The 47,155-nt window shown below is 65.9% G+C and carries 43 protein-coding genes, 1 tRNA gene and 2 pseudogenes; 19 read left to right on the forward strand and 27 right to left on the reverse strand.

Annotation, left to right across the window (positions count from 1 at the left end; all coding sequences use genetic code 11):
• The 9 genes and pseudogenes from G3N97_RS10465 to G3N97_RS10505 all read right to left on the reverse strand — a co-directional run.
• Positions 1-267 (reverse strand): annotated as a pseudogene (locus G3N97_RS10465) (hypothetical protein); the annotation flags it as partial.
• 142 nt (positions 268-409) lie between these two features.
• Positions 410-1,843: an MFS transporter gene (locus G3N97_RS10470; RefSeq protein ID WP_205993149.1), complete on the reverse strand. Its 1,434-nt coding sequence runs from the start codon at positions 1,841-1,843 to the stop codon at positions 410-412.
• 70 nt (positions 1,844-1,913) lie between these two features.
• On the reverse strand, positions 1,914-2,417 hold the full coding sequence (locus tag G3N97_RS10475; protein WP_205993150.1) for a YbhB/YbcL family Raf kinase inhibitor-like protein: 504 nt from the start codon (positions 2,415-2,417) through the stop codon (positions 1,914-1,916).
• 157 nt (positions 2,418-2,574) lie between these two features.
• Positions 2,575-3,024 (reverse strand): very short patch repair endonuclease, encoded by a 450-nt coding sequence (locus G3N97_RS10480; protein ID WP_065063720.1) that lies wholly within the window; start codon positions 3,022-3,024, stop codon positions 2,575-2,577.
• A 34-nt stretch (positions 3,025-3,058) separates the two neighbouring features.
• The gene (gene dcm / locus G3N97_RS10485) at positions 3,059-4,498 is read right to left on the reverse strand and encodes a DNA (cytosine-5-)-methyltransferase (RefSeq protein WP_205993151.1); all 1,440 of its coding nucleotides are present in this window, start codon (positions 4,496-4,498) and stop codon (positions 3,059-3,061) included.
• A 147-nt stretch (positions 4,499-4,645) separates the two neighbouring features.
• Positions 4,646-4,909: a hypothetical protein gene (locus G3N97_RS10490; protein ID WP_205993152.1), complete on the reverse strand. Its 264-nt coding sequence runs from the start codon at positions 4,907-4,909 to the stop codon at positions 4,646-4,648.
• A 304-nt stretch (positions 4,910-5,213) separates the two neighbouring features.
• Positions 5,214-5,519: a hypothetical protein gene (locus G3N97_RS10495; RefSeq protein WP_205993153.1), complete on the reverse strand. Its 306-nt coding sequence runs from the start codon at positions 5,517-5,519 to the stop codon at positions 5,214-5,216.
• A gap of 203 nt (positions 5,520-5,722) precedes the next feature.
• Positions 5,723-5,797, reverse strand: a tRNA-Arg gene (locus G3N97_RS10500).
• Between the two features lie 256 nt (positions 5,798-6,053).
• Complete coding sequence (locus G3N97_RS10505) at positions 6,054-6,275, reverse strand: rubredoxin (protein ID WP_205993154.1); 222 nt, start codon at positions 6,273-6,275, stop codon at positions 6,054-6,056.
• A 247-nt stretch (positions 6,276-6,522) separates the two neighbouring features.
• Between G3N97_RS10505 and G3N97_RS10510 the strand changes: the two genes are divergently transcribed.
• Positions 6,523-6,933 (forward strand): DUF4399 domain-containing protein, encoded by a 411-nt coding sequence (locus G3N97_RS10510; RefSeq protein ID WP_205993155.1) that lies wholly within the window; start codon positions 6,523-6,525, stop codon positions 6,931-6,933.
• A 124-nt stretch (positions 6,934-7,057) separates the two neighbouring features.
• Positions 7,058-8,986, forward strand: a complete 1,929-nt coding sequence (locus G3N97_RS10515; RefSeq protein WP_205993156.1) for an ATP-binding cassette domain-containing protein — start codon at positions 7,058-7,060, stop codon at positions 8,984-8,986.
• Positions 8,987-9,021: 35 nt separating this feature from the next.
• On the opposite strand, the gene G3N97_RS10520 is transcribed toward G3N97_RS10515, so the two are convergent.
• Together G3N97_RS10520 and G3N97_RS10525 are read right to left on the reverse strand one after the other, a co-directional pair.
• Positions 9,022-9,261, reverse strand: a complete 240-nt coding sequence (locus tag G3N97_RS10520; RefSeq protein ID WP_205993157.1) for a HepT-like ribonuclease domain-containing protein — start codon at positions 9,259-9,261, stop codon at positions 9,022-9,024.
• A 111-nt stretch (positions 9,262-9,372) separates the two neighbouring features.
• Positions 9,373-9,663, reverse strand: coding sequence for a nucleotidyltransferase family protein (locus tag G3N97_RS10525; protein ID WP_205993158.1), 291 nt, complete (start codon positions 9,661-9,663; stop codon positions 9,373-9,375).
• Between the two features lie 378 nt (positions 9,664-10,041).
• Here G3N97_RS10525 and G3N97_RS10530 point away from each other — a divergent pair, with 378 nt between their 5' ends.
• The 3 genes from G3N97_RS10530 to G3N97_RS10540 all read left to right on the forward strand — a co-directional run bounded on the left by G3N97_RS10530 (position 10,042) and on the right by G3N97_RS10540 (position 14,966).
• On the forward strand, positions 10,042-12,033 hold the full coding sequence (locus G3N97_RS10530; RefSeq protein ID WP_205993159.1) for a DNA topoisomerase IV subunit B: 1,992 nt from the start codon (positions 10,042-10,044) through the stop codon (positions 12,031-12,033).
• A 47-nt stretch (positions 12,034-12,080) separates the two neighbouring features.
• Positions 12,081-14,399 (forward strand): DNA topoisomerase IV subunit A, encoded by a 2,319-nt coding sequence (gene parC, locus G3N97_RS10535; protein WP_205993160.1) that lies wholly within the window; start codon positions 12,081-12,083, stop codon positions 14,397-14,399.
• 108 nt (positions 14,400-14,507) lie between these two features.
• Complete coding sequence (locus G3N97_RS10540; protein ID WP_065063706.1) at positions 14,508-14,966, forward strand: DUF4149 domain-containing protein; 459 nt, start codon at positions 14,508-14,510, stop codon at positions 14,964-14,966.
• Positions 14,967-15,032: 66 nt separating this feature from the next.
• On the opposite strand, the gene G3N97_RS10545 is transcribed toward G3N97_RS10540, so the two are convergent.
• On the reverse strand, positions 15,033-15,983 hold the full coding sequence (locus tag G3N97_RS10545; RefSeq protein WP_065063704.1) for a LysR family transcriptional regulator: 951 nt from the start codon (positions 15,981-15,983) through the stop codon (positions 15,033-15,035).
• A 225-nt stretch (positions 15,984-16,208) separates the two neighbouring features.
• Between G3N97_RS10545 and G3N97_RS10550 the strand changes: the two genes are divergently transcribed.
• The 3 genes from G3N97_RS10550 to G3N97_RS10560 all read left to right on the forward strand — a co-directional run bounded on the left by G3N97_RS10550 (position 16,209) and on the right by G3N97_RS10560 (position 19,913).
• Positions 16,209-17,528, forward strand: coding sequence for an MFS transporter (locus tag G3N97_RS10550; protein WP_205993161.1), 1,320 nt, complete (start codon positions 16,209-16,211; stop codon positions 17,526-17,528).
• A gap of 71 nt (positions 17,529-17,599) precedes the next feature.
• A complete protein-coding gene (locus G3N97_RS10555) occupies positions 17,600-18,871 on the forward strand; it encodes a Zn-dependent hydrolase (protein ID WP_205993162.1) in 1,272 nt (423 codons plus the stop codon).
• A gap of 13 nt (positions 18,872-18,884) precedes the next feature.
• Positions 18,885-19,913: a histone deacetylase family protein gene (locus G3N97_RS10560; RefSeq protein ID WP_205993163.1), complete on the forward strand. Its 1,029-nt coding sequence runs from the start codon at positions 18,885-18,887 to the stop codon at positions 19,911-19,913.
• A gap of 120 nt (positions 19,914-20,033) precedes the next feature.
• On the opposite strand, the gene G3N97_RS10565 is transcribed toward G3N97_RS10560, so the two are convergent.
• From G3N97_RS10565 to G3N97_RS10590, 6 genes are all read right to left on the reverse strand, one after another.
• Positions 20,034-22,400: an EAL domain-containing protein gene (locus G3N97_RS10565; protein ID WP_205993164.1), complete on the reverse strand. Its 2,367-nt coding sequence runs from the start codon at positions 22,398-22,400 to the stop codon at positions 20,034-20,036.
• Positions 22,401-22,824: 424 nt separating this feature from the next.
• Complete coding sequence (locus G3N97_RS10570; protein WP_205993165.1) at positions 22,825-23,748, reverse strand: PhzF family phenazine biosynthesis protein; 924 nt, start codon at positions 23,746-23,748, stop codon at positions 22,825-22,827.
• 109 nt (positions 23,749-23,857) lie between these two features.
• Positions 23,858-24,322 (reverse strand): RidA family protein, encoded by a 465-nt coding sequence (locus G3N97_RS10575; protein ID WP_205993166.1) that lies wholly within the window; start codon positions 24,320-24,322, stop codon positions 23,858-23,860.
• A 53-nt stretch (positions 24,323-24,375) separates the two neighbouring features.
• Positions 24,376-25,575 carry a PLP-dependent aminotransferase family protein gene (locus G3N97_RS10580; RefSeq protein WP_205993167.1) on the reverse strand — a complete coding sequence of 400 codons (1,200 nt, stop codon included), beginning with the start codon at positions 25,573-25,575 and terminating at the stop codon, positions 24,376-24,378.
• A gap of 145 nt (positions 25,576-25,720) precedes the next feature.
• Positions 25,721-26,626 carry a DMT family transporter gene (locus tag G3N97_RS10585; RefSeq protein WP_205993168.1) on the reverse strand — a complete coding sequence of 302 codons (906 nt, stop codon included), beginning with the start codon at positions 26,624-26,626 and terminating at the stop codon, positions 25,721-25,723.
• Positions 26,626-27,351, reverse strand: a complete 726-nt coding sequence (locus tag G3N97_RS10590) for a VOC family protein (protein WP_205993181.1) — start codon at positions 27,349-27,351, stop codon at positions 26,626-26,628. The genes G3N97_RS10585 and G3N97_RS10590 overlap by 1 nt, the downstream gene beginning before the upstream one ends.
• Positions 27,352-27,573: 222 nt before the next feature.
• Here G3N97_RS10590 and G3N97_RS10595 point away from each other — a divergent pair, with 222 nt between their 5' ends.
• Together G3N97_RS10595 and htpG are read left to right on the forward strand one after the other, a co-directional pair.
• Complete coding sequence (locus G3N97_RS10595) at positions 27,574-29,046, forward strand: PLP-dependent aminotransferase family protein (RefSeq protein ID WP_205993169.1); 1,473 nt, start codon at positions 27,574-27,576, stop codon at positions 29,044-29,046.
• A 166-nt stretch (positions 29,047-29,212) separates the two neighbouring features.
• Positions 29,213-31,120 (forward strand): molecular chaperone HtpG, encoded by a 1,908-nt coding sequence (htpG, locus tag G3N97_RS10600; protein WP_205993170.1) that lies wholly within the window; start codon positions 29,213-29,215, stop codon positions 31,118-31,120.
• Between the two features lie 63 nt (positions 31,121-31,183).
• Here the strand turns inward: htpG and G3N97_RS10605 are convergent, their stop codons facing one another.
• A complete protein-coding gene (locus G3N97_RS10605) occupies positions 31,184-31,441 on the reverse strand; it encodes a hypothetical protein (RefSeq protein ID WP_205993171.1) in 258 nt (85 codons plus the stop codon).
• Between the two features lie 134 nt (positions 31,442-31,575).
• Here G3N97_RS10605 and G3N97_RS10610 point away from each other — a divergent pair, with 134 nt between their 5' ends.
• The 7 genes from G3N97_RS10610 (at position 31,576) to G3N97_RS10640 (ending at position 38,824) form a co-directional block, all read left to right on the forward strand.
• Positions 31,576-32,274 carry a chorismate lyase gene (locus G3N97_RS10610; RefSeq protein ID WP_205993172.1) on the forward strand — a complete coding sequence of 233 codons (699 nt, stop codon included), beginning with the start codon at positions 31,576-31,578 and terminating at the stop codon, positions 32,272-32,274.
• An 18-nt stretch (positions 32,275-32,292) separates the two neighbouring features.
• On the forward strand, positions 32,293-32,832 hold the full coding sequence (locus G3N97_RS10615) for a DNA-deoxyinosine glycosylase (RefSeq protein ID WP_205993173.1): 540 nt from the start codon (positions 32,293-32,295) through the stop codon (positions 32,830-32,832).
• An 81-nt stretch (positions 32,833-32,913) separates the two neighbouring features.
• The gene (locus G3N97_RS10620) at positions 32,914-33,495 is read left to right on the forward strand and encodes an energy transducer TonB (protein ID WP_205993174.1); all 582 of its coding nucleotides are present in this window, start codon (positions 32,914-32,916) and stop codon (positions 33,493-33,495) included.
• Between the two features lie 1,025 nt (positions 33,496-34,520).
• Positions 34,521-35,378, forward strand: coding sequence for a spermidine synthase (locus tag G3N97_RS10625; RefSeq protein ID WP_346778046.1), 858 nt, complete (start codon positions 34,521-34,523; stop codon positions 35,376-35,378).
• Between the two features lie 341 nt (positions 35,379-35,719).
• The gene (locus G3N97_RS10630) at positions 35,720-35,959 is read left to right on the forward strand and encodes a DUF3311 domain-containing protein (RefSeq protein WP_205993175.1); all 240 of its coding nucleotides are present in this window, start codon (positions 35,720-35,722) and stop codon (positions 35,957-35,959) included.
• A complete protein-coding gene (locus G3N97_RS10635) occupies positions 35,956-37,506 on the forward strand; it encodes a sodium:solute symporter family protein (protein ID WP_205993176.1) in 1,551 nt (516 codons plus the stop codon). The genes G3N97_RS10630 and G3N97_RS10635 overlap by 4 nt, the downstream gene beginning before the upstream one ends.
• A gap of 169 nt (positions 37,507-37,675) precedes the next feature.
• Entirely contained in the window at positions 37,676-38,824 is a 1,149-nt protein-coding gene (locus tag G3N97_RS10640) for an FUSC family protein (protein WP_205993177.1), read from the forward strand.
• 37 nt (positions 38,825-38,861) lie between these two features.
• Here G3N97_RS10640 and yjdN read toward each other — a convergent pair whose 3' ends face one another.
• From yjdN to G3N97_RS10665, 5 genes are all read right to left on the reverse strand, one after another.
• Positions 38,862-39,293 carry a VOC family metalloprotein YjdN gene (yjdN, locus tag G3N97_RS10645; protein WP_205993183.1) on the reverse strand — a complete coding sequence of 144 codons (432 nt, stop codon included), beginning with the start codon at positions 39,291-39,293 and terminating at the stop codon, positions 38,862-38,864.
• A 330-nt stretch (positions 39,294-39,623) separates the two neighbouring features.
• Entirely contained in the window at positions 39,624-40,583 is a 960-nt protein-coding gene (tal, locus tag G3N97_RS10650) for a transaldolase (protein WP_205993178.1), read from the reverse strand.
• Between the two features lie 293 nt (positions 40,584-40,876).
• Entirely contained in the window at positions 40,877-42,094 is a 1,218-nt protein-coding gene (locus tag G3N97_RS10655; RefSeq protein ID WP_205993179.1) for a benzoate/H(+) symporter BenE family transporter, read from the reverse strand.
• A gap of 79 nt (positions 42,095-42,173) precedes the next feature.
• Complete coding sequence (locus tag G3N97_RS10660) at positions 42,174-43,346, reverse strand: VWA domain-containing protein (protein ID WP_065063663.1); 1,173 nt, start codon at positions 43,344-43,346, stop codon at positions 42,174-42,176.
• Positions 43,347-43,406: 60 nt separating this feature from the next.
• On the reverse strand, positions 43,407-44,258 hold the full coding sequence (locus G3N97_RS10665; RefSeq protein ID WP_205993180.1) for a MoxR family ATPase: 852 nt from the start codon (positions 44,256-44,258) through the stop codon (positions 43,407-43,409).
• 370 nt (positions 44,259-44,628) lie between these two features.
• On the opposite strand from G3N97_RS10665, the gene G3N97_RS10670 reads away from it, so the two are divergent.
• Together G3N97_RS10670 and G3N97_RS10675 are read left to right on the forward strand one after the other, a co-directional pair.
• A complete protein-coding gene (locus tag G3N97_RS10670) occupies positions 44,629-44,994 on the forward strand; it encodes a cytochrome c (protein WP_110327599.1) in 366 nt (121 codons plus the stop codon).
• A gap of 41 nt (positions 44,995-45,035) precedes the next feature.
• Complete coding sequence (locus G3N97_RS10675) at positions 45,036-45,431, forward strand: cytochrome c (protein WP_205993184.1); 396 nt, start codon at positions 45,036-45,038, stop codon at positions 45,429-45,431.
• Between the two features lie 142 nt (positions 45,432-45,573).
• Here the strand turns inward: G3N97_RS10675 and G3N97_RS10680 are convergent, their stop codons facing one another.
• The 3 genes and pseudogenes from G3N97_RS10680 to G3N97_RS10690 form a co-directional block, all read right to left on the reverse strand.
• A complete protein-coding gene (locus G3N97_RS10680; RefSeq protein ID WP_065063655.1) occupies positions 45,574-46,008 on the reverse strand; it encodes a DUF1841 family protein in 435 nt (144 codons plus the stop codon).
• A gap of 163 nt (positions 46,009-46,171) precedes the next feature.
• Positions 46,172-46,816, reverse strand: coding sequence for an endonuclease III (nth, locus tag G3N97_RS10685; RefSeq protein WP_065063652.1), 645 nt, complete (start codon positions 46,814-46,816; stop codon positions 46,172-46,174).
• 23 nt (positions 46,817-46,839) lie between these two features.
• A pseudogene (locus G3N97_RS10690) lies at positions 46,840-47,155 on the reverse strand (electron transport complex subunit RsxB); the annotation flags it as partial.

A 47,155-nucleotide genomic window follows, 5' to 3' on the forward strand; every position in this document is an offset into this window, starting at 1 on the left:
CGCAGGCAGCGACGCCGACAGCAGCGCGCCGAACAGCGCGACACCGGCCACGGCGCCCGCGACCGCGCCGAGCGTGAGATTGCGCGTGCGATGCGGCGGTGCGGCGGCCACGGCCACCGGATGCGGCGTGTGGCGCGCGTGTTGTCCGCGCGGATTGACGAAGAACAGGTTGACGTCTTCTTCGACGAAACCGCGCGCGAACAGCTTGTCGGCGACGGCTTCGGCGGCGGGGAAGGTCGTGAAGCGCCCGGCGACGATCAGTGACATGGGAATCCCCCTTCGCAAGGTTGACTCACCGAAGGAAGACGCGCCGCGCGTGCGGCGCGCCGTAATCCCATGTTAGTGCGTGGCTACGCGAAACGTGAGGGCAAACGCGAGGGCAAACGTGAAGCGCGCCGCGCGGCCCGCGTCAGCCGCGCAGACGTGCGTTGCGCTGCGGCACGAGCCGCATCAGGCTTACGACGGCGGCCACGGCGGAGAACGCCGTCGCCACATACAGCGCGAGCGTCGGTCCATGCTGCGGCGCGACGCCGAAAATCAGCGCGACCAGCGCCGCGCCGAGCGTCTGTCCCGTGAGCCGCGCGGTGCCGAGCATGCCGCTTGCGCCGCCGCTGCGTTCGCGCGGCGCGGACGAAAGAATCTGCCGGTTGTTGGGCGACTGGAAAATGCCGAAGCCCGCGCCGCACAGCGCCATGCGCCAGCCGATGTCGAACACCGAGGGATGCGCGCCGAGCGTCGCGAGCGACAGCAGCCCGAGCGCGAACAGGACGAGGCCGATGCCGCCGAGCATGCCGGCGGCGTAGCGGTCGGACAGCCAGCCGGCGAGCGGCGCCGCGCCGATGATGACGAGCGGCCAGGGCGTCATCAGCAAGCCGGTGTCGACCTGAGAAAAACCGAGCGCGTCCTGCAACATGAACGGCAGCGCGACGAACGCGAGCATCTGCGCGCAGAACGAGCAGACCGAGGTGCTGATCGACAGCGCGAACACCGGATTGGCGAGCAGATCGACGGGCAGCAGCGGCGCGGGCTGGCTCAACTGGCGGCGCACGAAGAACCAGCCGACGACGACCGCGCCCGTGAGTTCGGCGGCGATCCAGAGGTGGTTCTCGCCGTGGCCGAAACCGTCGACGGCAAAGATCAGGAGACCGAACACGATGGCGTTGAAGACGGCGCTCACGTAGTCGTAGGGCGCGGGATGCCCTTCGTTCATCGGCAGCGCGCGCATGCCGAGCACGAAGGCGGCGATGCCGATCGGCACGTTGATCGCGAACAGCCAGGGCCACGTGGCGATGGCGAGCACGCCCGAAGCGAGCGTCGGGCCGACCGCCGAGGCGACGGCCACCACCATCGCGTTGATCGCCACGCCGCGCCCGAGCTGCGCGCGCGGATAGATCATGCGCACGAGCGCGGTGTTCACGCTCATGATGCCCGCGCCGCCGAAGCCCTGGATCATGCGCGCGAGCGCCAGTTGCGTGAGCGTGCCCGCGAGCGCGCAGCCGAGCGAGGCGACGGTGAAGAGCGCGAGACCGGCCAGATAGACGCGCTTGTAGCCGATGCGGTCGCCGAGCGAGGCGAGCGGCAGGAGCGAGATCGTCACCGAAAGCTGGTAGGCGTTGACGATCCAGATCGAGCTGGCCGCGCTCGCGCGCAGGTCGTGCGCGATGGTCGGCAGCGCGACGTTGGCGATCGCGCCGTCGAGCACGGCGAGCGTGATGCCGAGCGCGACCACGAGGATCGCGTAATAGCGTTGGGGGAAGGGCAGGCCGGATTCGGCGTCTTCGGCGGCGTCGATGGGGTGCGCGGCGGGCGCGCGCGATGAGGCGGTTGGCGTGGTGATCGGCATCGAGGAAGGACGGCGCGCGCCGCCGGAAGTTGCGTGGCGGCGCGTGCGGTGCGTGGGCGCGAGGCGCGCGTTATTTCAGTTCGTAGAGCCCGACGTAGGTCGTCGAGTCGATTTCGTTCAGATGCGTCATGAAGCGCGCGACCGCGTTGGTGGTCTCGGGCGTGACGGGCAGTTGCGCCGCTTTCAGCGCGTGCACGCGGAAGATGTAGCGGTGCGGCTTGTCCCCGCGCGGCGGCGCGGCGCCGCCGAAGCCGACCGTGCCGTAGTCGTTGCGCATCTGCACGGCGCCTTGCGGCAGCAGGCTGCCGTCGGGCTTGCCCGCGTTGCGCGCGAGCGAGCGCACGTCGGGCGCGATGTTGACCACGACCCAGTGCCAAAAGCCGCTGCCGGTGGGCGCGTCGGGGTCGTAGACGGTGATGGCGAAGCTTTGCGTGTCGGCGGGCGGGGCGTCCCATTGCAGCGCGGGCGAGACGTTGTCGCCATCGACGCCGAAGGCGCGATCGTCGAACTCCTGCGCCTTCGGCATGAAGCCATTGCCCGGAAAGTCGTCGGACCAGAGTCGAAAATCAGCCATCGGTTGCCTCCTTTGCGTGGGTGCCGGATCTTGAGCACGATGCGCGGACGTAGGCGGCGCGCAGCCTGCTCACAGCCTGTCGATCCAGTTTAGCACCGCGCTGCGCGGGCGCTTTCCCACGACGACACGCGTTCGCGCGGCTTCAGGTCGCAACGTCTCAGGCGCGCGCTTCGAACCACGCGCCTTGCTCCGTGGCGAGCCACGCGGCGAGCCGGTCGACGACCGCCTGCGGATCGCGTGACGCGCCGCGCAACGCACATTCCCAGATCACGGCGACGCGCCAGCCCTGGGCGGCGAGCGCGGCGATGGCTTTAGCGTCGTTGGCGCGGTTGCGGGCGATCTTGTCGCGCCAGAATTCGGGCCGCGTGGCGGGCCACTTGAAGAGCGCGCAGTCGTGGCCGTGCCAGAAGCAGCCGTGCACGAACACGGCGGCGCGGTAGCGCGGCAGGACGATGTCGGGGCGGCCCGGCAGTTCGCGTACGTCGAGGCGAAAGCGGAAGCCGCGCCGATGCAGCAGGCTGCGAATCAGGATTTCCGGCTTCGTGTTGCGCCCGCGAATGCCGGACATCATCCGGCTTCGGGTGGCGGCATCCACGACGTCGACCATGCTGATTCGTCCTGACGTGTGTGCGAAGGTCCGCTCAGGCCGATGCGGCGGCTTCGGCGGTGGCAGTCGCTGGTGTGCGGCGGCGGGTGGTTTTCGTGACGGCTTTCGCTGCGGGTTGTGCTTCGCCCAGCGTGACCGCTTCCTCAACCGATTTCTTGCCCGACTTCGCCGCGCGCTTACCAACCGGCGCTTTCGCGACCAGCGCGTCGAGATGCGGCATCATCGTGCGCGCCACTTCGCGCATCACCGGCATCACCACGCTGTTGCCGAACTGGCGATACGCCTGCGTGTCGCTCACGGTAATGCGGAACGTGTCGGGAAAGCCCATCAGGCGCGCGCACTCGCGCGGCGTCAGGCGACGCGGACGCAAGCCTTCGCCCTGATGCACGAGGATCTCGCTGCCGTCCTTGTGATAGCGCGCCGACAGCGTGCGCGTCACGCTCTCCGGAAACGCGAGACCGTAGCCGAAACCGTTGCCGGCCGCGCGATGCTTCTCGGCGTATTGCTGGAGATAGGCCCAGAGACCCGGCGTGAGCGTGTATTTCGGCTGTACGCGGCGCGCAGTGTGATCGAAGAAACGCTCGCCGTCCCATGGCAGAACCGGCTCGCTGCCGTCGGTGCGATGCAGGATCGAGGCGAGGCGCGGGCCGTCTTCGGGCAGACCGAGCGCGTCCCACGTGAACGAAGTCGGCTCGCGAAATCCGGCGATGATGATGCGCTCGCGATGCTGCGGCGTGAAATGGTGGCCGTCGATCACGCGGTAATGCACGTCGTAGCCGAGTTCGTCGCGCAGGACCTGCAGGATCACGTCGAAGGTGCGGCCCTTGTCGTGCGACAGCAGGTTCTTGACGTTCTCCAGCAGAAAGGCGGCCGGCCGCTTTTCGGCGATGATGCGTGCGACGTCGAAAAAGAGCGTGCCTTGCGTGGTGCACTCGAAACCGTGCGGACGGCCGAGCGCGTTCTTCTTCGACACGCCCGCGATCGAGAACGGCTGGCACGGAAAGCCCGCGAGCAGTACGTCGTGATCGGGCACGTCGGCGGCCTCGAACGCGGTGATGTCGCCGACGAAGGCGTGGCCGTTGGCGTCAGTCTGGCCGTAGTTCTCGAGATAGGTCTTCTTCGAGAACGGATTCCACTCGCTCGTCATCACGCAGCGGCCGCCGTGCGCCTCGAAGCCCATGCGGATCCCGCCGATACCCGCGAACAGATCGACGAAACGAAAGCGCGCGGGCGCGGCGTCGGCGCCCGACGCGGCGCCCTGGACGGGTTCGGCGCTGCGCAGCAATTCGCGCAACGCGGCTTCGAGCATGGCGGGGCAAGGCGTTTCGCCTTTTTCCCACCGGCGCACGGTCTTGACGTCCTTGCCGACATGGGCGGCGATCTGCTGCTGCGTGAAGCGCTGGCGTGCCTGCGCAAGCAGGTCTCGCGGTTGGGCCGGGTGCACGAAGTCCTCTCTGGGTATTTTGGCGGACATTATGACCGATGGTCGACCCGCGGCACCAGGATTTCCGGGCACGATCAGACAGACGTGCGCGTGCCTCGACCGCGACGCGGCGGCGAGAAACGGCAAGATGCAGTGAAAAGGCGTGAATAGCGCTGAAACGCAGCGCAACGGCGCGGATCAGTGGCGCGCGGCTTGTCCGATGATCTGCTTGGCGGTTGCGGCGGCGGACGTCTCGGCGTTCAGTTCGTAGAGATCGAGCTGGATGAGCAGGCTGTCGATCTTGGCGAGCTGGCCTTTATTGACGTGCCCGGTATCGAGCAGCCGATGCAGACGCGAGCGCCAGTACATGACTGGGAGGATGGGGCCGCCGAAATCGCCCGAGAGCGAAAGCGGCATGACGCGCCGAATATGCGCGATGTCCTGGTCGATGAGATTCGACATCAGGTGGCCGGCCGGGAGGGGACGTGTCGTGTCCATGTACGAAGATTACGACAGTTCCGACCCCAACTTAAGGGTCGCGAACCCCCGTATTTACCCTGATGCGCGTCGGCGATTCAGCCGATCAACAACATGGCCAACGATGACGCGACCATGGCGGCGAGCGCGGCGATCAAGGCGAATACGTAGGGCGAAGTCATGACGATGGTCTCCTTCTTTTGTTGGAGACCATGGTAGGCGAAGGCGGTCCGCGTGAAAGTTAACAATTGACAAACCACTGTCAGACATCGCGCGCGGCCCGTCAGGCTTACTCCTCGGACGAATCCGCGGCTTCCGGCGAATCCGGAGTTTCCGGCTCGACCGGCGCAGGGCCTTGGGCCGCACCTTCGAGGAAACGGCGCGTCGCTTCGAACGACGCGAGCATCTGCTCGGGCCACGGCGTTTGCAGCATCAGGGCCTGATGGTTTTCGAACGCCGAGTTCAACAGCTTGACGAGTTCGGGCGAGCTCAGATGGCGCAGCAGCACGCTCACGGCGATCGCGGTGGCCTGGCTCGCGCCGGCCGTCTGCAGTTCCGAATGGGTGAGGGCGGCGACTTGCTTGTGGATGTCCATGGTGAATCAGCCTGAAAAAATTGGATGCGAAGAAGGGCGGGCGCACGCGCAAGCGTAATGCATTGGCGATGCCTGGCCAGCACGACGAAATGGAACGCCTGGAGCGGCGGATGAGGGAGGCGCTGGAATCGGAATCCGAACCGGCGCGCAGGACGCGTGCCGCCGGAAACGATGCAACGAGGCGCGCGGTCTCGCGTGTGGGCTGGTCCCCCTGGCAGGAATCGAACCTGCATCTAGCGCTTAGGAGGCACTTGTTCTATCCATTGAACTACAGGGAGCGGTCAGGTCCGCGCGCGAGGCGCATGCGCCGGGCTCCGCCAAGCCGCCATGTTTCCCAAGTCACCCGTCATGGCGCGGAGCCGTCGCACTGTTCTGGGGCGGCCCGGACTGTACGCGGATCGAACCGCGGCCGGGCTGCGCGCCACGTGCGACGCAGGCGCAAGAGTATAGCAAACACATTCCGGCAGGAAACCACCCGCCGATGCGTCGGTGGCTCAGTTCAGCGGACCCGTTCAGCGAGCCCGCGCGCGCCGATCAGAACTCGACGACGGCGAATTCGGCCTTGCCCACGTCGCAAAGCGGGCAGCGCCAGTCTTCGGGGATATCCGCGAAGCGCGTGCCGGCGGCGATGCCTTCGTCGGGCAACCCTTCTTCTTCGTTATAGATCCATCCGCAGATCAGACAGACCCAGCTTTTGTATTCGATCACTTCGCTCACAACACACCTTTGGTTCAATTCGATGCCGATGCCCGTCATTTGCCCCCATTTGGCGGGGCGATGGGCGACCCGCGATGTTACCGGAAAACGGTGAAGGCGCCGAAAGCGGCCTGGGCCAACATGTCGCAGTTTGACGGCGCGCAGTCACGGACGCGGTGTAAGCTGGGGCGCAAACGAACAAAGGATCGCAAACCGGATCACAAACCGCCGCGGGGAACGCGCCGGGCAGATCGCCCGCAAATCACCTACAACCGACAGCATCGACATCATTCTCAGGAGCATCACGATGACTCGCAAAATCTGGCTCGCCGGCGCGACGTTGAGCGCCTTCGCAACCTTGTTCGCGGCAAGCGGCGCGGCGCGCGCCGAGGGCGTCTACTTCATCGAGCCGAAAGACGGCGCGACGGTCAGCAATCCCGTGCACGTGAAATTCGGCGTCGACGGCATGACGGTCGCGCCCGCCGGCACGACCACGCCGAACACGGGCCACCACCATCTGCTGATCGACGGCAAGGCGCTGCCGCAGGGCGAAGTCGTGCCCGTCAACGAAAAATCGATCCACTACGGCAAAGGCCAGACCGAAGCCGACGTGACGCTGCCGCCCGGCGACCACACGCTCACGGCGCAATTCGCCAACGGCGCGCACCAGTCCTACGGCCCGGCGTGGAGCCAGACCATCACGGTGCACGTGAAGTAAGCGGCGCAGCCGTGTGACGGCGCGCGGTGCGTTCAGGCCGGGTTCGCCCCGATCGGCCCAGGTCCCGCCCGCGCGCCCCGGTACAATACGCGCTTGCTCTCCAACGCAGGCCACGGTCCCATCCATGTCGCTTTACACCATCACCGGCGCGCAACTCGCGTTCGGCCACGTCGCGCTGCTCGATCACGCGGACTTTTCGCTCGAAGCCGGCGAACGCGTCGGCCTGATCGGCCGTAACGGCGCGGGCAAGTCGTCGCTGCTCACGATCGTCGCCGATCTCGCGAAGCCCGACGACGGGCTCGTCACGCGCCAACAGAATCTCTCGACCGTCTACGTGCCGCAGGAGCCCGATTTCGACGTCGAGGCCACGGTGTTCGACACGGTCGCCTCGGGTCTCGCCACGGCGCGCGCGCTGCTCGACGAATACGACGCGGTCGCGCACAAGCTCGCCGACACGCCCGAAGGCGTCGAACACGATGCGCTGCTCGCGCGCATGAACGTGCTGCAATCGTCGCTCGACGCCGCCGACGCCTGGAACTGGCGTACGCGCGTCGCGACCACGCTCGCGCAGATCGGTCTCGACGGCGACGCACGCGTCGGCGCGCTCTCGGGCGGCATGCAAAAGCGCGTGGCGCTGGCGCGCGCGCTGGTCGTGCAGCCCGACGTGCTGCTGCTCGACGAACCGACCAACCACCTCGATTTCGACGGCATCCGCTGGCTCGAAGAACTGCTCGTGTCGCAGCGTTCGAGCCTGCTGTTCATCACCCACGACCGCGCGTTCCTCGACCGCGTGGCCACGCGCATTGTCGAACTCGATCGCGGCAAGCTGCTCTCGTATCCGGGCAACTTCACGCAGTATCAGGAGCGCAAGGCGCAGCAGCTCGAAGTGGAGCGCGTCGAAAACGACAAGTTCGACAAGCTGCTCGCGCAGGAAGAAGTGTGGATCCGCAAGGGCGTGGAAGCGCGCCGCACGCGCAGCGTCGGGCGCATCGCGCGGCTCGTGCAGATGCGCAGTGAACGCAGTGAACGCCGCAACGTGCAGGGCAACGTCAAGCTCGACGTCGCGCAGGGCGACAAGTCGGGCAAGATCGTCGCCGAACTGACCGACGTGACCAAGCGCTACGGCGGACGCACCATCGTCGATACGTTCTCGGCCACGGTCATGCGTGGCGACAAGATCGGCTTCGTCGGCCCGAACGGCGCGGGCAAGACCACGCTGCTCAAGATGATTCTCGGCGAACTGAAGCCCGACGAGGGCACGGTGCGCGTCGGCACGAACCTGCAGGTGGCGTACTTCGACCAGATGCGCGCGCAGCTCGACCTCGAAAAGAGTCTCGCCGATACCATCAGCCCGGGCAGCGACTGGGTCGAGATCAACGGCGCGAAGAAGCACGTGATGAGCTATCTGGGCGACTTCCTGTTCGCGCCGGAGCGCGCGCGTTCGCCCGTGAAGTCGCTCTCGGGCGGCGAGCGCAACCGGCTGCTGCTGGCGCGTCTGTTCGCGCGTCCGGCGAACGTGCTGGTGCTCGACGAACCGACCAACGACCTCGACATTCCCACGCTCGAACTGCTCGAAGAACTGCTCGCAGACTACGACGGCACCGTGCTGCTCGTGAGCCACGACCGCGCGTTCCTCGACAACGTGGCGACGTCGGTGATCGCCTCGGAAGGCGAGGGCAAGTGGCGCGAATACGTGGGCGGCTTCAGCGACTGGCAGACGCAGAGCGCGCGCTCGCAGGAAATGGCCGAGGCCCGCGCGCCGAAGGAAGCCGCGCCGGCCGCCGCCGCGCCGAAGGACAGCGCGACGGGCCGCAACGCGCAGCGCAGCGTGAAGCTGTCGTTCAAGGAGCAGCGCGAGCTGGAGGAACTGCCCAAGCGCATCGAGGCGCTGGAAACGGAGCAGAAGACCATCGGCGCGACCATCGAGGAAGGCTCGATCTTCGCGAAGGACGCGCAGGAAGGCACGCGTCTGAGCGAGCGTTATGCGGCGATCGACGAGGAATTGCTGCTCGCGCTGGAGCGCTGGGAAGAGCTGGAAGCGAAGCGCAAGTGATGTGGTGCAAGAAAAGCGGCCTGCGGGCCGCTTTTTTATTCCGCCTGCAATTTCAACAGCTTTTGCTGCAGCTCGGGCACCCAGGTTTGCACGGTGCTCCAGACGATGCTCGTGTCGACAGAAAAATACGCGTGCGAGACGCGATTGCGCATGCCATACACCGCTTCCCACGGTATTTCCGGGTGAGCGGCGGCAAACTCCGGGTCGCCGCGCATGATATTGCGGGCGGCTTCACCGATGATTTCGAGGTTCCGCACGACGGCGTCGATCGCCATGGGGAGTGGCTTCGAAGCTTTCCAGCGAAAGCGGCGCGACATAGCTGCGAATACGCTCGACAGCGTCGAGCATGTGCTGCAGGTAATCCGGCGTGCGCAGATCTTCCTTCCTCATACCGGCACCGAGTTCGCCACGACGCTCGCGCGAAATTTTTCCGGCAAGGCTTTGGGTGTCAGCACGTCGACCTTCACGCCCAGCAGCGCTTCCAGCCGCAACTGGATTTGCGCGATGTCGATCAGTGTGGTCTGCGGCGTCGGATCGACCAGCAGATCGAGATCGCTCCCCTCATCATCCTCGTCGCGCGCGGACGAACCGAACACGCGCGCATTCGTCGCGTGATGACGCGCGACGATTTCACGGATTTCCGCGCGGTGCGCGCGCAAAGCTTCGGACGGTCTCATGACAGCTCCCGGCTCCCCATTCCCAGCAAAGGTTGCAACGAACAGTCCACCCCGATCTGGCGCCGGACAAGGCCCCCAAACCGGCGCCCAAACCGGCGCCCAAACCCCTTGCCGCAAGCGGCTCATTCTACGCGAAGCGCGTCTCGCGCCGCCCCTCGGCCGAACGGCCGACCCCTTCGCAAATTGCCGCGCGGTCCCAAATCAGTACAATACCTCGCGAATACGGTGGAGCGGGCACGCGCGCCGCGCCTGCGAGCCAGGCGAGCAGCCCGTCCACGCCCTTGTTTCGTTTCGATTTTTTTGAACGCTCAACGCGTTTTCCACGCAGATGTCCACAGAAGCTGTGGACAAGCGCGCGGACAACCCCTGTGGATCACCATGTCAACGAAGAAGTCCAACGCTGGAAACACTGGCTATAGCGAAGCGTCGATCAAGGTGCTCAAGGGCCTCGAGCCCGTCCGGCAGCGGCCGGGCATGTACACGCGCACCGAGAATCCGCTGCACATCATCCAGGAAGTCATCGACAACGCCTCGGACGAGGCGCTCGGCGGCTACGGCAAGCGCATCACGGTGACGCTGCACGCCGACCATTCCGTGTCGGTCGAGGACGACGGCCGCGGCATTCCGTTCGGCCTGCATCCCGAAGAGAAGGTGCCGGTCGTCGAGATCGTGTTCACGCGCCTGCACGCGGGCGGCAAGTTCGACAAGGCCGCCGGCGGCGCCTACACGTTCTCGGGCGGCCTGCACGGCGTCGGCGTCTCGGTGACCAACGCGCTCTCCACGCGCCTCGACGTGACCGTCTGGCGCGACGGCAAGGTCGCCGAAATCGGCTTCTCGAACGGCGACGTCACGAAGCCGCTGACTTCGCGCAACGCCTCGCGCGACGAAAAGAAAACCGGCACGCTCGTGACCGCCTGGGCCGATCCCAAGTATTTCGACTCGCCCAATCTGCCGCTCGGCGAATTGCAGCGTCTGCTGCGTTCGAAGGCCGTGCTGCTGCCGGGCGTCGAAGTGACGCTCGTCGTCGAGAAGACCGGCGAGCGCCAGAGCTGGAAGTACGAAGACGGCCTGCGCGGCTATCTGCTCGAAGGCATGGGCGGCGCCGATCTGCTGATCCCGCTGTTCGAAGGCGAGCGCTACGCCGACGCCCGCACGACCGACGACACCTTCGCCGAAGGCGAGGGCGCCGCGTGGGTCGTGGCCTGGAGCGAGGAAGGCGCACTCACGCGCGAGTCCTACGTCAATCTGATTCCCACGCCCGCGGGCGGCACGCACGAAAGCGGCCTGCGCGACGGTCTGTTTCAGGCGGTCAAGAGCTTCGTCGAATTGCACAATCTGCAGCCGAAGGGCGTGAAGCTGCTGCCCGAAGACGTGTTCGCGCGCGTCTCGTTCGTGCTCTCGGCGAAGGTGCTCGATCCGCAGTTCCAGGGGCAGATCAAGGAGCGCCTGAACAGCCGCGACGCCGTCAAGCTCGTCTCGTCGTTCTCGCGTCCGGCGCTCGAACTGTGGCTCAACCAGCACGTCGAGCACGGCAAGAAGCTCGCCGATCTCGTCATCAAGCAGGCGCAGGCGCGCACGCGCGCGGGCCAGAAGGTCGAGAAGCGCAAGAGCTCGGGCGTGGCCGTGCTGCCCGGCAAGCTGACCGACTGCGAAGCGACCGACATCGCGCGCAACGAGCTGTTCCTCGTCGAGGGCGACTCGGCGGGCGGTTCGGCGAAGATGGGCCGCGACAAGGAGTACCAGGCCATCCTGCCGCTGCGCGGCAAGGTGCTCAACACCTGGGAAACCGAGCGCGACCGCCTGTTCGCCAACAACGAAGTGCATGACATTTCGGTGGCGATCGGCGTCGATCCGCACAGCCCCGACGAGACCGTCGATCTCTCGAATCTGCGCTACGGCAAGATCTGCATTCTTTCTGATGCAGACGTCGACGGCTCGCACATCCAGGTGCTGCTGCTCACGCTGTTCTTCAAGCATTTCCCGCAGCTGATCGAGCGCGGCCACGTGTACGTGGCGCGTCCGCCGCTGTTCCGCGTCGACGCGCCGGCGCGCGGCAAGAAGCCCGCGCAGAAGCTCTACGCGCTCGACGAAGGCGAACTCGAAGCGATTCTCGACAAGCTGCGCAAGGACGGCGTGCGCGAGACGCAATGGAGCATAAGCCGCTTCAAGGGCCTCGGCGAAATGAGCGCCGAACAGCTCTGGGACACGACGATGAATCCCGACACGCGCCGCCTCTCGCCCATCCTGCTCGGCGACCTCGACTACGAGTCGACCGTCGCGCGCATGACCATGCTGATGGGCAAGGGCGAAGCGGCCTCGCGCCGCTCGTGGCTCGAAGAAAAGGGCAACGAAGTCGAAGCGGACATCTGACCGCCTCCCGTTCACCCGCCCGCACACGATTACGGACTGATTGAAACATGGACGATCTTTTTGCTGAAGTGAATGGCGCCGCGGAAGGCGGCGACTCGCTCACGCTCGGCCACTACGCGGAGCGCGCGTATCTCGACTACGCCGTGAGCGTGGTCAAGGGCCGTGCGCTGCCCGACGTCTGCGACGGCCAGAAGCCGGTGCAGCGCCGCATCCTGTTCGCGATGAACGAAATGGGCCTCGGCGACAACGCCAAGCCTGTGAAGTCGGCGCGCGTGGTCGGCGACGTGCTCGGCAAGTACCACCCGCACGGCGACCAGTCGGCGTACGACGCGCTCGTGCGCCTCGCGCAGGACTTCTCGATGCGCTATCCGCTCATCGACGGTCAGGGCAATTTCGGCTCGCGCGACGGCGACGGCGCGGCGGCCATGCGTTATACCGAAGCGCGCCTCACGCCCATCGCGAAGCTGCTGCTCGACGAAATCGACATGGGCACCGTCGATTTCATGCCGAATTACGACGGCTCGTTCCAGGAACCGAAGACGCTGCCCGCGCGTCTGCCGATGCTGCTGCTCAACGGCGCGTCGGGCATCGCGGTCGGTCTCGCCACGGAAATCCCGTCGCACAACCTGCGCGAAGTCGCGGCGGCGGCCGTCGCCATGATCCGCAATCCGAAGCTCACGCACGCGGAGATCATGGAGAAGGTGCCGGGCCCCGACTTCCCGGGCGGCGGCCAGATCATTTCGAGCGAAGCGGAAATCGCGGCGGCCTACGAATCGGGCCGCGGCAGCCTGAAGGTGCGCGCGCGCTGGAAGATCGAAGACCTCGCGCGCGGCCAGTGGCAACTGGTCGTCACCGAATTGCCGCCGAATACGTCCGGCCAGAAGGTGCTCGAGGAAATCGAAGAGCTGACCAACCCGAAGCTCAAGCTCGGCAAGAAGACGCTCACGCCGGAACAGCTGCAGAGCAAGCAGACCATGCTCGGCCTGCTCGACGCCGTGCGCGACGAGTCGGGTAAGGACGCGCCCGTGCGTCTCGTGTTCGAGCCGAAGACCAGCAAGATCGATCAGGCCGAGTTCGTCAATTCGCTGCTCGCGAACACGAGTCTCGAATCGAACGCCTCGCTCAATCTGGTGATGATCGGCGCCGACGGACGTCCGCGCCAGAAGGGCATCAGCGAGATCATCGGCGAGTGGATCGGCTTCCGTTTCGCCACGGTCACGCGCCGCACGCAGCATCGCCTGACCAAGGTCGACGACCGCATCCACATCCTCGAAGGGCGGATGATCGTCTTCCTCAACATCGACGAGGTCATCCGCATCATCCGCGAGTCGGACGAGCCGAAGGCCGCGCTGATGAGCGCGTTCGGTCTGTCCGAGCGCCAGGCCGAGGACATTCTTGAAATCCGTCTGCGTCAATTGGCGCGGCTCGAGAAGATCAAGATCGAGAAGGAACTCGCGGAACTGCGCGACGAGAAGGCCAAGCTCGAAGAACTGCTCGCGAACGAGTCGTCGATGAAGCGGCTCATCGTGAAGGAAATCGAAGCCGACGCGAAGCAATACGGCGACGACCGCCGCACGCTGATCCAGCAGGAAAAGCGCGCGACCTTCGAAGTGCGTGTCGTCGACGAACCGGTCACGGTCGTGGTGTCGCAGAAGGGCTGGGTGCGTGCGCTCAAGGGCCACGGCCTCGACAGCCAGAGCTTCACGTTCAAGGCCGGCGACGGTCTCTACGCGGCGTTCCAGTGCCGCACGCCCGACGTGCTGATCGCGTGGGGCAGCAAGGGCCGCGTCTATTCGGTGTCGGTCGCGCAACTGCCGGGCGGCCGCGGTGACGGCGTGCCGGTCACGTCGCTGATCGAGCTCGAAGCGGGCACGCATCTGCTGCATTACTTCGCGGCGAGCGCCGACCAGCCGCTGCTGCTCGCGTCGAGCAACGGCTTCGGCTTTATCGCGAAGATCGGCGACATGGTCAGCCGCGTGAAGGCGGGCAAGGCCTTCATGACGATCGACGAAGGCTGCACGCCGCTCGCGCCGATGCCGATGCTGCCGGGCGCGATCCAGGTCGCGTGTCTGTCGTCGGGCGGACGCCTACTGGTGTTCGGCCTCGACGAGATGAAGACGCTGTCGGGCGGCGGCCGCGGCGTCACGCTGATGCAACTCGACGACAAGGAAACGCTGACGCAGGCGCTGGCGATCTCGGCGGCGGGCGTGGTGCTCGTGGGCACGGGCCGCGCGCAGAAGCCGGGCGAGGACCTGATGGCGGGCGCGGTGCTTGCGCCGCAGATCGGCAAGCGTGCGCGCAAGGGCCGCGCGCCGGACTCGAAGCTCAAGGTCATCACGGGCATGCGTCCGGTGCTGCCGGGCTGATTGGATTCGCAGTCAGCGGCGCACATCCGGTACGAACGGTCGACGGGCATGAAATAATGCCGCGGCGGTTCGTACCGGAATCTTTTTCAAGCACGAGGAATTTCAAGCATGGGTCACGCGATCGAAGTCGCGCTGTTTTTGCATCTCTTGAGCGTGGCCGTGTGGGTAGGCGGCATGGTGTTCGCACACTTCTGTCTGCGCCCGGCGCTGGAAGATCTTTCGCCGCAGTTGCGCCTGCCGCTGATCGAATCGGTGTTCAGCCGCTTCTTCAACTGGGTCGGCATCTCCATCATCGTGATCCTGCTGACGGGCGGCTTCCTGCTGATGCAATTCGGCGGCGGTCACGCCACGTGGCAACTGCACGCAATGGCGGGTCTGGGCGTCATCATGATGCTGATCTTTGGTCACGTGCGCTTCGCGGTGTTTCCGCGCATCCGCCGCGCCGTGCAGGCGCAGAAGTGGCCCGACGGCGCGCGCGCCGTGGGTTCGATGCGCCGCCTCGTGTTCATCAATCTCGTGCTCGGCGTCGTGACGATCGGCGTGGCGGCGCTGGCGCGCGGGTTCTGATTCTTCCGCTTTAGCGCGCTTTGTCGCCAATTCGCGGCGCGTCGTGAGTCGCAGATTCAACGCGACTCAAAGACGCTCCGCGAGCGCGTAACGCTGCATGCAGCGCTCCATCGCGCCGAAGAACGCTTCTTCGGCCGCATTCATCTTGCGGTCGCGATGCCACAGCAAGTGGATATCGACGTCCGCGAGACCTTCCTCCGGCGGCAGTTGCCATAAGCGCTGCCGCGCCAGATCGTCCTTCACCGCGTGCTCGGGCAGGCAGCCGATGCCGTAGCCCGCGAAGATCAGCCGCCGCACTTCGTCCAGACTCGGCGACGACGCCACGATCCGCCCCGTAAAGCCGCGCTGATCGCGAAACACCGTGAGCGGCGAGAGGCTGTCGCCGATCTGGTCGCTCGTGAACGACACGAAATTCTCCGCGAGCAGATCCTCCATCGTCAGTTGCGAGAGGCCGAACAGCCGGTGATGGCGGCCGCAGAAGATCGCATAGCGCTGGCGCAGGAAGCAGCGCATCTCCAGTTTGTCGACGGGCGTGCGGCACAGGCTCAGGCCCGCGGTCGCGGTCTTCTGCAGCACCGACGAAATGATGTCCGACGAGCGCATCACCTCGATCTGCAAGTCGATACGCGGATACGCGACGTGGAATTCCGCGAGGAATTCGTCGTAGACGCGCGACTCGATGCGGCTCACCGTGAGCAGGCGGATCGAGCCGGTGATGTCGGCGGTGCGCTCGTCGAGTTCGGTTTCGAGCCGCGAGATGTTGCCGTAGATGTCGCTCGCGATCCGATACACCTCTTCGCCCGCCTGGGTGGGCACGAACTGCGCGCCGCGCCGCTCGATGAGCTTGCGGCCGAGCGCGTCTTCGAGGCGCTTGAGCGCCTGGCTCACGGCGGGTTGCGTGACGTAGAGGCGCGCGGCGGCGCGGCTCAGGCTGCGCTCCTGCATGATTGCGAGGTAGGTGCGCAGCAGATTCCAGTCGAGGCGGTCGTTCAGAAAACGGGTGGTGTCGGCGCGCATGGGCGTCTCCGAAAGGCGGTGCGACGGGGCATTCCGCCGTAGGTATAAGCCAGAATTATGCGCTGAATAATAACGCGAAATTTGACTAATGATTTGTGGCCAGCGATAAAGCTTGCGTGCGCGTTGCCTGCCTTCGGCTTCGATGCGACGCGCAACGCCCGATAACGCCGGACAACATCACGCAACACCCGCGCAAGACGATTCGCGCCCGAGGAGACTGACCAGATGACCACCCCACAAACCCCCGCCCGGCAACCGGTGCGCGCCGCCGCCGCGGCGTTCATCGGCACCATGATCGAGTGGTACGACTTCTACATCTACGCCACGGCCGCCGCGCTCGTGTTCGGCGAACTGTATTTCCCGTCCGAAGACCGCTTCGTGAGCACGATGGCGTCGTTCGCCACCTTCGCCGTGGGCTTCTTCGCGCGTCCGCTCGGCGGCCTGATCTTCGGGCATCTCGGTGACCGCATCGGCCGCAAGAAAGCGCTCATGACCACGCTGATGATGATGGGCGTCGCGACCGTCTGCGTCGGTTTGCTGCCGTCGTACGCGAAGGTCGGCGCGCTCGCGCCCGCGCTGCTGGTGCTGCTGCGCGTGGTGCAGGGCATCGCCGTGGGCGGCGAGTGGGGCGGTGCGGTGCTGATGGCGGGCGAACACGCGCCCGAAGGTCGCCGCACCTTCTTCGCCTCGTTCGCGCAGCTCGGCTCGCCGGCGGGCCTGATTCTGTCGCTGCTCGCGTTCCGCTCGGTCACGTCGCTCGACAAGGCCGATTTCCTCTCGTGGGGCTGGCGTCTGCCGTTCCTCGTCTCGGCCGTGCTGCTCGTGGTCGGCATCATGATCCGTCTTGGCGTGAACGAGTCGCCGGAATTCGAGAAGCTCAAGGATCAGCGCCGCACCGTGAAGCTGCCGGTCGCGGAGGTGTTCAAGTCGGCGTGGGGCCTCGTGCTGCTGTGTATCGGCGCGAACACGATCGGCATCGCGGGCGTGTACTTCACGAACACCTTCATGATCGCGTACACGACGCAGTACGTCGGCATCACGCGTTCGCTGATTCTCGACTGCCTGTTCATCGTCGCGTTCATCCAGTTCCTTTCGCAGCCGCTCGCCGCGTGGCTCGCCGAACGCATGGGCGGCGCGCGCTTCCTCAAGTGCGCGGCGGTCGCGGCGATGGTCTCGCCGTATCCGATGTTCATGCTCGTGCAAACGGGGCAGGTCGTGCCGATGGTGATCGGCATCGCCATCGCGGTGGTCTGCATGGCGAGTTTCTATTCGGTGATCGCGGGCTTCGTCTCGGGCGTGTTCCCGACGCGCGTGCGCTACTCGGCGATCTCGCTCTCGTACCAGGTGTGCGGCGCGATCGCGGGCGGTCTCACGCCGCTCGTCGGCACCTGGCTCGCGCATCGTTACACGGGCCAGTGGTGGCCGCTGGCGGTGTTCTACACCTGCCTCGCAGGCATCTCGCTGTTCTGCATCGTCGGGCTCGATGCGCGCCGCAGCCAGCACGCGCACGACGAGTCCGCCGCCAAGGTAGTGGGTTCGCATTGATGCGCCTGCAAATCGCCTTGTGAAGCAAAGAAGCAAGCAAAGAATCAAGCAATAAACCAGGAATTGAATCGATGAAAGCACTTCTGCATATCGACGGCCCACGTCTGTGGGCGAGTCTCACGGAGATGGCAAAGATCGGTGCGACGGCGGGCGGCGGCGTGCGCCGTCTCGCGCTCACCGAAGAAGACCGCCGCGGCCGCGAGCTGTTCGCGACGTGGTGCCGCGAAGCCGGCATGAGCGTGTGGACCGACGAAGTCGGCAACCTGTTCGCGCGCCGCGCCGGCACCGACGCGAACGCCGCGCCCGTGATGATGGGCAGCCACCTCGACACGCAGCCCGAAGGCGGCCGCTTCGACGGCGTGTATGGCGTGCTGGCCGCGCTCGAAGTGGTGCGCGCGCTCAACGACGCCGATGCCGTCACGGAGAAGCCCATCGAGATCTGCTCGTGGACCAACGAGGAAGGCGCGCGCTTCACGCCCGCGATGCTCGGCTCGGCGGTGTTCGCCGGCGCGATGACGCTCGACGACGCGCTCGCACGCACCGACGCCGACGGCGTGACGCTCGGCGCGGCGCTCGACGCATGCGGCGCGCGCGGCACGCATCCCGTGCAGGGCGTGGCGGTCGACAGCTACTTCGAGGCGCACATCGAACAAGGCCCGATCCTCGAAGCGAACGGCACCACCATCGGCGTGGTGACGGGCGGCCAGGCGATCCGCTGGTTCGACGTGACGGTGACGGGCGTGGCCGCGCACGCGGGCACGACACCGATGCGATATCGCAAGGACGCCTTCTTCGGCGCGGCGCAGATGGCGCTGGAAATCGAGCGCGTGATGGCGCGCTACGCGCCGCTCGGTCTGGTGACGATCGGCCAGATCCAGGTTGCCAATTCGTCGCGCAATACGATTGCCGCGAACCTCACGTTCACCGTCGATCTGCGTCATCCCGACGATGCGCAGATCGACGCGATGGAGCGCGATCTGCGCGCCGTCTGCGCGTCGGTGGCGGCGGGGCGCGGTCTCGGTGCGCAGATCCAGCATTGCTGGACCAGCCCGGCGACGCCGTTCGACGCCGCGTGTGTGGGTCTCGTCGCCGAGGCCGTGGAAGCGCTTGGCTATCCTAACGAACGCATCGTGAGCGGCGCGGGCCACGACGCCATCCACCTCGCGCGCTATTGCCCGACCGCGATGGTGTTCATCCCCTGCGTGGACGGCCTCTCGCACAACGAAGCCGAAGACGCGCTGCCCGAGGACGTGACCGCGGGCACCAACGTATTGCTCAACGCCGTGGCGGCGCGCGCCGGTGCGCGCGTACCGCAGGCGGTGAACGCAGAAGCCGACGCATGACGGAGAACGAACGATGAAGACCTGGTTTCACCCCGAACAGTTGCTGCACCATCCGCGTACCTATCTGTCGCGCGGCCAGATGCGCGAGCCGCAGGAAGTGCCCGAGCGCGCCGCGCGTCTCGTGGCCGCCGCGCATTCGCTCGGCTTCAGCGTGAGCGAGCCCGCCGACTTCGGCACCGCGCCGATCGCCGCCGTGCACGACATGAACTATCTGCGCTTCCTCGAAGAAGCGCACGCCGAATGGAAGCGCATGCCCGACGATTGGGGCGACGAAGTGATGTCGAACATCTACGTGCGCGATCCGAATCCGCTGCGCGGCGTGCTCGCGCAGGCGGCGCGTTATCTCGCCGACGGCAGTTGCCCGGTCGGCGCGAATACGTGGCGCGCGGCGTACTGGTCGGCGCAGAGCGCGCTGGCCGCGGCGGCAACCGTCAACGAAGGCGCGGGCGCGTCGTATGCGCTGTGCCGTCCGCCCGGCCATCACGCGCGTGCGGACGCGGCGGGCGGCTTCTGCTACCTGAACAACGCGGCGATCGCGGCGCAGTCGCTCAAGAGCCGCTTCAAGCGCGTGGCGATTCTCGACACCGACATGCACCACGGCCAGGGCGTGCAGGAAATCTTCTATGGCCGCGACGATGTGCTCTACATCTCGATCCACGGCGATCCGACCAACTTCTATCCGGTGGTCGCGGGCTACGAAGACGAACGCGGCGCGGGCGAGGGCGAGGGCTACAACGTCAATCTGCCGATGCCGCATGGCGCGAGCGAGGATGTGTTCTTCGAGCGTGTCGAGTCGGCGTTGCGCGTGTTGCGGCGGTTCCAGCCCGACGCGCTGGTGCTCGCGCTCGGCTTCGACATCTACAAGGACGATCCGCAGTCGAAGGTGGCCGTGAGCACCGAGGGCTTCGGCAAGCTCGGCGAAGCGATCGGCGCGCTCGGTCTGCCTTCGGTGATCGTACAGGAAGGCGGTTACCACCTCGAAAGCCTGGAGGACAATGCGCGGGCGTTCTTCGGCGGCTTTGGCGCGAAGCATGCGCGCTGACGCAGGCTGACGCCCGCGTCGAAAAACAAAAGGCGCACCCGTCGGGGTGCGCCTTTTTTGTTTGGGCGTCGAAGCGCTAACTCACGCTCGACGTTCGCTCAACTTCCGCTCAACGCTCTATCAACGCGGTTGCGAAGCGTCGCTCACCCGCTCGCCATGCTGCTCGCTCACGCCGGAACCCGGCTGCGCCGCGCCGCATACGCCGAAGCGCTCGATCAGCGCCGGCACGCCTTCCACGGGCACGGGCCGCGAGAACAGGAAGCCTTGCGCCTCGATCGGACCGAGCGCGGCGAGCCACGCGATCTGCTCCTCGGTTTCCGTGCCTTCGACGACCACGGTGAGCCCCAGCGAGCGCGCGAGATTGACGATGGCCGACACCATCACGCAAACGCTGCGGTCGGCGGGAATCGCCTGCACGAACGAGCGGTCGACCTTGAGCGTGTCCACGGCGAAGCGGTTCAGATACGAGAGCGACGAATAGCCCGTGCCGAAGTCGTCGAGCGCGACGCGCACGCCAAGGCGCTTGAGCGCGAAGATCTTCTCGGAGACGAGTTCCGGATACTCCATCATCGCCGTCTCGGTGATTTCGAGTTCGAGCTTGTGCGCGGCGATGCCGGTTTCTTCGATCGCGTGCGAGATGGTCTCGTAGAGATCGCCGCGCCAGAACTGCACGGCCGAAATGTTGACGGCGAGCGAGAGCGTTTCGTAGCCCTGTTGCTGCCACAGCGCGAGCTGCGCGCACGCGGTGCGAATGACGAAGTCGCCGACCGGCACGATCAGGCCCGTCGACTCGGCCACCGGAATGAATTCGCTCGCGGGAATCAGCCCGTATTGCGGATGGTTCCAGCGCACCAGCGCCTCGAAGCCCGTGATGCAGCGGCGGCGCAGATCGATCTTCGGCTGATAGGCGAGGAACAACTGGCCTTCGGAGAGCGCCACGCGCAGTTGCTGCTCCCACTTCATCAGATGGTCGGCGCGATGCGCGAGTTGCGGCGAATAGAAGCGGAAGCAGTTGCGGCCCGCTTCTTTCGCTGCGTACATCGCGAGGTCGGCCTTCTTGAGCAGGTCGATCTCGCTCTCGTGCGCGACCGCGTAGAGCGCGATGCCCGTGCTCGCATGCAGCACGAACGCACTGCCGCGCACATCGAACGGATGCGTGAAGGCGGCGTTGGTGGTTTCGGCGAGCGTGCTCGCGCGCTTCTCGATGTCGTCGCCCTTGATGATGACGACGAACTCGTCGCCGCCGATCCGCGCGAGCGTGCCCGAGCCGCCGACGGCGTCGGCCAGACGCGCCGCGCTCATCTGCAGCACGATGTCGCCGGCGTTGTGGCCGAGCGTGTCGTTGACGGTCTTGAAGTTGTCGAGGTCGATGAAGAGAATTGCGAGACGCCCGAGATTGCCCGGCTGCGAGACTTCGTGGCGCAGCCGCTGCAAGGTGGCGTAGCGGTTGGGCAGGCCGGTCAGCAGGTCGTACTGCACGAGTTGCGACATCTCGCGCTCGCGGCCCAGCAGCTTGCCGATCAGGCCCGTGGCCACCGCGAAGAACGACAGCATGGCGAGCGAGATGAACGTCGCCATCATCAGATAGACGTCGCGCGTGTGGTTGTAGTCGGCGAACTCCTCGGCTTGCGAGAGGCCCACCAGCACGCCGAGCGGATAGCCGTCGATATGGCGGTACGAAACGATGCGCGTCACGTGGTCGATCGGATCGACATAGGTGCCCGAGACGTGCTCGGAAATCGGATACACGCCGCTCGCCGAGAACGTGCCGTTCGCGCGTTCGGCGCTGCCGGTGCGGCGCGCGAGCACGGCGCCGGTGTCCGAGATCACGGCGATCACGCCTTCGCGGCCGATCGCGGCGTTGTTGTAGAAGTCGCTCGTGAAATAGCTCGGGTCTTCCGAGACCACGACCACGCCCGCGAACGAACCGTCCGGATGATTGAGGCGGCGCGTCATCTGCAAGGTCCAGTGACCCGAGACGCGCCCGAGCACCGGCTTGCTGATAAAGAGCTGATCGTCGTTCTCGTGCTCGTGCACCTTGAAGTGCTCGCGGTCCGAGAGATCGATGGGCTTGGGATTCGGGTCGGCGGTGTTGGCGACCAGCTTGCCGTGCTCGTCGATGATCGACACCTGCACGAGCGAGTCGCTCTGCACGACGCCTTTCTCGACCGTGGTCGCGAGATTGAAGCGCTCAGGCGTTTTCTCGAACTCGTACTTCACGAAGCGCGTGATCTGGTCGACCTGATGGATCGCCTTCACGGTGTGCTGTTCGAGCGCCGCCGAGAGAATGGCCGCGGAGGCGGTGGCCTCGCGCATGGTGGCTTCTTTTTCGACCGAGAGACGCGTGAAGATAACGGCCCACAACAGAATGAGCACCAGCACGCCGAGCAGCGGAATCGCGAGCAGCGTACGCGGACGCGTGTATGCCGGTCCCGTCGTGCCACGCAGGCCCGGTTCGCGCGAGAACGGACGCCAGTTGGTGCTCATCGTGTACGCGGCGAACGCGAGGGTGCCTGCCGCTGATGCGACGGCCGGGACGACGACAAGGCGCTCGGTTGAATCGGCGGCATCTATGGAACGGCGGTGGAAGTAGCGCGGCAAGCGCGGGCATGGGCCAGCGGACGCAGCGATGCGTCCAATGTCTGGATCTTAATGGTTGGGGAATGATTAAGGAAGCGGTACCCCCTCGGGTATACGCCAGTCGGTTGCGCGATGCGTAAGTCCATCATGTGTCGCGCATAGTTGACGCATGGCGCATACGCCTGGCAGGGCGTGCCTCGCGCGTGCGCAGCGCGCATGCCTGGTGCACAGGCCGGGTAAGTATTCGAAAGGCATGCCGGGGCGTTGCACCCCGGCTGATTTCCGTCGCGCTTCAGTCGTGCTTCAATCTCGCGCGATCAAGGCAGGGCGATTAAGGCAGCGCAATCGTGCCGTCGATCACCGTGACCGACGCGCCGCCCACCCACATCTTGTCCGCTGCATCGTCGTAGTCGATGGAGACGCGGCCGTCACGCCCCATTGCGGTGCCCTGGCGCACGGTGTAGCGGCTGCCCGGGCGGCGTTGCTGCTGCGCGAGCAGCAACGCGATCGCGGCATTGGCACTGCCGGTGACAGGGTCTTCGCCGTTGCCGAGACCGGTCATCAGGCAGCGCACTTCGAAGGTCGCGGGGCCGTCCGCCGCGTGCGGGCCGTAGGCCGCGAGTCCCTGTGCGCCCACGCCGGACGCGACGCTCGCGAGCGCGGCGTAGTCGACGTCGAGCGCGAGCACATCGTCGGCGCTCGCGAAGCGCACCACGAGCCACGGCGCGCCATTATTTACGCCACACGGTTGCGCGGAGAAGTCGATGGCCGTGCTGTCCGGCGCGAGGCGCAAGGCCGCGCGCAATGCGTCGTACTGCGATTCAGGCAGCGGCGTGACGCTCGCGGGCGGCGCGGCGAAGGCCCAGGCGGGCGCGGCCTTCGCGTCCTGCGTGTCCTGCGTGCGATCGGCGCGATCGGCGAGATCGATGAGACCCGCCGCGCATTCCTGCACGAGCCGGCTCGGCGTTTTCGGCGTGCGGCCGCTGTCGAGAAACGCGTGCGCCGTGCCGAGCGTCGGATGGCCTGCGAAAGGCAGCTCGCCCTGGGTCGTGAAGATGCGCACGCGATAGTCGGCGCGCGCGTCGGTGGGCGCGAGCAGGAAGCTGGTTTCGGACAGATTGGTCCAGCGCGCGATGGCCTGCATCTGCGCGGTGTCGAGCGCGTCGGCGTCGAACACGACGGCGAGCGGATTGCCCTTGAAGGGCCGCGACGTGAAGACGTCGACCTGTTTGAAGCGGACGCTGCGAAGTGTCATGGTCGGCAATATCCGGGTGGAAACGTACGGCGAAAAAAAACCGCACCTCGCGGCGCGGTTGAGTATCGCTGAGGCGAGCCGGCGCGCGTGGCGCAAGCTCGCGCAACGCTTACTCGACTTCGGCGATCAGCTCGATCTCGACGCACGCGCCGAGCGGAATCTGCGCGACGCCGAATGCCGAGCGCGCGTGCTTGCCCTTCTCGCCGAACACGTCGGCGATCAGCTCCGAGGCGCCGTTCGTCACGATGTGCTGTTCCGTGAAGTCGAGCGTCGAGTTCACGAGGCTCATCAGCTTGACGACGCGCTTGACCTTGTTGAGGTCGCCGACGTGCGCGTGCAGCGTCGCCAGCAGATCGATCGCGATCGAACGCGCGGCGGCCTTGCCTTCTTCGGTCGAGAGCGAGTCGCCGAGCTTGCCGGCCCAGACCTTGCCGTCCTTCTTCGCGATGTGGCCCGAGAGGTACACCGTGTTGCCGCTTTGCGCGCTCATCACGTAAGCCGCGGCGGGTGCGCCGGCGGTCGGCAGTTCGATGCCGAGTTCTTTGAGGCGGTCGTAGACGTTGATGTCAGCCATGATCAGGAGTCCTTTTACGTTGAACGGGGTTTGTCGCGATTCGGGCGTGCGCGTCAAATGCGCGCGCGGATCAGCGCGGCGAGTTTCGCCACGCCTTCTTCGATCTTCGCGGGCGGCACGGTCACGAACGACAGACGCAGCTTGTTGCGCTGCGGTTCGCTCGCGAAGAACGGCGCGCCGGGCACGAAGGCCACATTCTGCGCGACCGCTTCTTCCAGCAACTTCATACTGTCGATCTGTTGCGGCAGCGTGACCCAGATGAACATGCCGCCTTCGGGGCGATTCCAGCTCACGCCTTCGGGCATGTTGCGCGCGAGCGAGTCGAGCATCGCCTCGCACTGGTCGCGATAGAGCGCGCGCACCTTCGGAATGTGCGTATCGAGGAAGCCATCTTTCACGACTTCGTGGACGATGCGCTGCGTGAAGCTCGGCGTGTGCAGGTCGGTGGCCTGCTTGGCCTGCACGAGTTTGAAATGCAGATCCTCGGGCGCGATGATGTAACCCACGCGCAGACCCGGCGCCAGCACCTTCGAGAACGAACCGAGATGCACGATGTGCTCGGGCGCCATCGAGTGGACCGTCGGCAGCGGCTCGCCCGCGTAGAGCAGCGCGCCGTAGGGATCGTCCTCGATGACCGGGAAGGGCGCGCGCTTCGCGAATTCGGCGAGCGCCTGGCGGCGGTCGAGCGGCAGACGGCGGCCGGTCGGATTCTGGAAGTTCGGGATCGCGTAGAGCAGACGCGCGCCGGCCGTCATGTCGGGCGTCAGGCCTTCGATGACAAGACCCTTTTCGTCGGTCGGCACCTGCACATAGCGCGGTTCGTAGAGCGAAAACGACTGCAGCGCGCCGAGATAGGTCGGCGTTTCCACCAGCACCGGGCTGTCCGGCGAGACCAGCACCTTGCCGATCAGGTCGAGCGCCTGCTGCGAACCCGTGGTGATCAGCACCTGCGACGGACGCACTTTCGCGCCGCCCACCGAGTGACGCTCGGCGACCCATTCGCGCAGCGGCATATAGCCTTCGGTCGCGCTGTACTGGAGCGCGCCCGACGGATCGTCGCGCAGGATGCGATCGGCGGCGGCGCGCATTTCCTCGGCCGGGAAGCTGGCCGGCGCGGGCAGACCGCCGGCGAACGAAATGACTTCGGGGCGCTCGGTGACCTTGAGGATTTCGCGAATCGCCGAGCTGGTCAGCTTGATTGCACGCTCGGACAGTTGCCACGCGGGGGCGGCTTTGAGATCGCTCTGGTCCATGGGGTCTCCTTGTTGGTTCCTGGAATTCGGGTCGGCGAATTCGATTCGGCAAATTCGGTGAACGGGTGCTGAACGATGCGATTTTCGAGGCGGCGCGCCAGACTTTTGCGCCGCCGAAAACCTTGGATTATGACGTGAAACGCGCTCAAGCGCGCGCGGGCTCGGGCGCGGTGCGGATGGCGGCGCGGCGGCCGAACACGACGGTGGCGATCACGGCCGCCGCATAAAGCCACGCGGAAGCCGCGACCTGCTCGCCGAATACGAGCGCCGAGAACGCCATCGTGAAGAAAATCTGCAGCAGCTGGACCTGGCCGACGCGCGCCGTGCCGCCCATCGCCAGCCCCGCGTACCACGCGAAGAAGCCGAGGAACTGCGAGAACAGCGTGACGTAGCCGAAGGCGAGCCAGGTCTTGAGCGCGACCGGTTCCGGATGCGCGACGTGATGCGCCCACGCGAGCCAGCCCACCGGAATCGCCAGAAACGGCGCCGAAAGCACCAGCGCCCAGCAGATCACCTGCCAGCCGCCCAGTTGCCGCGCGAGCCGCGCGCCTTCGGCGTAACCGAGCGCGCCGATGCCGACTGCGACCAGCATCCACGCGTCGCCGGCGTGCAGCGCGCCGCCGCCCGCCTGGAGCGCGAACGCCACCACGAGCGCGCTGCCGATCAGCGCGCTGAACCAGAACGCCTTCGACGGGCGCTCGTGCGAGAGCCATGCGGCGTAGATCGCCACCGCGAGCGGTTGCAGGCCGTTGACGATCGCGCCGTGCGAAGCGGGCACGCTCTTCATCGCCCACGCCGAAAACACCGGATACGCGACGATCACGCCCAGCGACACCACGGCGAGACTCTTGACCTGCGCCCAGTTGGGCCGCTTTTCGCGGCGCAGCCAGAGCAGCAGGGCGGCGGGGACGGCGGCGGCGAGCGCGCGGCCGAGACCGTTCAGCAGAGGATGGAATTCGGTGACGACGATGCGCGTCATCGGCAGCGTCAGACTGAAGATCATGACGCCGACGAGGCCGAGCAGCATGCCCTGGGTTTCGCGTGCTTTCATTATGCGGATTCGCGCTCGACAGATCGGCGTGCGGGCGCGCCGAGCGATCGCGGTCCCGACGGGGTTTCGAAGTGCGCGACGAGCGCGGGGGAATCGGCTTCTTCGACCGTCATCAGCGCCGATGCGCCGAGCCAGTCCAGTTGCGCGCGGATCGTGTCCGCCTGCGGGTGATAGCCGGTGAGCGAGGTGAGCGCGACGCCGCTTTCGTCGAGCGATTGCGACGGATGGCGCGGCGTGTCCCACTGAATGAGCGAGGGCAGCACGCCGTCGCCGGCGCCTTGCCACGCGGGGAACGCGCCGTCGAGCGGCACGCTCAGTTGCCAGCTCAGGTTGCCGCGCGTCATCGGCACGAGGTCGGCGATGCGCTGCGGATACTGCGCGCGCCAGCGTGCGAGGCTGCGCGGCGGCTCCACGCGCGCGACCCAGTGCGAGAGGTACGGGCCCGCGTCGAGCCGCGCCTGCACGGCCGGATCGTCGAGCGCGAACAGGCGCGAGCGGCCCTGGCCCTGACTTTGCCCCGAAGCGTTCGCCGCCGGATCGACCGCGATCACTTCCAGATAGACGCCACCCCACAGACCGAGCAGACGGTTGTGGGTGCGCATCAGCGGATGCGCGCCGCCGCCTGCGGGCGCGACGCCGAGCGTGTCCGCCACGTATTGCGTGCCTTCTTCCAGCGTGCGGGCGGAAACGACGAGATGATCGAGACGAAGCGGCGTGGCGGTCATGTGCGGACGGTCGAACGGGCGGATAAGTACGGCGGCGAGGACAGCCGCGGGGAAAAGCAGGAACAGCGCGCAGTACGGTTCGGTACGGTTCAGTACAGCAGGACAGCGCTGTACGCGTGTTGCCGGATCCTTACCGGTACGCATGTGAATAAATGTACCGGTATGGCTGCGGACAGTAACGGTACAATCGCTCCGATAGTGCTCGGTACAGTTGGAGATCCCATGTCGTCCGTCCCGCTTGACCAGATTCCGGCCCCGCACGACGCGGCCACGCTCACGCTCGTCGACCAGCTCGTCCAGTGGGGACGCCGCCGCATCGAGGAACGCGTGTTCCGGCCCGGCATGCGCATGCCGTCGATCCGCAAGCTCGCGCTCGATAAAGGCGTGTCGCGCTTCACGGTGGTCGAGGCGTACGAGCGTCTCGTCGCGCAGGGCTATCTGGATTCGCGGCGCGGATCGGGTTTCTACGTGCGCGAGCGGCTCGGCAATCTGGCCTCCGTCACGCCGCTCGAACGGCGCGCGGGCGCGGAGACGCCGACGTCCGCCGAACCGCCCGCGCTCGACGTGGTCTGGCTGCTGCGAAACATGCTCCACCAGTCGACGCATCCGGAAAAAGGGCCGGGTCTCGGCTATCTGCCCGCACGCTGGCTCGACGGCGAATTGCTCGCGGGCGCGATGCGCTCGCTCGGCCGCCAGAGCGGCACGCAACTGCTCGGCTTCGGCTCGCCGCAAGGTTTTTTGCCGCTGCGCCAGCAATTGCAGACGCGCATGGCCGAACTCGAAATCGGCGCCACGCCCGAGCAGATCGTGCTGGTCTCCGGCATCACCCAGGCGATCGACCTGCTCGCGCGCATCTACGTGCAGCCGGGCGACACCGTCGTGGTCGGCGACCCGGCGTGGTTCCAGATGTTCGGCCGCTTCGCCTCGCAGGGCGCGCGGTTGGTCGGCATGCCGTACACGCCCGAAGGCCCGGACCTCGACGCGCTCGAAGCGCTCATCGAAACCTGGCGGCCCAAGATGCTCGTCATCAATTCGGTGCTGCAGAATCCCACCGGCACCTCGCTGACGGCCGCTCAGGCGTTTCGCATCCTGCGGCTCGCGGAGCAGTACGACTTCATCGTCGTCGAGGACGATGTCTACGGCGATCTGTGTCCCGCGGGCTATCCGGCCACGCGGCTCGCGAGTCTCGACCAGTTGCGCCGCGTGATCTATCTCGGCAGTTTTTCGAAGACGCTCGCGCCGAATCTGCGCGTGGGCTTCGTCGCGGCCTCGCCGGAGGTGACGCAGGCCGTGGCCGACCAGAAGATGCTGGTCGGCATGACGAGCCCCGAGATCAACGAGCGCGTGCTGTACCGCGTGCTGACCGAAGGCCACTATCGCCGCCACGTCGAGCGGCTGCGCGCGCGGCTCGATACCGTGCGCGACAAGGCCGCGCGCATGCTGGAGCGCACCGGCTGCAAGCTGTTCACGGCGCCGGGCGCGGGCATGTTCCTGTGGACCGACACCGGCGTGGACGCCGACGCGCTCACGGCCGCCGGTCACGAGGCGGGCTTCCTGCTCACGCCGGGCAGCCTGTTCTCGCCCCATCAGTCGCCGACCACGTGGATGCGCTTCAATATCGCGAACTGCGCCGATCCGGGCTTGCCCGCGTTCCTTTCGGGCTATCTGGACGGGGTGGCGCGGCGGGGCACCTGAACATGCCATGCGGCGAATCTGGTTAAATTCGCACTCTTGAAACCCGCGCCGCGCGCCCCCATTTATGCGCGCATTACGCCGCGAACTGTCGCTTGAAACGACTCGCGCACGCGGCTTTGAATTCAACGCATTGCAACGCAACTACAACGAACGAGGACTCTCGAACATGGCACAAGAAACCATGAGCTTCCAGGCGGAAGTGAAACAGCTTCTGCACCTGATGATCCATTCGCTGTACAGCAACAAGGAAATCTTCCTGCGCGAACTGGTCTCGAACGCCTCCGACGCCGCCGACAAACTGCGCTTCGAAGCGCTCGAAAACAGCGCGCTCTACGAAAACGATCCGAACCTGCACATCCGCGTGGGTTACGACAAGGCGGCGCGCACCGTCACGATCGAGGACAACGGCATCGGCATGAGCCACGACGAAGCCGTCGCGAACCTCGGCACGATCGCGCGCTCGGGCACCAAGGAGTTCTTCGGCAAGCTCTCGGGCGACCAGAAGAAGGACGCGGCGCTGATCGGCCAGTTCGGCGTGGGCTTCTATTCGGGCTTCATCGTCGCCGACAAGATCACCGTGGAAACGCGCCGCGCGGGTCTGCCGGCGAGCGAAGGCGTGCGCTGGGAAAGCGCGGGCGAGGGCGAATTCTCGGTCGACAAGATCGAGCGCGCGCAACGCGGCACCACCATCACGCTGCATCTGCGCGAAGGCGAGGACGAACTGCTGTCGTCGCACAAGCTCAAGAGCATCATCCAGAAGTACTCGGATCACGTCGGTCTGCCGATCGAAATGAAGGCCGAGGAATGGGACGCCGAAAAGAGCGAGATGGTCACGAAGGACGAGTTCGAGACCATCAACCAGGCGAGCGCGCTGTGGACGCGTTCGAAGAGCGAGATCAGCGACGAGCAGTATCAGCAGTTCTATCAGCATCTCGCGCACGATCACGAGAACCCGCTCGCGTGGACGCATAACCGCGTCGAAGGCCGCAGCGAGTACACGCAACTGCTCTACGTGCCCGCGCACGCGCCGTTCGACATGTGGAACCGCGACCACAAGAGCGGCCTGAAGCTCTACGTGAAGCGCGTCTTCATCATGGACGACGCCGAGCAGCTGCTGCCGAACTATCTGCGCTTCGTGAAGGGCGTGGTCGATTCGGCGGATCTGCCGCTGAACGTCTCGCGCGAAATCCTCCAGGAAAGCCGCGACGTGAAGGCGATTCGCGACGGCGTGACCAAGCGCGTGCTGTCGATGCTCGAAGAACTCGCGAACGCGCAGACCGACGCCGAAGCGAAGGACGAGGACAAGGCGAAGTTCGCCGGCTTCTGGAGCGAGTTCGGCCAGGTGCTCAAGGAAGGCGTGGGCGAAGATCACGCGAACAAGGACCGCATCGCGAAGCTGCTGTGTTTTGCGTCGACGCACAACGACACGGCCGAGCAGAGCGTTTCGCTCGCCGACTACGTCGCGCGCATGAAGCCCGAGCAGTCGAAGATCTACTACGTGACCGCCGACACCTGGCAGGCCGCGACCCACAGCCCGCACCTCGAAGTGTTCCGCAAGAAGGGCGTGGAAGTGCTGCTGCTGACGGACCGCGTCGACGAATGGATGCTGTCGTTCCTGAACGAATTCGACGGCAAGCCGCTCGCGAGCGTGGCGCGCGGCGACCTCGATCTGGGCGCGCTCAACGACGAGGAAAAGCAGCAGCAGGAGAAGGTCAGCGAAGAACTCAAGCCGCTCGTCGAGCAGATGAAGGAAGCGCTCAAGGACAAGGCCAAGGACGTGCGTCTGACGTTCCGCCTGACCGATTCGCCGTCCTGCCTCGTGGCCGACGACAACGACATGAGCGGCTATCTGCAGCGCATGCTCAAGGCCGCGGGCCAGCAGGCGCCGCAGATGCAGCCGATTCTCGAAGTGAATCCGGAGCATCCGCTCGTCAAGGCGCTGCATGCCGATGACGCGAATTTCGCGGACTGGTGCCATCTGCTGTTCGATCAGGCGATGCTGGCCGAAGGCGGCGCGCTGGAAGATCCGGCGAGCTTCGTGAAGCGCACGAATGCGTTGTTGCTGGCGCGCTAAGTTGTAGCGTCGGAGCGCCGACGCAAGAAAAGGCACGCCGCAGGGAAACCTGCGGCGTGTTTTTTATTTGGCCTTGCGCTCCTTGCTGGATTGCGCGAGCACCGATGCCGCGAGCGTTTTGGTCTCCGTCGAATATTTCGGGCTGTGCAGGACTTCGCTCGCCTCGTGCTCCATCGTGGCGCCCGTCTGTTTGGATGTGTGTGATTGCGCGAGCGCCGAAGCGGCCAGGCGCTTCTTGATCGCGGACGCCTTGGGATCATGCAGCGTTTGCGCCGCGAGACGACTGACTTTTTGCGAGGTCTGCTTCCGGTTGTCTGCCATGCGAGTCTCCTGGTGTACCGAGCGTGTCTGGCGGGGTGCGGCAGAATGCACGTCGGTGTATCCGGCAGTTTTCCGCGTCCCATCTCGTGCAGCCATACGAATCGTCCTAACTGTGCGCAGCCTATAATCGCGCCATGCCCATCCGATTCGATGCCGCCGACGCGCACTGGCGCGTCGCGCCCCTCGCGGCCTTCAGCGCCGCCCAGAAAGACTGGCTCACGCGCGGCGGTTCGCTCACCGCGCATTTGCGCACGCTCGGTCAGGTTCAGGTGCGCGTGACGCGCGAAGCCGTCGATATGCCCTGGTCCGACGAATGCGCCGCACTCGGTCTCGCGCCGCGCGAGCGCGCGTGGGTGCGCGAGATTGTGCTCGAAGTCGACGGCGTGCCGTTCGTGGCGGCGCATAGCGCGACGCCGCTCGAGGCGAGTCACGGCGTCTGGCAAGCCATGCGTCGCTTGCGCACGCGGCCGCTCGCCGAACTGCTTTACAGCGATAGCGGCGTGGCGCGCTCGGCGTTGGTGAGCCGACGTGTGAGCGCGCGGCATCCGCTGCATGCGCTCGCGGCGCGCGAAATCGGCGAGACCGGTTCTGCCTGCGCGCATGCGCCGCATGTGTTCGTCGCGCGGCGTTCGGTGTTCGAGCGTCATGGCAAGCCGTTGCTCGTCACCGAATGCATGCTGCCCGCGCTGTGGACGCATCTTGCGGAGTCGGCTGGCGAGGCGCCGTCCGCGCATGCGTCGCATTCGGCTCGCGAGCGCGGTCCGCTCGGACATACGGCATCGCGTGCGCATCAAGTTGCGCATCAAAACCCCCATCCCGGCGCGCCGCGCTGAATCGCATTCCGACCGCTCATGTCGTTCAAACGCTGCTTCCCGCCTGTCGTCGATGCGCACACGCGCGTGCTGATTCTCGGTAGCCTGCCGGGCGAGGCGTCGCTCGCGCATCAGCAGTATTACGCGCACAAGCAGAATAAATTCTGGGCGCTGGTGGGAGAGGTGATCGGCGCGGACCTCGTGGCGATGGATTACGACGCGCGTTTGCAGGCGCTGCTCGCGCATCGGGTCGGATTGTGGGACGTGGTGGCCGAGGCGCGCCGCGAAGGCAGTCTCGACGCCGCGATCCGCGACCACGCCAGCAACGATCTCATCACGCTGATCGGGCGGCTTCCCGCGCTCGAAGCGATCGCGTTCAACGGCGGCACGGCGGCGCGCATCGGCGAGCGCATTCTGGGCGCGCACGCGCCGCGCCTCGCGATCCTGCATCTGCCGTCGAGCAGCCCGGCGTATGCGTCGATGAACTTCGCCGCGAAACTGGTGGCGTGGCGCGCGATCGGCGCATTCGCGGGCGAGCCGGACGACGCGCCGCGTCGCAAGGACGCCGGTCCGGCGTAAGCGCACTGCAATCTCGCCGCGTTAGCATGCTGTCGCGCACGCCGAGGTGCGCCATCGTTATCGACGGGACACGAGACCACAATGAACAAGAAACGCCTGCTCCTGCTCGCTTTTCCCTGCGCGCTCGCACTGACCGCCTGCGCTTCCGACGACCCGGCCGCCGCCGGCCCGCATGTCCGTCCTTCACCCGAAGCCGTGATGAGCCGCTGCCTCGCGTCGGTCGCCGAAAGCGGCGCACCCGTGCCCACCGAAGCCACGCTGGACGCGCGGCAGTGGGAGCGCTACGTGAACTGCAAGCTCGGCGGCAATATGTTTGCGAATCCGAAGAGAGTGCCGGATGAGACCGAGGCCGTGGTGTCGATCCGCGCCGCGCCCGATGGCCGCATTCTCTCCGTGAAGCTGCTGCATTCGAGCGGCAACCGCGACTACGACGAGGCGGTCGAGCAGGCCATCGACGTCGCTACGCCGTTGCCGCCGATTCCGACGGCGCTGCACATCGCGCGCATCGACCTGCACTTTCATCCGGTGCGCGTGAATCCGCTCGCGCTGCAGTCGAGCGGGCCCGCGATCGGCGGCATGAACGTGGGCGTCGGCATCAGCGATCAGAGTCACTGGCGCGCGGAGCACTGCAATATCGTGAACGGTGTGAGCGCCTGCGACTGAACGTCGGCTGTCCGCGTTTTCGGGGCTTTTTTTGCGGTGTTTTTGTGGTGCGAATGTCGTGTTAAGGCCGCGTCATTGCCGTGTAATTGCAGCGCGATGCGCGGCGAATGCTATGCTCTCGGTCGCCCCCGCAGTCGCGCTGCAGATGTGCTGTAGCCGCGACTGCTTTTGCTCCTTCCAAGCATCGCATTTTCCACATGACGACTCTGATCAAGCGCGCTTCGGCTGAGGCCCGCGCATTCAACAAAACCGACGCTGCCGAGAGCGCGCCGACGACCGGTACGACGCCGGAAACCGAAGCGCCGCAGCAGATCGACGCAGCGCCGCAAGCCGAAGCAGCCGTGCAGGCAGCGGCGCCCGCCGCCGTCGAAGCCGCACCGGCTGTGGTGACGGAAGCGGCAGAAGCGACGCAGGTGACGGAAGCGGCAGTGGCTCCGGCCGCGGTCGAAGCCGCGCCGGCCGTCGTGGCAGCCGAAGCTGCGCCGGCGGTTGTCGAAGCGCCGAAGCAGGCAGAAGCCAAGCCTGCCGCGAAGCCCGCAGCGAAGCCTGCAGCAAAGCGCGCGGCGAAGCCTGCGGTGAAAGCGGAAGCCAAGCCGGAAGCGAAGCCTGTCGCCGAAGTCGCTGCGAAGGCGGAAGCGAAGCCGGTCGCGAAGACGGAATCGAAGCCCGCAGCAAAGGTGGAAGCGAAGCCGGTTGCCAAGGCTGAAGCGAAGCCGGTCGCGAAGAAGGCAGCGAAGCCCGCGGTGAAGGCGGAAGCCAAGCCGGTCGCAAAGGCGGAAGCGAAGCCCGCAGCGAAAGCGGAAGCGAAGCCGGTTGCAAAGGCAGAAGCCAAACCCGTCGCGAAGAAGGCAGCCAAGCCCGCAGCCAAGCCCGCAGTGAAGGCAGAAGCCAAGCCCGCAGCACGCGTGAAGCGCGCGCCGGTTGCTGCTGCGGTGGTTGCTGAAGCAGCAGCGCCGAAGGCCGCGAAGGCCGAAAAAGCCGCCAAGCCGACCAAGGCAGCCAAGCCCGCTAAGCCCGCCAAGGCGATCAAGCCCGCCAAGTCCAACAAGCTCGCGCGCCGCGCAGCCATGGCCGAGGAAGAGCTCGAACACGCACCGGTCATCGAAAAGCCGCGCAAGCCGCGCTTCGCACCGGTCACGTTCTCGGAAGAGGGCGGCGTGCGCTACCTGCACTTCGGCACCGAATGGGTGCAAGGCGCGATGCGTCTGTCGAAGCCGCAGCACATCGAACTCGAATACGCGCAGCAGATGATGTCCTGGCTGCTGTTCCTCGCGACGCCCGCGCGCATCGTGCAACTCGGTCTGGGCGCCGCGGCGCTGACCAAGTTCGCGCATCGCTACCTGCGTCCCGCGAAGGTCGAGGCGATCGAGCTGAACCCGGCGGTCGTGGTGGCCGCGCGCACGATGTTCGATCTGCCGATGGACGACGCGCGCCTCGCCGTGCGTGAACTCGACGCATGGGACTTCGTGCAGGACCGCTCGAACCACGGCACGGTCGGCGCACTGCAGATCGACATCTACGACGCGACTGCACGCGGTCCGGTGCTCGACAGCGTGGCGTTCTACCGCGCCGCGCGTGCGTGTCTCGCGGAGGCGGGCGTCGCGACGATCAACCTGTTCGGCGACCACCCGAGCTACGTGCGCAACATGAAGCGCCTGAAGGAAGCCTTCGACGGCCGCGTGATCGCGCTGCCCGAAGTGCACGACGGCAACCGCGTCGCGCTGGCGTTCTCGGGTCCGGCGCTCGACGTGAGCTGGGCGGCGCTCGAAAAGCGTGCGCGCATGCTCGAAAGCAAGCTCGGCCTGCCCGCGCACCAGTGGGTCAAGTCGCTGCGCGCAGCGTGCAAGGAAATCGGCAAGGAAGGCGCATCGTTCGCCATCTGAGTCTGTTCGCCCGGTGCGTTCGTCACGTTCGTCATGTTCGTCGAGTGCACCAGGAAAGAAACCGGCCTTCTGGCCGGTTTTTTTTCGTCCCCGTTTTTTTGCGAGCTTTCGGATGGCTGACGATTTCGAATCCGAAACGATCGCTACGCACGCGCGTCGCGCCTTGACAGCGCGGCCGGGGTTGGGGTCCGCCCCGGCTTGACCCGCTATCGGGGCCTCGCTACTCTTTTCAGCGCTTTCGGGGACCTTGCGAGGCACGAGCTCGCGGGCCATCGGCCGTTTCGCGGCCGTACAGGCGGCGCACCGACGTCGCATAACAACATAAGTGAGGAGGAGACGTCATGGCTCACGACGCCGACGCCGGAAAAGCCAGCAAGCACTGGCTCTGGCTGTTGCTGCTGCCCTGGATCGCGATGATCTGGGTGCCGTCGTACAACAAGGTCGAACCCACGTTGTGGGACTTCCCGTTCTTCTACTGGTACCAGCTCGCCTGGGTGCTGATCAGCGCGGTCATCACCGCGCTCGTCTATCACAAGACCAAGGACCGCTCGAAGCGCGGCAACGCGGGAGGCGCGCAATGAACGTCACCGCAACCTTCGTCTTCGTCCTGTTCTTTATCGGCGTGACGATCATCGGCTTCCTCGCCGCGCACTGGCGCAAGGGCGATCTCGCGCACCTCGACGAATGGGGTCTGGGCGGACGCCGCTTCGGCACCATCGTCACCTGGTTCCTGCTCGGCGGCGACCTCTACACGGCGTACACCTTCGTGGCGGTGCCCGCGCTCGTGTTCGGCGCGGGCGCAACGGGTTTCTTCGCGTTGCCGTACACGATCCTGATCTATCCGTTCGCGTTCGTGGTGTTCCCGAAACTCTGGGCTATCGCCAAGCGCCATCACTACGTGACGTCCGCCGACTTCGTGAGCGCGCGCTACGGCAGCCGCATGCTCGCGCTCGCCATCGCGGTCACGGGCATCGTCGCGACCATGCCGTACATCGCGCTGCAACTGGTGGGGATCGAAGTGGTGATCGGCGCGCTGGGTTTCGACACCACGGGCTTCGTCGGCGACCTGCCGCTCATCATCGCGTTCGCGATTCTCGCGGCCTATACCTACACTTCCGGATTGCGTGCGCCGGCGATGATCGCGGTCGTGAAGGACATTCTGATCTACGTGACCATCGCGGTGGCGATCATCGTGATTCCGGCGCAGATGGGCGGTTTCGGCCATATCTTCGCTTCGGTGCCGCCGGCCAAGCTGCTGCTCAAGGCGCCCGACGCGTCGAGCCTGAACGGCTATAGCGCGTACGCGACGCTCGCGGTGGGTTCGGCGCTCGCGCTGTTCCTCTATCCGCATTCGATCACGGCGGTGCTGTCGTCGTCGTCGGGCAACACCATCCGCCGCAACATGGCGATGCTGCCCGCGTACTCGCTCGTGCTCGGCCTGCTCGCGCTGCTCGGCTTCATGGCGCTCGCCTCGGGCGTGAAGGACATGCCGGAATTCGCGCCGTACTTCAAGGCTTTCGGCCCGAACTTCGCGGTACCGGCGCTGTTCCTGCACTTCTTCCCGTCGTGGTTCGTGGGCGTGGCGTTCGCGGCGATCGGCATCGGCGCGCTGGTGCCCGCGGCGATCATGTCGATCGCGGCCGCCAACCTGTACACGCGCAACATCCACAAGGAGTTCATCAACCGCAACATGAGCAACGAGCAGGAGACCAACATCGCCAAGCTGGTTTCGCTGATCGTGAAAGTGGGCGCGGTGGCGTTCATTCTCGGGCTGCCGCTCACGTACGCGATCCAGCTGCAACTGCTCGGCGGCATCTGGATCATCCAGACGCTGCCCGCGATCGTGCTCGGTCTCTACACGCGCATGCTCGACTGGCGCGGTCTGCTGATCGGCTGGGCCGTGGGCATCGCGACCGGCACGTGGATGGCGATCTCGCTGCATCTCAAGGGCTCGATCTTCGTCGTGCATCTGTTCGGCATCGACGTGCCGGGCTACGCGGCGGTATGGTCGCTGATCGTGAATCTGGTGGTGGCGGTGGTGGTGTCGGCGCTCGTGCATCTGTTCGGGATGCAGAAGGGCGAGGACCGCACGCGTCCGGAGGATTATCTCGACGTAGTCGAAAGCTGATCGGCGAGGGCGCGACGAATGCGCCCACTTCGCCCGCTTGATGCCGCAATCACGCTGCAATCACGCATGCCCGCGCCGATGACGGTTGCGGGCATTCGTTTTTCTGGTGCACGATGTGCGCTGCACGGTGTCATTCCGACGACACCGGCCCGAATGTCCAGCGCGCAACATGAACTCGTCTGATTCGCAGTCCACACACTCCGCCGTGCCGCGCCGGCGCGTCCGCTCGCGCGTCGCGCGGGTCTGGCGCGCGCTCACGTCGCCGTTCTATCGCTACCGCAACGCGGCGCTGATTCACGCCATCCGCGTGGGCCTCGCGATGCTGACGTCGATTCTCGCCACCACCGGCATCAACATACCGCACGGTATCTGGGCGTCGGTCACGCTGCTGGTGGTGATCGGCGGGTTGCAGCATCACGGCAATATCCGCAAGAAGGCTGCGGAGCGCGCGCTCGGCACGCTGCTCGGCGCGCTCATCGGCCTCACGCTGATCGTCGTGCAGGCCATCACGGGTTCGTCGTGGCTCACGTATTCGCTGATGTCGATCGTCGCGGCCGTCTGCAGTTACTACGCGATCGGCAAGCCCGGCTACGTGGCGCTGCTCACGGCGATCACGATGTGCATCGTCGCGGGCCACGGCGACAATCTCATCGACACCGGTTTGTGGCGCACGCTCAACGTGATGATCGGCATCGTGATCGCGCTGGCGTTTTCGTTCGCGCTGCCGCTGCACGCGACCTATTCGTGGCGTTATCGGCTCGCTGACAGCCTGCGCGAATGCGCGCGCGTCTACACGCAGATCGTGAGCGGCGTGCACGTCGACAACGACGAGCATATCGAGATCTTCCGCCGACTGAACCAGCGTCTCGTGCAACTGCGTTCGCTGATGCCTTCGGTGGCGAAGGAGATCGACGTGCCTGCGGCGCGGCTCGAACAGATCCAGCGTCAGCATCGCGCGATCCTCAGTTCGCTGGAGATGATGGCGACGGGGCTCGGGCGCTACGAGCAGCAACTCGTGCGCGTGGCGTTCGCCGAGCGCAGTGCGCGCGTGCGCGAAGCGCTGCTCGCGACGGCGCGGGCGCTGCGTTTTGGCGGCGCGCGTCATCCGGAAGCGGCGGCCAAGGCATTGCGCGCGCCGTCGCTCGACAGCGCTCAGGCGCTGGTGGCCGAGCCCGCCGCGCCGCTCGCGCCGGACATGCAGGGGCCGTACTGGTTGGGATTGCGATTCGAGGAGCAGGTGGCGCAGCTACGGTCCCTGTTGCTGGAGACCGAGCCGCGCTGGAACATCGAGCGCGCGCACCTGCATCGGATGGTGTGAGGCGCGCGACGAGTGGAGAAACCGCTTTCGCGGCGAGTTAAGCGGCGGAGCTTTCGAGCGGCGGCGCGGTGACCATCCACGGTACGCCGAACTTGTCGGTCAGCATGCCGAAGCCCGGCGACCAGAACGTTTTCTGGAACGGCATGGTCACCTGCGCGCCTTGCGATAGCGCGTCGAAGTAGCGCTGCGCGGTGGCGGCGTCGGTGGCCGTGAGCGAGACGCTGAAGCCGGTGAACTTGTCGTTGCCGGTCATGCAGCCGCCATCGGACATCATGATCTGCGCGTCGCCGACCTGAAGCGTGGCGTGCATGATCTTCTCGGCGAATTCGGCGGGCATGGGACGCGCCGGATCGGGTGGCGCTTCCTTGAAGCGCATCTTGAACAGCTCCTGCGCGCCGAGCGCTTCGTGATAGAACGCGATCGCCTCTTCGCAATTGCCGGGGTAGAACAGGTAGGGCTGGATCTGCATCATCGTTTTCCTTGCGGACCGGTTCCCCGCAGGGACGGCCCGCGCGCGCGGATGCGCAACGGTTGTGGGGATGTTGTGGGAATCGAACGTGCGGCTGTGTGCGCCGCTGTCCTGATTCTAGGCGCAGGCCCGCGCGCCGCCGCGCGGCGCGTCGCCAGGGTTTGCGAGAGCGCAGACTGGAATGGAGGTTGCAGGGCGCGGGCGCGTCGATAAAAACGCGATAAAAACGCGCCGCAAAAAGAAAAGGGCCGCACGTTCTGCACGCGCGGCCCTTCGTATTTTCCAGCGATCAGTAAGCGTTTAACGCGCGCTCACCGATCGTCGAGCGCCTTACTTCGCGCGCAGTTCCTCGACCATCTTGTCGAGCTTCACCGCATCGGCGGCGAAGGCGCGGATGCCTTCCGCGAGCTTCTCGGTGGCCATCGCGTCTTCGTTGAGCAGGAAGCGGAACGACGCTTCGTCGACGGCCACGCGTTCGATCTGCGTGTCCTTGAAGGCTTCCGCCGACAGCTTGCGCTCGATCTTTTCGCTGCTGTCCTGCAGCTTCTGCAGCAGGTCCGGGCTGATCGTGAGCAGGTCGCATCCCGCCAGTTCGACGATCTGGCTCGTGTTGCGGAAGCTCGCGCCCATCACCTCGGTCTTGTAGCCGAACTTCTTGTAGTACGCGTAGATCTTGCGCACCGACTGCACGCCCGGATCGTTCGCGCCGCCGTCCTTCGCGTCGTCCCAGTCGGCGCCCTTGGCCTTCTTGTACCAGTCGTAGATGCGGCCGACGAACGGCGAAATCAGTTGCGCGCCGGCTTCGGCGCACGCGGCGGCCTGCGCGAGCGAGAACAGCAGCGTCATGTTGCAGCGGATGCCTTCCTTCTGCAGCACTTCCGCCGCGCGGATGCCTTCCCACGTCGACGCGAGCTTGATCAGCACGCGCTCTTTCTCGATGCCCGCCTTCTTGTACAGGTCGATGATGTGGTGAGCCTTGTCGATCGACTTCTTCGTGTCGAACGAGAGACGCGCGTCGACTTCGGTCGAGACGCGGCCCGGAATGATCTTGAGGATTTCGGTGCCGAAGGCGATCAGCAGATGGTCGATGATCGCCTCGACCGATTCGCCCGCGTGATCGCGCACGGTTTTTTCGAGCAGCGGCCGGTACTCGGCTTTCTGCACGGCCTTGAGGATCAGCGACGGATTGGTGGTCGCGTCCTGCGGCTTGTACTGGACGAATTGCTGGAAGTCGCCCGTGTCGGCGACGACGGTGGTGTACTGCTTGAGCTGATCGAGTGCGGTAGTCATGTCAGGCCTTGTGGGCGCATGCGCGCCAGCGTCGGTGAAAGGGAACGGCCTGCGCGCGGGCCGGCGAGCCGGGATTCGCGGGAGCAGGGCGAAACGCGAAATTACGCGTGATAACGTGGATCGCAGGGATCGGCGCTGCGTCGCCGCCGGATGGCGGCAGCGCGCTGCCGCGCGGCCGGGTTGGGGCCTGCGCGGCGCACACCCCCATTTTATGGCGGATCGGAAGGCGGTGCGATGTCGCGCGCGCAGTCGTCATGGCGGCCATGCTGGCGGAGGGGTTTTCAGGCGCGGTTTCAGGCCCGCCGCGCGTTCAGGATCACCTGCGTGAGCACGCCGGCGACCAGACCCCAGAACGCCGCGCCGATCGACAGCAGCGTGAGCCCGGAGGCCGTCACCATGAAGGTGACGAGGGCCGCTTCGCGCTCGCTCGGCTTCTGCATCGCGTTGGTCAGCCCGCTCATGATCGAGCCGAACAGCGCGAGCGCGGCGATCGACACCACCAGCGCCTGCGGAAACGCCGCGAATAGCGCCGCGATGGTCGCGCCGAAGGTGCCCGCGATCAGATAGAAGATGCCGCACCAGACGGCCGCCATATAGCGCTTGTTGCGGTCCTCGTGCGCGTGCGGGCCGGTGCAGATCGCCGCCGTGATGGCCGCGAGGTTGATGCCGTGCGAGCCGAACGGCGCGAGCACGAGCGATGCGAGGCCGGTAGTGGCGATCAGCGGCGAGGAGGGCGTGTTGTAGCCGTCGGCGCGCAGTACGGCGATGCCAGGTACGTTCTGCGAGGCCATCGCCACCACGAAGAGCGGAATGCCGATGCTGACGATCGCCTGTACCGAGAATGCGGGCATCGTGAACACGGGCTTCGCGACCGCCACGCGGAAGTGGCTGAAATCGAGCAGGCCGAGCGTCGCGGCGGCCGCCACGCCCACCACCAGCGTGCCGACGATCGCATAACGCGGCACCGCGCGCTTGAGCAGCAGATACGCGAAGAACATCGTGAGCACGAGCGGCGTCTGCACCTGCGCCGCATGGAAGATCTCGATGCCGATCTCGAACAGGATGCCCGCGAGCAGCGCCGCGGCGATGCCGCCGGGAATGCGCTTCATCAGCGTGTCGAACCAGCCCGTGAGGCCCACGGCGGTCAGCAGCAGCGCGCAGACGATATAGGCGCCGATGGCTTCGGCGTAGGGCACGTGCGGCAGCGAGCTGATCAGCAGCGCCGCGCCCGGCGTGGACCACGCGATCACGGTGGGCGCGCGGAACCACAGCGAGAGCCCGATGGTGGTCACGCCCATGCCGATCGAGAGCGACCAGATCCATGAGGAAATCTGTTCGGGCGTCAGGTGTGCGGCCTGGCCCGCCTGGAACATCAGCACGAGCGAACTCGTGTAGCCCGTCATCATCGCGACGAAACCGGCCACGATCGTGGCGACCGACGTGTCGGCGAGCGGCCGCAGCGGTCCCGGCCGGACGCTCGCCGGCAGGTCGGGGGATGAAGGCGCGGTCATGCTGGAACTCTCCTCGTTTTACTTGTGAATGCCCGCTGGGGCGGGTGTGGCGTGTGTGATGCGCAGGGGAGAAGGGGCGTTACTTGCTCAGCACGCGCATGGCGGTTTCGAGCCCCGCGACGGTGAGCGGATACATGCGATGCCCGAGAATTTCGCGGATCACCGACACCGACTGCCGGTATTCCCAGAGCCGTTCGGGTTCGGGATTGAGCCACGCGAAATGCGGGAACTGATCGGCGAGACGGCGCAGCCACACGGCGCCCGCTTCCGGGTTGTTGTACTCGACCGAGCCGCCCGGTTGCAGCACTTCGTACGGGCTCATGGTGGCGTCGCCGACGAAGATCAGCTTGTAGTCGGGCGTGAACTTGTGCAGCAGGTCCCACGTGGACGTGCGCTCCGCGTGACGACGGCGATTGTTCTTCCACAGGTAGTCGTAGACGCAGTTGTGGAAATAGTAGAACTCCAGATGCTTGAACTCGGCCTTCGCGGCGGAGAAGAGTTCCTCGGTGCGCTTGATGTGGTCGTCCATCGAGCCGCCCACGTCGAGCAGCATCAGCACTTTCACCTTGTTGTGGCGCTCCGGCACCATCTTGAGGTCGAGCCAGCCCGCGTTGGCGGCGGTGCTGCGGATGGTGTCGGTGAGATCGAGTTCTTCGGCCGCGCCTTCGCGCGCGAAGCGACGCAGACGGCGCAGCGCGACCTTGATGTTGCGCGTGCCGATTTCCACCTGATCGTCGTAGTCGCGATACGCGCGCGCGTCCCACACCTTCACGGCGCTGCGCTGGCCGCCTTCGCCGCCGATGCGGATGCCCTCGGGGTTATAGCCGCCGTTGCCGAACGGCGAGGTGCCGCCCGTGCCGATCCACTTGCTGCCGCCTTCGTGGCGCTCCTTCTGCTCGTCGAACAGCTGCTTGAGGCGCTCCATGAGCTTGTCGAGCCCGCCCATCGCTTCGATCTGCGCGCGCTGCTCGGGCGTGAAGTCGCGTTCGAGCCGCTTCTTGAGCCAGTCCTCGGGAATCTCGAACGCCTGCGCCGACTTCTTCTCGATGCCGCGGAAATACGCGCCGAACGCCTGATCGAAGCGGTCGAAATACTGCTCGTCCTTCACGAGCGTCATGCGCGCGAGAAAGTAGAAGTCGTCGAGCGACGGCGCGATCACGCGCTCCTTGAGCGCTTCCACGAGCGTGAGGTACTCCTTGACGGAGACCGGCAGCTTCGCGTCGCGCAGCGTGTAGAAGAAGTCGATCAGCATGCGGATTCTCCGTGCCTTCTTGCGTGCCTCGTGCGTGCCATTGACGCGCTCACCCGCGCCTTAGCGGTTGTGGCGGTTCATGTAGATGAGCCGCTCGAACAGCGTCATGTCCTGTTCGTTCTTGAGCAGCGCGCCCGCGAGCGGCGGCATCGACTTCGAACCGTCGACGGCGCGCAGCGCTTCGGGCGGCACCTCTTCGGCGAGCAGCAGCTTGAGCCAGTCGAGCAGTTCCGACGTGGACGGTTTCTTCTTCAGGCCCGCGACGTTGCGCAGTTCGAAGAAACTCTCCATCGCGGCGCTCAGCAGTTCCTTGCGGATGCCCGGATAGTGCACCTCGACGATGCGCTGCATCGTGGCCGGATCAGGGAAGCTGATGTAGTGGAAGAAGCAGCGGCGCAGAAAGGCGTCGGGCAGTTCCTTCTCGTTGTTCGACGTGATGATCACGAGCGGACGCTGCTTCGCCTTGATGAGTTCGCGCGTCTCGTAGACGTAGAACTCCATGCGGTCGAGTTCGCGCAGCAGGTCGTTCGGGAATTCGATGTCGGCCTTGTCGATCTCGTCGATCAGCAAGACGCTCGGCTGCTCCGACTCGAACGCCTGCCACAGCACGCCCTTGACGATGTAGTTGCGGATGTCTTTCACGCGCTCGTCGCCGAGCTGCGAATCGCGCAGGCGCGACACCGCGTCGTATTCGTAGAGGCCTTGCTGCGCCTTCGTGGTGGACTTGATGTGCCACTGCATGAGCGGCATGTCGAGCGCGGCCGCGACTTCCTCGGCCAGCATCGTCTTGCCGGTGCCCGGCTCGCCCTTGATGAGCAGCGGACGCTTCAGGGTGATCGCGGCATTGACCGCGAGCTTGAGGTCGTCGGTGGCGACGTACTGCGAAGAGCCTTCGAAACGCGTGGCGCGCATGATGAACCGCTCGCTAAAAAAATCCCAGTATAAGTCAGAAGGGGTGTTGGCCCGGAGGGGGCTCGCGTATCGTTGGCTCCGCCCGATGCGGCACCTGTTTATCGCCGGAACTGTCGTGAACGGCGCACCAGGGTTCCCCCGCACGACCCGCCCGAAGGCCCCTCGCACAACGCCTAAGCCCCGTGTGGCGGGGCTGAGCGGGCGTCGGACGGGTGGCCGCCCGATGGACGTGCGGCGCGGCGTCGCGGTATACTCGGACCGATTTTTTTCGGCCTGCACGGCGACCCCCAAAAGTAAAACAGCAGTAATGCGGCGCAGGCCGTGGCCTGCGGTTCGGGCGTTCGAATCCCCTCAAGCCAGGTTGGATGCTATGAAAAAAATTGTCGGCAAGCACGTCATGTTCGGAGCATTGACCGTGCTGGCGGGCTTCGCGGCCACGGCACACGCGGACGTCGTGGGCAACGCGAAGGCAGGGCAGGACAAGGTGGCGATGTGTATCGGCTGTCATGGTATTCCCGACTATCGCACCGCCTATCCCGAGGTCTACCACGTGCCGATCCTGGGCGGCCAGAATGCCCAGTACATCGACAACGCCCTGCACGGCTACAAGAAAGGCGACCGCCACTTCGAGACCATGCACGCCATTGCGGCGTCGCTCAGCGATCAGGATATTGCGGACATCGCGGCGTATTACTCGTCGCAGACGCCCGCCTCGAAGAACAATCCCGAGAAGTAACCGGCACGCGACTGAGAGGAAAAACCATGAACAAGTCCCGCATGGCCGTGCCCGCGCATGCCCGCCGTCGCACGTACGCGCCGGCCGCCGCGATCGTTGCAGCCGCATCGGCACTGGCCTTCACGCTCGTCGCGCTGCCCGCGCAGGCCGCCGACGCCGCCAAAGGCAAGGTGCTTTCCGACAGCCACAACTGCGCCGCCTGCCACGGCGTCAATCTCAACAAGCCGGTGAGCCCGGAGTATCCGAAGCTCGCGGGCCAGCATGCCGATTACATCTACTGGGCGTTGCGCCAGTACCAGATGGGCGGCAATAACCCGCATCTCGGTCGCAACAATCCGATCATGCAGGCGCAGGTGCAGAGCCTGTCGCAGGGCGACATGAAGGATCTGGCCGCGTATATCGAGTCGCTCAAGGGCGATCTCGTCGAGAAGAAGTAAGCGCGACGCCCGCGCGCACGAACGCACGAACACACGGACGCGCCGGCGAAGCGAAAACACCCCGTTCGGGCCGCGTGGCGGTTCGAACGGGGTGTTTTTGTTTGTGAACGCCGCGTGGAGCGACGTGGATCGGTGTGCCTGCTCAGTCGCGCGTGGCGCGGCGCTCGATGCGTTGCAGATAGGCGTCGGTATCGGGCGGCGTATTCGTGCGCTGCGCTTCCCAGATGGTCTCGCCGAGACATTCCATGATCGCGTGCTGTGCGTCGTGCGTGGAGCCCATGCGCGCCGCGAGCCGGTCGTGCGCCGCGCGGATGCCGGGCGGCTGGTCGATCGACAACTGCTCGCTGATCGCCAGATGCATCGACAGATGCAGGAAGGGGTTGCTCTGTCCGCGTTCGGGCGAATAGTCCTGGGCGGCGGCCTGATCGGCGTCGGCGAGTTCCGCGTGATACTCGGGATGCTCCACGATCCAGTCGGCGGCAATCGCCTCGAGCGGCGTGAGGATTTCGCCCGCGCGCTGCTTGCGCCAGGTCTCGGTGAAAAAGCGGCGGACTTCGTCGCGGCTGGGATTGAACATCGTGAACGTACTGGGTGGGGAGCCGGTTCGAACGCCAACCGGCTTTGTCGTTGGACTGTGATGGCTGATTTTACGCCGCCAGGCGCGGGCTTGCCGGAGCTGCAGCCGCAACGCGCGGCCGCATTTTCAGGGCCGGATCTCGGGCGTGGAACTCAGGCATCGCTCAAAGATCGGGCGGCGGCGTCTTCTGCCTGAATTCGCAGACCGGCTCGATCACGCAATGCCAGCATTCCGGACGGCGCGCCTTGCAGACGTAGCGGCCATGCAGGATCAGCCAGTGATGCGCGTTCACGAGGAATTCCTTCGGCGTGTACTTTTCGAGCGCGATCTCGACGGCCTTCACGTCCTTGCCGGGCGCGAGGCCGGTGCGGTTCGCGACCCGGAAGATATGCGTGTCGACGGCGATGGTCGGCTCGCCGAACGCCACGTTGAGCACCACGTTCGCGGTCTTGCGGCCCACGCCGGGCAGTCCTTCGAGCGCCTCGCGCGTGCGCGGCACCTCGCCGCCGTACTGCTCGATCAGCTTCTCGCAGGTGGCGATCACGTTCTTCGCCTTGGTGCGGTAGAGGCCGATCGTCTTGATGTAATCGGCCACGCCTTCCTCGCCGAGCGCGAGCACGGTTTGCGGCGTGTTCGCGACCGGAAACATCCGCCGCATGGCCTTGTTCACCGACACATCGGTGGCCTGCGCGGACAGCAGCACGGCGATCAGGAGTTCGAACGGCGTCGTGAACTCCAGTTCGGTCTCCGGATGCGGATTGATGCTTTGCAGCGTTTCGTAGATGGCGCGGCGCTTGGTGGCGTTCATGCGGATAGGCGTGGGCGCGGTGGTTACGTGGGCTTGTCGTCGTTGGGCGTGTTGCCGGCGGCGTTATCGCTCTTCTCGCTTTTCTCGCTCGCGTCGTCGCTCTTGTCGCTCTGGCCGTCCTGCGATGCGGCGATACCCAGACGCTTGCGGCGCGCTTCGGCGGCGTCGATCTGCGCCTGCACGTCGGCGCTGACGTGCTCGGTGTTGCGCGGGCCTTCGCCGCGAGCCGACAGCTCCGCTTTCTTCTGACGCGCGCGTTCCAGCGCGGCCTGAATGATGGCTTTCTTCTTCGCTTCGGCGTCGTTCGCGGGCGCGGCTTGCGCGGACTGAGCGGCGGCG

The sequence above is a fragment of the Paraburkholderia sp. Ac-20347 genome (assembly GCF_017104805.1).
Lineage (GTDB): Bacteria > Pseudomonadota > Gammaproteobacteria > Burkholderiales > Burkholderiaceae > Paraburkholderia > Paraburkholderia tropica.

Bases quoted from the DNA above. Each gene is read 5' to 3' on its own strand.
- G3N97_RS10530 (WP_205993159.1), top strand. From the start codon at position 10,042: ATGTCAACGAAGAAGTCCAACGCTGGAAACACTGGCTATAGCGAAGCG.
- htpG (WP_205993170.1), top strand. From the start codon at position 29,213: ATGGCACAAGAAACCATGAGCTTCCAGGCGGAAGTGAAACAGCTTCTG.
- G3N97_RS10620 (WP_205993174.1), top strand. From the start codon at position 32,914: ATGAACAAGAAACGCCTGCTCCTGCTCGCTTTTCCCTGCGCGCTCGCA.
- G3N97_RS10495 (WP_205993153.1), bottom strand. From the start codon at position 5,519: ATGGACATCCACAAGCAAGTCGCCGCCCTCACCCATTCGGAACTGCAG.
- G3N97_RS10585 (WP_205993168.1), bottom strand. From the start codon at position 26,626: ATGAAAGCACGCGAAACCCAGGGCATGCTGCTCGGCCTCGTCGGCGTC.
- G3N97_RS10590 (WP_205993181.1), bottom strand. From the start codon at position 27,351: ATGACCGCCACGCCGCTTCGTCTCGATCATCTCGTCGTTTCCGCCCGC.
- G3N97_RS10520 (WP_205993157.1), bottom strand. From the start codon at position 9,261: ATGGCGATCGACGCCGTCGTGCGGAACCTCGAAATCATCGGTGAAGCC.
- G3N97_RS10580 (WP_205993167.1), bottom strand. From the start codon at position 25,575: ATGGACCAGAGCGATCTCAAAGCCGCCCCCGCGTGGCAACTGTCCGAG.
- G3N97_RS10575 (WP_205993166.1), bottom strand. From the start codon at position 24,322: ATGGCTGACATCAACGTCTACGACCGCCTCAAAGAACTCGGCATCGAA.
- yjdN (WP_205993183.1), bottom strand. From the start codon at position 39,293: ATGCAGATCCAGCCCTACCTGTTCTACCCCGGCAATTGCGAAGAGGCG.
- parC (WP_205993160.1), top strand. From the start codon at position 12,081: ATGGACGATCTTTTTGCTGAAGTGAATGGCGCCGCGGAAGGCGGCGAC.
- G3N97_RS10525 (WP_205993158.1), bottom strand. From the start codon at position 9,663: ATGAGACCGTCCGAAGCTTTGCGCGCGCACCGCGCGGAAATCCGTGAA.
- G3N97_RS10670 (WP_110327599.1), top strand. From the start codon at position 44,629: ATGAAAAAAATTGTCGGCAAGCACGTCATGTTCGGAGCATTGACCGTG.
- G3N97_RS10490 (WP_205993152.1), bottom strand. From the start codon at position 4,909: ATGTCGAATCTCATCGACCAGGACATCGCGCATATTCGGCGCGTCATG.
- G3N97_RS10660 (WP_065063663.1), bottom strand. From the start codon at position 43,346: ATGCTGATCGACTTCTTCTACACGCTGCGCGACGCGAAGCTGCCGGTC.
- G3N97_RS10475 (WP_205993150.1), bottom strand. From the start codon at position 2,417: ATGGCTGATTTTCGACTCTGGTCCGACGACTTTCCGGGCAATGGCTTC.
- G3N97_RS10595 (WP_205993169.1), top strand. From the start codon at position 27,574: ATGTCGTCCGTCCCGCTTGACCAGATTCCGGCCCCGCACGACGCGGCC.
- G3N97_RS10610 (WP_205993172.1), top strand. From the start codon at position 31,576: ATGCCCATCCGATTCGATGCCGCCGACGCGCACTGGCGCGTCGCGCCC.
- G3N97_RS10570 (WP_205993165.1), bottom strand. From the start codon at position 23,748: ATGACACTTCGCAGCGTCCGCTTCAAACAGGTCGACGTCTTCACGTCG.
- G3N97_RS10635 (WP_205993176.1), top strand. From the start codon at position 35,956: ATGAACGTCACCGCAACCTTCGTCTTCGTCCTGTTCTTTATCGGCGTG.
- G3N97_RS10515 (WP_205993156.1), top strand. From the start codon at position 7,058: ATGTCGCTTTACACCATCACCGGCGCGCAACTCGCGTTCGGCCACGTC.
- G3N97_RS10545 (WP_065063704.1), bottom strand. From the start codon at position 15,983: ATGCGCGCCGACACCACCCGTTTTCTGAACGACCGCCTCGACTGGAAT.
- G3N97_RS10605 (WP_205993171.1), bottom strand. From the start codon at position 31,441: ATGGCAGACAACCGGAAGCAGACCTCGCAAAAAGTCAGTCGTCTCGCG.
- tal (WP_205993178.1), bottom strand. From the start codon at position 40,583: ATGACTACCGCACTCGATCAGCTCAAGCAGTACACCACCGTCGTCGCC.
- G3N97_RS10680 (WP_065063655.1), bottom strand. From the start codon at position 46,008: ATGTTCAATCCCAGCCGCGACGAAGTCCGCCGCTTTTTCACCGAGACC.
- G3N97_RS10510 (WP_205993155.1), top strand. From the start codon at position 6,523: ATGACTCGCAAAATCTGGCTCGCCGGCGCGACGTTGAGCGCCTTCGCA.
- G3N97_RS10640 (WP_205993177.1), top strand. From the start codon at position 37,676: ATGAACTCGTCTGATTCGCAGTCCACACACTCCGCCGTGCCGCGCCGG.
- G3N97_RS10630 (WP_205993175.1), top strand. From the start codon at position 35,720: ATGGCTCACGACGCCGACGCCGGAAAAGCCAGCAAGCACTGGCTCTGG.
- G3N97_RS10665 (WP_205993180.1), bottom strand. From the start codon at position 44,258: ATGCGCGCCACGCGTTTCGAAGGCTCTTCGCAGTACGTCGCCACCGAC.
- G3N97_RS10480 (WP_065063720.1), bottom strand. From the start codon at position 3,024: ATGGTCGACGTCGTGGATGCCGCCACCCGAAGCCGGATGATGTCCGGC.
- G3N97_RS10470 (WP_205993149.1), bottom strand. From the start codon at position 1,843: ATGCCGATCACCACGCCAACCGCCTCATCGCGCGCGCCCGCCGCGCAC.
- G3N97_RS10675 (WP_205993184.1), top strand. From the start codon at position 45,036: ATGGCCGTGCCCGCGCATGCCCGCCGTCGCACGTACGCGCCGGCCGCC.
- G3N97_RS10565 (WP_205993164.1), bottom strand. From the start codon at position 22,400: ATGAGCACCAACTGGCGTCCGTTCTCGCGCGAACCGGGCCTGCGTGGC.
- G3N97_RS10555 (WP_205993162.1), top strand. From the start codon at position 17,600: ATGAAAGCACTTCTGCATATCGACGGCCCACGTCTGTGGGCGAGTCTC.
- G3N97_RS10505 (WP_205993154.1), bottom strand. From the start codon at position 6,275: ATGACGGGCATCGGCATCGAATTGAACCAAAGGTGTGTTGTGAGCGAA.
- G3N97_RS10560 (WP_205993163.1), top strand. From the start codon at position 18,885: ATGAAGACCTGGTTTCACCCCGAACAGTTGCTGCACCATCCGCGTACC.
- G3N97_RS10540 (WP_065063706.1), top strand. From the start codon at position 14,508: ATGGGTCACGCGATCGAAGTCGCGCTGTTTTTGCATCTCTTGAGCGTG.
- G3N97_RS10615 (WP_205993173.1), top strand. From the start codon at position 32,293: ATGTCGTTCAAACGCTGCTTCCCGCCTGTCGTCGATGCGCACACGCGC.
- dcm (WP_205993151.1), bottom strand. From the start codon at position 4,498: ATGTCCGCCAAAATACCCAGAGAGGACTTCGTGCACCCGGCCCAACCG.
- G3N97_RS10550 (WP_205993161.1), top strand. From the start codon at position 16,209: ATGACCACCCCACAAACCCCCGCCCGGCAACCGGTGCGCGCCGCCGCC.
- G3N97_RS10655 (WP_205993179.1), bottom strand. From the start codon at position 42,094: ATGACCGCGCCTTCATCCCCCGACCTGCCGGCGAGCGTCCGGCCGGGA.
- nth (WP_065063652.1), bottom strand. From the start codon at position 46,816: ATGAACGCCACCAAGCGCCGCGCCATCTACGAAACGCTGCAAAGCATC.